Source organism: Enterobacter cloacae complex sp. P16RS2 (assembly GCF_014982155.1).
GTDB lineage: Bacteria > Pseudomonadota > Gammaproteobacteria > Enterobacterales > Enterobacteriaceae > Enterobacter > Enterobacter cloacae_M.
This window is the reverse complement of record NZ_JADCKW010000013.1, coordinates 55,945-113,615: the sequence shown is the minus strand read 5'-3', so window position 1 is coordinate 113,615 and position 57,671 is coordinate 55,945. Positions and strand designations below refer to the sequence as shown.

The 57,671-nt window shown below is 58.6% G+C and carries 45 protein-coding genes (2 of these 45 only partly in view); 31 read left to right on the top strand and 14 right to left on the bottom strand.

What is annotated here, in order from left to right; translation table 11 throughout:
• The 12 genes from INF68_RS09500 to INF68_RS09445 form a co-directional block, all read left to right on the top strand.
• Positions 1 to 4,595: the 3' portion of an alpha-2-macroglobulin gene (locus tag INF68_RS09500; RefSeq protein WP_126787281.1), read on the top strand. 358 nt of this gene lie to the left of the window's left edge; the window shows 4,595 of its 4,953 coding nt (coding positions 359-4,953); its start codon lies beyond the left edge, outside the window; the stop codon is at positions 4,593 to 4,595.
• 1 nt (position 4,596) lies between these two features.
• Positions 4,597 to 6,921: a peptidoglycan glycosyltransferase PbpC gene (gene pbpC, locus INF68_RS09495; RefSeq protein ID WP_109845496.1), complete on the top strand. Its 2,325-nt coding sequence runs from the start codon at positions 4,597 to 4,599 to the stop codon at positions 6,919 to 6,921.
• A gap of 156 nt (positions 6,922 to 7,077) precedes the next feature.
• On the top strand, positions 7,078 to 7,509 hold the full coding sequence (gene ndk / locus INF68_RS09490; protein WP_003860625.1) for a nucleoside-diphosphate kinase: 432 nt from the start codon (positions 7,078 to 7,080) through the stop codon (positions 7,507 to 7,509).
• Positions 7,510 to 7,678: 169 nt separating this feature from the next.
• Positions 7,679 to 8,845 (top strand): bifunctional tRNA (adenosine(37)-C2)-methyltransferase TrmG/ribosomal RNA large subunit methyltransferase RlmN, encoded by a 1,167-nt coding sequence (locus tag INF68_RS09485; RefSeq protein WP_014171168.1) that lies wholly within the window; start codon positions 7,679 to 7,681, stop codon positions 8,843 to 8,845.
• 293 nt (positions 8,846 to 9,138) lie between these two features.
• Complete coding sequence (gene rodZ, locus INF68_RS09480; RefSeq protein ID WP_193525312.1) at positions 9,139 to 10,152, top strand: cytoskeleton protein RodZ; 1,014 nt, start codon at positions 9,139 to 9,141, stop codon at positions 10,150 to 10,152.
• 26 nt (positions 10,153 to 10,178) lie between these two features.
• Positions 10,179 to 11,297, top strand: a complete 1,119-nt coding sequence (gene ispG, locus INF68_RS09475; RefSeq protein WP_023308814.1) for a flavodoxin-dependent (E)-4-hydroxy-3-methylbut-2-enyl-diphosphate synthase — start codon at positions 10,179 to 10,181, stop codon at positions 11,295 to 11,297.
• Positions 11,298 to 11,377: 80 nt separating this feature from the next.
• Positions 11,378 to 12,652 (top strand): histidine--tRNA ligase, encoded by a 1,275-nt coding sequence (gene hisS / locus INF68_RS09470; protein ID WP_109845494.1) that lies wholly within the window; start codon positions 11,378 to 11,380, stop codon positions 12,650 to 12,652.
• A gap of 13 nt (positions 12,653 to 12,665) precedes the next feature.
• Positions 12,666 to 13,286 carry a YfgM family protein gene (locus tag INF68_RS09465; protein ID WP_023308812.1) on the top strand — a complete coding sequence of 207 codons (621 nt, stop codon included), beginning with the start codon at positions 12,666 to 12,668 and terminating at the stop codon, positions 13,284 to 13,286.
• 10 nt (positions 13,287 to 13,296) lie between these two features.
• Entirely contained in the window at positions 13,297 to 14,475 is a 1,179-nt protein-coding gene (gene bamB, locus INF68_RS09460; protein WP_008502135.1) for an outer membrane protein assembly factor BamB, read from the top strand.
• Positions 14,476 to 14,587: 112 nt separating this feature from the next.
• Positions 14,588 to 16,060 (top strand): ribosome biogenesis GTPase Der, encoded by a 1,473-nt coding sequence (gene der / locus INF68_RS09455; RefSeq protein ID WP_023308811.1) that lies wholly within the window; start codon positions 14,588 to 14,590, stop codon positions 16,058 to 16,060.
• Between the two features lie 300 nt (positions 16,061 to 16,360).
• Positions 16,361 to 17,905, top strand: a complete 1,545-nt coding sequence (locus INF68_RS09450) for a peptide MFS transporter (RefSeq protein WP_126787279.1) — start codon at positions 16,361 to 16,363, stop codon at positions 17,903 to 17,905.
• Between the two features lie 55 nt (positions 17,906 to 17,960).
• Complete coding sequence (locus INF68_RS09445; RefSeq protein WP_023308796.1) at positions 17,961 to 18,182, top strand: zinc ribbon domain-containing protein; 222 nt, start codon at positions 17,961 to 17,963, stop codon at positions 18,180 to 18,182.
• Here the strand turns inward: INF68_RS09445 and INF68_RS09440 are convergent.
• Genes INF68_RS09440 through xseA form a run of 3 tightly spaced genes read right to left on the bottom strand, consistent with a single transcriptional unit; the run spans position 18,179 to position 20,981 of the window.
• Entirely contained in the window at positions 18,179 to 18,529 is a 351-nt protein-coding gene (locus INF68_RS09440) for a protealysin inhibitor emfourin (protein WP_126787278.1), read from the bottom strand. The genes INF68_RS09445 and INF68_RS09440 overlap by 4 nt on opposite strands.
• Positions 18,530 to 19,549: a M4 family metallopeptidase gene (locus tag INF68_RS09435; RefSeq protein WP_063408285.1), complete on the bottom strand. Its 1,020-nt coding sequence runs from the start codon at positions 19,547 to 19,549 to the stop codon at positions 18,530 to 18,532.
• 58 nt (positions 19,550 to 19,607) lie between these two features.
• A complete protein-coding gene (gene xseA / locus INF68_RS09430; protein WP_126787277.1) occupies positions 19,608 to 20,981 on the bottom strand; it encodes an exodeoxyribonuclease VII large subunit in 1,374 nt (457 codons plus the stop codon).
• 158 nt (positions 20,982 to 21,139) lie between these two features.
• On the opposite strand from xseA, the gene guaB reads away from it, so the two are divergent.
• On the top strand, positions 21,140 to 22,606 hold the full coding sequence (guaB, locus tag INF68_RS09425) for an IMP dehydrogenase (RefSeq protein WP_023333022.1): 1,467 nt from the start codon (positions 21,140 to 21,142) through the stop codon (positions 22,604 to 22,606).
• A gap of 193 nt (positions 22,607 to 22,799) precedes the next feature.
• Positions 22,800 to 24,377, top strand: a complete 1,578-nt coding sequence (guaA, locus tag INF68_RS09420; protein ID WP_006811514.1) for a glutamine-hydrolyzing GMP synthase — start codon at positions 22,800 to 22,802, stop codon at positions 24,375 to 24,377.
• 56 nt (positions 24,378 to 24,433) lie between these two features.
• Here the strand turns inward: guaA and INF68_RS09415 are convergent, their stop codons facing one another.
• On the bottom strand, positions 24,434 to 25,264 hold the full coding sequence (locus INF68_RS09415) for a MurR/RpiR family transcriptional regulator (protein WP_008502123.1): 831 nt from the start codon (positions 25,262 to 25,264) through the stop codon (positions 24,434 to 24,436).
• 292 nt (positions 25,265 to 25,556) lie between these two features.
• Here INF68_RS09415 and INF68_RS09410 point away from each other — a divergent pair, with 292 nt between their 5' ends.
• From INF68_RS09410 to iolB, 10 genes are all read left to right on the top strand, one after another.
• A complete protein-coding gene (locus tag INF68_RS09410; RefSeq protein ID WP_126787058.1) occupies positions 25,557 to 27,062 on the top strand; it encodes a CoA-acylating methylmalonate-semialdehyde dehydrogenase in 1,506 nt (501 codons plus the stop codon).
• An 11-nt stretch (positions 27,063 to 27,073) separates the two neighbouring features.
• The gene (gene iolD / locus INF68_RS09405) at positions 27,074 to 28,999 is read left to right on the top strand and encodes a 3D-(3,5/4)-trihydroxycyclohexane-1,2-dione acylhydrolase (decyclizing) (protein ID WP_126787059.1); all 1,926 of its coding nucleotides are present in this window, start codon (positions 27,074 to 27,076) and stop codon (positions 28,997 to 28,999) included.
• Positions 29,000 to 29,302: 303 nt separating this feature from the next.
• Positions 29,303 to 30,289, top strand: a complete 987-nt coding sequence (iolG, locus tag INF68_RS09400) for an inositol 2-dehydrogenase (protein ID WP_109845445.1) — start codon at positions 29,303 to 29,305, stop codon at positions 30,287 to 30,289.
• Positions 30,290 to 30,320: 31 nt separating this feature from the next.
• Positions 30,321 to 31,250 (top strand): sugar ABC transporter substrate-binding protein, encoded by a 930-nt coding sequence (locus INF68_RS09395; protein WP_023308788.1) that lies wholly within the window; start codon positions 30,321 to 30,323, stop codon positions 31,248 to 31,250.
• A gap of 48 nt (positions 31,251 to 31,298) precedes the next feature.
• Positions 31,299 to 32,846 (top strand): sugar ABC transporter ATP-binding protein, encoded by a 1,548-nt coding sequence (locus tag INF68_RS09390; protein ID WP_047060733.1) that lies wholly within the window; start codon positions 31,299 to 31,301, stop codon positions 32,844 to 32,846.
• 11 nt (positions 32,847 to 32,857) lie between these two features.
• Entirely contained in the window at positions 32,858 to 33,886 is a 1,029-nt protein-coding gene (locus INF68_RS09385; protein WP_008502116.1) for an ABC transporter permease, read from the top strand.
• 8 nt (positions 33,887 to 33,894) lie between these two features.
• Entirely contained in the window at positions 33,895 to 35,028 is a 1,134-nt protein-coding gene (locus INF68_RS09380) for a Gfo/Idh/MocA family protein (protein WP_126787060.1), read from the top strand.
• Between the two features lie 12 nt (positions 35,029 to 35,040).
• Entirely contained in the window at positions 35,041 to 36,945 is a 1,905-nt protein-coding gene (gene iolC, locus INF68_RS09375) for a 5-dehydro-2-deoxygluconokinase (RefSeq protein WP_109845442.1), read from the top strand.
• 11 nt (positions 36,946 to 36,956) lie between these two features.
• Complete coding sequence (gene iolE / locus INF68_RS09370; RefSeq protein WP_126787061.1) at positions 36,957 to 37,847, top strand: myo-inosose-2 dehydratase; 891 nt, start codon at positions 36,957 to 36,959, stop codon at positions 37,845 to 37,847.
• A 9-nt stretch (positions 37,848 to 37,856) separates the two neighbouring features.
• Positions 37,857 to 38,681, top strand: a complete 825-nt coding sequence (gene iolB / locus INF68_RS09365) for a 5-deoxy-glucuronate isomerase (protein ID WP_126787062.1) — start codon at positions 37,857 to 37,859, stop codon at positions 38,679 to 38,681.
• Here iolB and INF68_RS09360 read toward each other — a convergent pair.
• A complete protein-coding gene (locus INF68_RS09360; protein ID WP_126787063.1) occupies positions 38,647 to 39,861 on the bottom strand; it encodes an MFS transporter in 1,215 nt (404 codons plus the stop codon). The two genes, iolB and INF68_RS09360, sit on opposite strands and share 35 nt — an antisense overlap.
• Before the next feature lie 115 nt (positions 39,862 to 39,976).
• Here INF68_RS09360 and INF68_RS09355 point away from each other — a divergent pair, with 115 nt between their 5' ends.
• Positions 39,977 to 40,420 carry a helix-turn-helix domain-containing protein gene (locus INF68_RS09355; protein ID WP_126787064.1) on the top strand — a complete coding sequence of 148 codons (444 nt, stop codon included), beginning with the start codon at positions 39,977 to 39,979 and terminating at the stop codon, positions 40,418 to 40,420.
• 10 nt (positions 40,421 to 40,430) lie between these two features.
• Here INF68_RS09355 and INF68_RS09350 read toward each other — a convergent pair whose 3' ends face one another.
• Genes INF68_RS09350 through INF68_RS09340 form a run of 3 tightly spaced genes read right to left on the bottom strand, consistent with a single transcriptional unit; the run spans position 40,431 to position 42,933 of the window.
• The gene (locus tag INF68_RS09350; protein WP_126787065.1) at positions 40,431 to 41,174 is read right to left on the bottom strand and encodes an alpha/beta fold hydrolase; all 744 of its coding nucleotides are present in this window, start codon (positions 41,172 to 41,174) and stop codon (positions 40,431 to 40,433) included.
• 11 nt (positions 41,175 to 41,185) lie between these two features.
• Positions 41,186 to 41,653, bottom strand: coding sequence for a DUF6130 family protein (locus tag INF68_RS09345; RefSeq protein ID WP_023308778.1), 468 nt, complete (start codon positions 41,651 to 41,653; stop codon positions 41,186 to 41,188).
• 50 nt (positions 41,654 to 41,703) lie between these two features.
• Entirely contained in the window at positions 41,704 to 42,933 is a 1,230-nt protein-coding gene (locus INF68_RS09340) for an MFS transporter (protein ID WP_126787066.1), read from the bottom strand.
• 97 nt (positions 42,934 to 43,030) lie between these two features.
• Here INF68_RS09340 and INF68_RS09335 point away from each other — a divergent pair, with 97 nt between their 5' ends.
• Positions 43,031 to 43,921 carry a LysR family transcriptional regulator gene (locus INF68_RS09335; RefSeq protein ID WP_126787067.1) on the top strand — a complete coding sequence of 297 codons (891 nt, stop codon included), beginning with the start codon at positions 43,031 to 43,033 and terminating at the stop codon, positions 43,919 to 43,921.
• Here the strand turns inward: INF68_RS09335 and INF68_RS09330 are convergent.
• Positions 43,918 to 44,088 carry a YfgG family protein gene (locus INF68_RS09330; protein WP_023333002.1) on the bottom strand — a complete coding sequence of 57 codons (171 nt, stop codon included), beginning with the start codon at positions 44,086 to 44,088 and terminating at the stop codon, positions 43,918 to 43,920. The two genes, INF68_RS09335 and INF68_RS09330, sit on opposite strands and share 4 nt — an antisense overlap.
• Before the next feature lie 370 nt (positions 44,089 to 44,458).
• On the opposite strand from INF68_RS09330, the gene INF68_RS09325 reads away from it, so the two are divergent.
• Positions 44,459 to 46,699: an EAL domain-containing protein gene (locus tag INF68_RS09325; protein WP_126787068.1), complete on the top strand. Its 2,241-nt coding sequence runs from the start codon at positions 44,459 to 44,461 to the stop codon at positions 46,697 to 46,699.
• A gap of 4 nt (positions 46,700 to 46,703) precedes the next feature.
• On the opposite strand, the gene ppx is transcribed toward INF68_RS09325, so the two are convergent.
• From ppx to purM, 4 genes are all read right to left on the bottom strand, one after another.
• Positions 46,704 to 48,242 carry an exopolyphosphatase gene (ppx, locus tag INF68_RS09320; protein ID WP_023308773.1) on the bottom strand — a complete coding sequence of 513 codons (1,539 nt, stop codon included), beginning with the start codon at positions 48,240 to 48,242 and terminating at the stop codon, positions 46,704 to 46,706.
• A gap of 3 nt (positions 48,243 to 48,245) precedes the next feature.
• A complete protein-coding gene (gene ppk1, locus INF68_RS09315; protein ID WP_109845431.1) occupies positions 48,246 to 50,306 on the bottom strand; it encodes a polyphosphate kinase 1 in 2,061 nt (686 codons plus the stop codon).
• 207 nt (positions 50,307 to 50,513) lie between these two features.
• Entirely contained in the window at positions 50,514 to 51,155 is a 642-nt protein-coding gene (gene purN / locus INF68_RS09310) for a phosphoribosylglycinamide formyltransferase (protein ID WP_023308771.1), read from the bottom strand.
• The gene (gene purM / locus INF68_RS09305) at positions 51,152 to 52,189 is read right to left on the bottom strand and encodes a phosphoribosylformylglycinamidine cyclo-ligase (protein ID WP_008501643.1); all 1,038 of its coding nucleotides are present in this window, start codon (positions 52,187 to 52,189) and stop codon (positions 51,152 to 51,154) included. The genes purN and purM overlap by 4 nt, the downstream gene beginning before the upstream one ends.
• Before the next feature lie 266 nt (positions 52,190 to 52,455).
• On the opposite strand from purM, the gene INF68_RS09300 reads away from it, so the two are divergent.
• The 4 genes from INF68_RS09300 (at position 52,456) to INF68_RS09285 (ending at position 56,911) form a co-directional block, all read left to right on the top strand.
• A complete protein-coding gene (locus INF68_RS09300; protein WP_126787069.1) occupies positions 52,456 to 53,886 on the top strand; it encodes a 6-phospho-beta-glucosidase in 1,431 nt (476 codons plus the stop codon).
• 227 nt (positions 53,887 to 54,113) lie between these two features.
• Entirely contained in the window at positions 54,114 to 54,740 is a 627-nt protein-coding gene (upp, locus tag INF68_RS09295) for a uracil phosphoribosyltransferase (protein ID WP_023308769.1), read from the top strand.
• Between the two features lie 83 nt (positions 54,741 to 54,823).
• Complete coding sequence (uraA, locus tag INF68_RS09290; RefSeq protein WP_023308768.1) at positions 54,824 to 56,113, top strand: uracil permease; 1,290 nt, start codon at positions 54,824 to 54,826, stop codon at positions 56,111 to 56,113.
• A 96-nt stretch (positions 56,114 to 56,209) separates the two neighbouring features.
• Positions 56,210 to 56,911, top strand: coding sequence for a DnaA inactivator Hda (locus tag INF68_RS09285; protein ID WP_211438414.1), 702 nt, complete (start codon positions 56,210 to 56,212; stop codon positions 56,909 to 56,911).
• 45 nt (positions 56,912 to 56,956) lie between these two features.
• Here the strand turns inward: INF68_RS09285 and INF68_RS09280 are convergent, their stop codons facing one another.
• A protein-coding gene (locus INF68_RS09280; RefSeq protein ID WP_126787099.1) for a M17 family metallopeptidase crosses the window boundary here: on the bottom strand, positions 56,957 to 57,671 show its 3' portion. The gene runs 707 nt beyond the window's last position; 715 of the gene's 1,422 nt are visible here — the last part of the coding sequence; its start codon lies beyond the right edge, outside the window; it ends in the stop codon at positions 56,957 to 56,959.

Genomic DNA, 57,671 nt, shown 5'->3' with positions numbered 1-57,671 from the left:
AAGAGCTTCGACTGCGCCATCTGGAACCTAACCGTAACCTGGTCGTCACCGTTGAACGTGACCTGCAGGCGCTGAACAAGGCGACGTTTGGCATTGATTATGAAAAAGCCCTGACCACCCGGGACATTGAACCGACCGTTGGTTTTGCCAGCCGCGGCTCGCTGCTGCCGGGTAAGGTGGTGGAAGGTCTGCCGGTGATGGCGCTCAACGTCAACAATGTCGATGTCAACTTTTACCGCGTGAAGCCGGAATCGCTGGCCTCCCTTGTCAGCCAGTGGGAGTACCGTAACTCGCTGACCAGCTGGGAATCCGATAACCTGCTGAAGATGGCGGAGCTGGTTTACACCGGTCGATTCGATCTTAATCCGGCGCGCAATACGCGCGAAAAATTGCTGTTGCCCCTGAAGGATATTAAACCGCTCCAGCAGTCTGGCGTTTACATCGCGGTCATGAACCAGGCGGGGCACTACAACTACAGCAACGCCGCAACGCTCTTTACCTTAAGCGATATTGGTCTGTCCGCTCACCGTTACCATAACCGCCTGGATATTTTCACTCAGAGTCTGGAAAACGGTGCGGCGCAGTCCGGCGTGACCGTCACGCTGCTGAACGACAAAGGCCAGACTCTCGCTGAGGCGAAGAGCGACGCTGACGGTCATGCGAAGCTTGAAACGGACAAAGAAGCCGCGCTAATTCTGGCGAGCAAAGACGGCCAGACCACGCTGCTTGACCTCAAGCTTCCGGCGCTGGATCTGGCGGAGTTCGATATTGCCGGTAGCCCCGGCTACAGCAAGCAATTCTTCATGTTTGGCCCGCGCGATCTCTATCGTCCGGGTGAAACGGTGATCCTCAACGGCTTACTGCGCGACAGTGACGGTAAGCCGCTTCCCGATCAGCCCGTGAAGCTTGACGTGCTGCGCCCGGATGGACAGGTCGCGCGTACGATTGTCGTCAAGCCAGAGAATGGGCTCTATCGCTTTAACTATCCGCTGGACAGCGGAGCGCAGACCGGTATGTGGCATATCCGTGCCAACACGGGCGATAACCTGCAGCGCCTGTGGGACTTCCACGTCGAAGACTTCATGCCCGAGCGTATGGCATTGAACCTGAGCGGACAAAAATCGCCGCTATCACCGCAGGATAACGTCGACTTTAACGTGGTGGGCTATTACCTGTATGGCGCACCGGCCAACGGTAATTCTCTGCAGGGCCAGCTTTTCCTGCGTCCGCTGCGTGACGCGGTGGCTGCGCTGCCGGGCTTCCAGTTTGGCGATATCGCTGAGGAGAACCTGAGCCGCAGTCTGGATGAAGTGCAGCTTACGCTTGATGAGCAGGGGCGTGGGCAGGTTTCTACCGAAAGCCAGTGGAAAGAAGTGCACTCTCCGCTGCAGCTGATCCTGCAGGCCAGCCTGCTGGAGTCGGGCGGTCGTCCGGTGACGCGTCGCGCTGAGCAGGCAATCTGGCCTGCGGCTGAGCTGCCGGGTATCCGCCCTCAGTTCGCCAGTAAAGCCGTTTACGACTACCGAACCGATACCACCGTCAACCAGCCGATTGTCGACGAGAACGGCAATGCCAGCTTCGACATCGTTTACGCCGATGCCAGCGGCGCGAAAAAAGCGGTGTCCGGTTTGCAGGTTCGTCTCATTCGCGAGCGCCGTGACTACTTCTGGAACTGGTCTGAGAGCGAAGGCTGGCAGTCGCAGTTCGATCAGAAAGACCTGGTCGAAGGCGAGCAGGAGCTGACTCTCAAGGCTGACGAGACGGGTAAAGTCACCTTCCCGGTGGAGTGGGGCTCATACCGTCTGGAAGTTAAAGCGCCTGATGAGATGGTCAGCAGCGTGCGCTTCTGGGCAGGCTACAGCTGGCAGGATAACAGCGACGGCACCGGGGCCGCTCGGCCTGACCGTGTGACGCTTAAAATGGATAAGCCAGCCTATCAGCCAGGCGATACCATTAACCTGCACATTGCAGCGCCGGCAGCAGGTAAGGGCTATGCGATGATCGAGTCCAGCGAAGGGCCGCTGTGGTGGAAAGAGATCGACGTACCGGCAAACGGGCTTGATCTCGCTATCCCGGTCGACAAAGCCTGGAAGCGTCACGATCTCTATCTGAGCACGCTGGTGGTGCGTCCTGGTGATAAATCCAAATCCGCCACGCCGAAACGCGCGGTCGGCCTGCTGCATCTGCCGATGGGCGATGAAAATCGCCGTCTGAACATTGCGATCGATAACCCGCAGAAAATGCGTCCAAACCAGACGCTCTCAGTGAAGGTGAAAGCCAGCGTGAAAGAGGGTGCGGTGCCGCAGAAAGTGAACGTGCTTGTCTCTGCGGTGGACAGCGGCGTGCTGAATATTACCGATTACGTTACGCCCGATCCGTGGCAGGCTTTCTTCGGCCAGAAGCGCTATGGCGCGGACATTTACGATATCTACGGCCAGGTCATCGAAGGGCAGGGCCGCCTGGCCGCGCTGCGCTTTGGTGGTGACGGTGATGAGCTTAAGCGCGGCGGTAAGCCGCCGGTGAACCACGTCACCATTATTGCCCAGCAGGCACAGCCGGTTACGCTGGATGCCAACGGAGAAGGCACGATTACGCTGCCGATTGGTGATTTCAACGGTGAGCTGCGTCTGATGGCGCAGGCCTGGACGGAGGACGATTTCGGCAGCAGTGAAAGCAAGGTTGTGGTGGCCGCGCCGGTCATTGCCGAGCTTAATACGCCGCGCTTCCTGGCAAGCGGGGATACCTCGCGGCTGACGCTGGATATCACTAACCTCACCGACCAGCCGCAAACGCTGAACGTCGCCCTGACCGCGACAGGAAAACTGTCGCTGGAAGGCGGGCAGCCGCAGCCGATTCAGCTGTCTCCTGGCGCACGCAACACCCTGTTTATTCCGGTGCGTGCGCTGGACGGTTATGGTGACGGTGAAGTGATCGCTCAGGTGACCGGCCTGCAGCTCCCGGGTGAGACCTTCGCCCCGCAGCAGAAGAGCTGGAAAATCGGCGTGCGTCCGGCATTCCCGGCGCAGACGGTGAATACCGGTGCCATGCTGAATCCCGGCGAGTCCTGGACCGCACCGGCGCAGCATAGTAACGGTTTCTCTCCTGCTACCCTGCAGGGACAGCTGCTGCTGAGCGGCAAACCACCGCTTAACCTGGCGCGCTATATTCGCGAACTGCAGGCGTATCCGTATGGCTGCCTGGAACAGACCACCAGCGGTCTGTTCCCGTCGCTCTACACCAACGCGGCGCAGCTGACTGCACTTGGCATCAAAGGCGACACCGATGATAAGCGCCGTGCGGCGATTGATATTGGCATCTCCCGTCTGCTGCAGATGCAGCGTGAAGACGGAGGTTTTGCGCTGTGGGATAAAAACGGCCCGGAAGAGTACTGGCTGACCGCCTACGTGACCGACTTCCTGGTGCGCGCGGGCGAGCAGGGTTACAGCGTACCTGCCGATGCGGTGAATAACGCCAATAACCGCCTGCTGCGCTACCTCCAGGATCCGGGAATGATGTCCATTCGCTACAGCGATGATACTCAGGCCAGCAAGTTCGCCGTGCAGGCCTATGCCGCGCTGGTGCTGGCACGTCAGCAAAAAGCGCCGCTGGGCGCGCTGCGTGAAATCTGGGATCGCCACAAGCAGGCGGCTTCCGGGTTGCCGCTGATGCAGCTGGGCATGGCGCTCAAACTGATGGGCGATGCACCGCGCAGCCAGCAGGCGCTGGACCTGGCACTCAAAACGCCGCGTAACGACAGCAAAACCTGGATGGCCGATTACGGCAGCCAGCTTCGCGATAACGCTCTGATGCTCTCCCTGCTGGAGGAGTACAAGCTGCTGCCGGATGCGCAGAATACGCTGCTGAATGCTCTGTCTGAACAGGCCTTCAGCCAGCGCTGGCTGTCAACGCAGGAGAGCAATGCGCTGTTCCTGGCCGGACGTTCGCTGCAAACCTTGTCCGGTACATGGCAGGCGAAAACCTCTCTGTCTGAGACCGCATCTGGCGGCGATAAGTCACTGGTACAAAACGTGAGCGGCGACCAGCTTGGTGCGCTGCAGGTGACCAATACAGGGACAACACCGCTGTGGGTGCGTCTGGACAGCACCGGCTATCCGGAATACGCGCCTCAGCCGAGCGCGAACGTGCTGCAGGTTGAACGTCATATACTGGCAACCGACGGCAGCACTAAATCACTCTCTACCCTGAAGAGCGGTGAGCTGGTGCTGGTGTGGCTGGACGTTAAAGCCAGCCAGAACGTGCCGGATGCGCTGGTGGTGGATCTCCTCCCTGCGGGTCTGGAGCTGGAAAACCAGAACCTGGCAAGCAGCAGCGCCAGCCTGCAGGACAGCGGTAGCGAAGTACAGAACCTGCTCAGCCAGATGCAGCAGGCGGACATTCAGCATATGGAATTCCGCGACGACCGCTTTGTGGCTGCCGTACCGGTAAACGAAGGTCAGCCGGTCACGCTGGTCTATCTGGCCCGTGCCGTGACGCCGGGAACCTATCAGGTGCCGGTCCCGATGGTGGAGTCTATGTACGTTCCGCAGTGGCGGGCAACGGGGGCGGCCAGCGGCCCGCTGATTGTTGTTCCGTAATATGCGAATGGCACGTCTGACACGCTCCCGCTGGCTATGGCTGGCGGGAGCGCTTCTCGTTTTATGGGGGCTGATCGTCGCCGCCGACCGCCTGTGGCCGTTGCCTCTGAAAGAGGTTAACCCCGCCCGGGTGGTGGTGGATGAGAAGGGCACGCCGCTCTGGCGTTTTGCCGATAGCGACGGTATCTGGCGCTACCCGGTTACCATTGAAGAGGTTTCTCCCCGCTACCTTGAGGCGCTGATCCAGTATGAAGATCGCTGGTTCTGGGATCACCCTGGCGTAAACCCGCTTTCTGTCCTGCGCGCTGCCTGGCAGGATCTCAGTTCTGGCAAAGTCGTCTCTGGCGGAAGCACGCTCACAATGCAGGTGGCACGCCTGCTGGACCCACATCCGCGCACCTTTGGCGGCAAAGTTCGTCAGCTCTGGCGGGCGATGCAGCTGGAGTGGCATCTTTCCAAGCGAGACATTCTCACCCTCTATCTCAACCGCGCTCCGTTTGGCGGCACGCTGCAGGGCGTCGGAGCGGCAAGCTGGACCTATCTCGGCAAACCGCCGTCGCAGCTCAGCTATTCCGAAGCGGCGCTGCTGGCGGTACTGCCGCAGGCACCCAGCCGCTTGCGTCCGGACCGATGGCCTGAACGGGCAGAAGCGGCGCGCAACAAAGTGCTCGACCGCATGGTCACGCAGGGCGTCTGGTCTGCGAAGCAGGTCAAAGAATCACGGGAGGAATCGGTATGGCTGGCGCCCCGGCAGATGCCGCAGCTGGCACCGCTCTTTGCGCGCATGATGCTAGGCAAAAGCCGCGACACTAAAATTGTCACCACGCTGGATGCCGGGCTACAGCGGCAGCTGGAAGAGCTGGCGATGAACTGGAAATCTCGCCTGCCGGCACGTAGCTCGCTGGCGATGATCGTCGTGGATCATACGGATATGAAAGTGCGCGGCTGGGTCGGCTCGGTGGATATTAACGATGACACGCGTTTCAGCCACGTGGATATGGTCAATGCGATCCGATCCCCGGGATCGGTGTTAAAGCCCTTTATTTACGGTATGGCGCTGGACGATGGCCTGATCCATCCCGCCTCGCTGCTCCAGGACGTTCCCAGAAAAACCGGTGATTATCGCCCCGGGAATTTTGACAGTGGGTTCCACGGACCGGTCAGCATGAGTGAAGCGCTGGTGCGCTCCCTCAACCTGCCCGCGGTACAGGTACTGGAAGCCTACGGGCCAAAACGTTTTGCCGGGATGCTGAGCAACGCGGGATTGCCGCTGATCCTGCCCGCGGGTGCGCAGCCGAATCTGTCCCTGATCCTCGGCGGGGCAGGCGCCCGGCTGGCGGATATCACAGCGGCCTACAGCGCCTTTGCCCGACACGGTAAGGCGGGAAGGCTGCGTTTACGGCCGGGCGATCCGCTCATTGAACGTCCGCTGCTGTCGCAAGGCTCGGCGTGGATTATTCGCCGTATTCTGGCGAACGAGGCGCAGCCGCTCCCGGATAATGCGCTACCGCAAATCGCGCCGCTGGCGTGGAAAACCGGCACCAGCTACGGCTACCGTGATGCCTGGGCGATTGGTCTGAATGCCCGTTACGTAATAGGCATCTGGACAGGACGACCGGACGGCACGCCCGTAGCGGGGCAGTTTGGTTTCGCCAGCGCGGTTCCACTCTTAAATCAGGTAAACAACCTGCTTCAGTCACGCTCAACGGTAGACGAAGCCCGCCTGCCGCGCGACCCGCGTCCGGAGAGCGTAGGGCGGGGCGTGATCTGCTGGCCGGGCGGCCAGTCGCTGCCGGAAGGAAGCGAAAACTGTCGGCGTCGCCTGTCGACCTGGCTGCTGGAAGGGAGTGAACCGCCCACGCTGCTATTGCCCGAACAGGAAGGGATACGCGGCATTCGATTTCCGGTCTGGCTGGATAAAACGGGTAAACGCGTGGCGGCAGATTGCCCTGATGCAACTGAAAAAGTCCTGGATGTCTGGCCGCTGCCGCTGGAGCCGTGGCTGCCGGCGACCGAGCGTCGCGCGGTACGGGTTCCTTCTTCATCAACCACCTGTCCTCCGCTGTCGCAGGACGCACCTGCGCCACTCATCCTGACAGGCGTGCGTGAAGGGGCCGTCATCAAACGTCTGCCGGGGGAATCCCGCGTTTCGCTGCCGCTTCAGGCGACCGGCAATAGCGGTGAGCGCTGGTGGTTTTTGAACGGTGAACCGCTGAATGTGAAGGGAAGAGTTTACACATTACAGCTTGATAAATCTGGCGATTATCAGTTACTCGTTATGGATGAGACCGGGCAGGTCGCGACGGTGAATTTTACTTTGCAGTGATCTGAAAACAGCTTTCTGATGTGAGCTGTTGCTAAAACTCGTCTTATTTTAAAAAAATGTTACCTGAATCCATAGGCAATGGCGCTATTGCTCATTATAATCCGCGCCACACCATACTCAGGTATGCAAAACAACAGAACATTGACAGAGGTTATCATGGCTATTGAACGTACTTTTTCCATCATCAAACCAAACGCGGTGGCAAAAAACGTTATTGGCAGCATCTTCGCTCGCTTTGAATCTGCAGGGTTCAAAATTGTTGGCACCAAAATGCTGCACCTGACCGTTGAGCAGGCGCGCGGCTTCTACGCTGAGCACGAAGGTCGCCCATTCTTTGACGGCCTGGTGGAGTTCATGACTTCCGGTCCAATCGTGGTATCCGTGCTGGAAGGCGAAAACGCAGTACAGCGTCACCGCGACCTGCTGGGCGCAACCAACCCGGACAACGCGCTGGCAGGCACTCTGCGCGCTGACTATGCGGACAGCTTCACCGAGAACGGTACCCACGGTTCTGACTCTGTTGAATCTGCTGCACGCGAAATCGCTTTCTTCTTCGCAGAAGGCGAAGTGTGTCCACGCACCCGTTAATTTAACGGTTTCGTTTACACATTATTTTCGTAAATGCCGCGTCCAGACGTGGCATCCCTGCGCCAGACTTTGTACAATGCAACGCCCCGGACGAGCAGACCGCTTTCCGGGGCGTTTCTATTCAACCCTCCATGGGCCATAACGTGTAACAACGAGGCCGGAAAATATTATGTCTGAATTAGTGAATACCTCCGAAGTCGCCATTCCTGCGGTTCCCAATAAAAATGGAAAAATCAACCTGCTGGATCTGAACCGTCAGCAGATGCGCGAGTTCTTTAAAGAGATGGGTGAAAAGCCGTTTCGTGCCGATCAGGTCATGAAGTGGATGTACCATTACTGCAGCGACAATTTCGATGACATGACTGACATCAACAAGGTCCTGCGCAACAAGCTCAAAGAAGTGGCTGAAATCCGCGCACCGGAAGTGGTGGAAGAGCAGCGATCCGCAGATGGCACCATCAAATGGGCGATTGCGGTCGGCGATCAGCGCGTTGAGACCGTCTACATCCCGGAAGAAGACCGCGCCACGCTGTGTGTCTCCTCTCAGGTAGGCTGTGCGCTGGAGTGCAAATTCTGCTCTACCGCGCAGCAAGGCTTTAACCGTAACCTGCGGGTGTCAGAAATTATCGGCCAGGTCTGGCGTGCCGCGAAAATCGTGGGTGCGGCAAAAGTAACCGGTACGCGTCCTATCACCAACGTGGTGATGATGGGTATGGGTGAGCCGCTGCTGAACCTGACCAACGTCGTTCCGGCGATGGAAATCATGCTGGATGACTTCGGTTTTGGTCTGTCCAAGCGTCGCGTCACGTTGTCTACCTCTGGCGTTGTGCCTGCGCTGGACAAGCTGGGCGATATGATTGACGTAGCGCTGGCGATCTCTCTGCATGCACCAAACGACGAAATTCGTGACGAAATTGTGCCGATCAACAAAAAGTACAATATCGAAACCTTCCTCGCTGCGGTGCGTCGCTATCTGGAGAAATCCAACGCCAACCAGGGCCGCGTCACCATCGAGTACGTGATGCTTGACCACGTCAACGACGGTACCGAACATGCGCATCAGCTGGCTGAACTGCTGAAAGATACACCATGCAAAATCAACCTGATCCCGTGGAACCCGTTCCCGGGCGCGCCGTATGGCCGTAGCTCGAACAGCCGTATCGACCGTTTCTCCAAGGTGCTGATGGAGTATGGTTTCACCACCATCGTGCGTAAAACCCGTGGTGATGACATTGATGCAGCATGCGGACAGCTGGCAGGTGATGTTATTGACCGCACCAAGCGTACCCTGCGTAAACGCATGCAGGGCGAGACGATCGCGGTTAAAGCTGTTTGATTATTATGCACTCACGGCGCATTATCTGCGCCGTGAAGCATACTCTTACTGAATAATCAGTCAGATTCGTGATGACTGAACAATAATTACGGTGCGTTTCATCCGACTTTCGGGCAGTATGTAACGACGTAACAACAGTTTAGCCGTACGGGCAGGGCTGTACTGTCATCTCCGGGCTGACAGTCTTATACTCTCTGTTCAAGGTTAACTGACCAGAAGTTTCGCGGTGCGGGTGGCATTGTGACTCACCGGCACCTGAACCCTTATTTTTCACGTACCAGTAGTTGTAGCGAATGAATACTGAAGCCACTCACGACCAACATGAAGCACTCTCCACTGGCGTTCGTCTTCGCAACGCCCGTGAACAACTCGGACTCAGCCAGCAAGCCGTTGCGGAACGCTTGTGCCTGAAGGTTTCCACGGTTCGCGATATTGAAGAAGATAAGGCACCTGCCGATCTGGCTTCAACGTTCTTGCGCGGTTATATCCGCTCTTACGCAAAACTGGTGCATATCCCCGAAAACGAATTACTGCCAATGATGGAGAAGCAGGCACCGGTCCGTGCAGCAAAAGTTGCGCCGATGCAGACCTTCTCCCTGGGGAAACGTCGTAAAAAACGCGATGGCTGGCTGATGAGCTTTACCTGGCTGGTGCTGTTTGTGGTGATCGGTCTGACCGGCGCATGGTGGTGGCAAAACCACAAGGCCCAGCAGGAAGAGATTACCACTATGGCCGATCAATCCTCCGCCGAACTCAACCAGGCCGGAAGTGAGAATGCCCAGAACGTGCCGCTAAATACCGACGGTTCAGCGTCCTCAAGCGAGCCACAGACCGCAGCGCCAGACGCGTCGGCGACCGATGCAGCACAGGCTCCGGCAGCAACGGCTAACACCGCTGCGCCGCAGGCTCAGGATCAAAACGCGGTTGTTGCCCCTTCTCAGGCTAATGTTGATACAGCGGCGAACGCGCCTGCGGCTACTCAGCCTGCGGACAATAGCGCAGCGACTCTGCCAACCAGCCCGGCGGGTACGGCGACAGCAGCCGATCCCAACGCGCTGGTGATGAACTTCAGCGCCGACTGCTGGCTGGAAGTGACTGACGCGACAGGTAAAAAACTGTTCAGCGGCCTGCAGCGTAAAGATGGCACGTTAAACCTAACCGGCCAGGCTCCCTATAAACTTAAAATCGGCGCTCCGGCAGCGGTACAGATCCAGTATCAAGGAAAACCTATCGACCTGAGCCGCTTTATCAGAACTAACCAGGTTGCACGTCTTACCGTTAATGCCGAACAATCAGCAGCACAGTAACAGACGGGCAACGCGGGAGATTTTTCATGCATAACCAGGCTCCGATTCAACGTAGAAAATCGAAACGGATTTACGTTGGGAATGTGCCAATCGGCGATGGGGCACCTATCGCCGTTCAGTCGATGACCAACACGCGCACTACCGATGTAGAAGCGACGGTCAATCAAATCAAAGCATTAGAACGTGTAGGCGCGGACATTGTTCGCGTCTCCGTCCCGACCATGGATGCCGCTGAGGCGTTCAAACTGATCAAACAGCAGGTCAGCGTTCCGCTGGTGGCTGATATTCACTTCGACTACCGCATCGCGCTGAAAGTGGCCGAATACGGCGTCGATTGCCTGCGCATTAACCCGGGCAACATCGGTAACGAAGAGCGTATCCGCATGGTCGTGGACTGCGCCCGCGATAAAAATATTCCTATCCGTATCGGCGTTAACGCCGGTTCCCTGGAAAAAGACCTGCAGGAAAAATACGGCGAGCCTACGCCACAGGCGCTGCTCGAATCCGCGATGCGTCATGTCGATCATCTCGATCGCCTTAACTTCGATCAGTTCAAAGTCAGCGTAAAAGCGTCCGACGTGTTCCTGGCGGTAGAGTCTTATCGTCTGCTGGCAAAGCAGATCGACCAGCCTCTTCACCTCGGGATCACCGAAGCGGGCGGCCTGCGCAGTGGCTCTGTAAAATCTGCGATCGGTCTGGGGCTGCTGCTCTCTGAAGGCATCGGTGACACCCTGCGCGTCTCGCTGGCGGCCGATCCGGTCGAAGAGATCAAAGTCGGTTTCGATATCCTGAAGTCGCTGCGCATTCGCGCGCGTGGGATCAACTTCATTGCCTGCCCAACCTGCTCGCGTCAGGAGTTTGATGTGATCGGCACGGTGAATGCCCTGGAGCAGCGTCTGGAAGATATTATCACCCCGATGGACGTCTCCATCATCGGCTGCGTGGTAAACGGTCCGGGTGAAGCACTGGTGTCAACTCTTGGCGTGACCGGCGGTAACAAGAAAAGTGGTCTCTATGAAGATGGCGTTCGTAAAGATCGTCTGGATAATAGCGACATGATCGACCAGCTTGAGGCCCGTATCCGCGCCAAAGCCGCCATGATGGACGAAACACAGCGTATAAGCGTTCAGCAGGTTGAAAAATAACGTGATGGGAAGCGTGCCGCTTCCCATGTATGATTGAACCCATTCTTTGGGTTTTTTTTGTATATAGAAAGAGAATAAACGTGGCAAAAAACATTCAAGCCATCCGCGGCATGAACGATTATCTGCCTGGCGAAACCGCCATCTGGCAGCGCATTGAAGGCACACTGAAGCAGGTGCTCGGCAGCTACGGTTACAGCGAAATCCGTTTGCCGATTGTAGAGCAGACCCCGTTATTCAAACGCGCGATCGGTGAAGTCACCGACGTGGTTGAAAAAGAGATGTACACCTTTGAGGACCGCAACGGCGACAGCCTGACCCTGCGTCCGGAAGGTACGGCGGGATGCGTACGCGCCGGCATCGAACATGGTCTTCTGTACAATCAGGAGCAGCGCCTGTGGTATATCGGCCCGATGTTCCGCCACGAACGTCCTCAGAAAGGTCGTTATCGCCAGTTCAATCAGCTGGGTGTGGAAGTCTTTGGCCTGCAGGGCCCGGACATTGACGCCGAACTGATTATGCTGACCGCCCGCTGGTGGCGCGCCCTCGGTATCGCCGATCACGTTTCCCTTGAGCTGAACTCTATCGGTTCTCTGGAAGCACGCGCTAGCTACCGCGATGCGCTGGTGGCGTTCCTGGAACAGCATAAAGAGAAGCTGGACGAAGACTGCAAACGTCGCATGTACAGTAACCCGCTGCGCGTTCTGGATTCCAAAAACGCGGATGTTCAGGCACTGCTGAACGATGCGCCTGCGCTGGGTGACTACCTGGATGAAGAATCTCGCGAACACTTCGCGGGCCTGTGCAAGCTGCTTGAGGCGGCAGGAATCGCCTATACCGTGAACCAGCGCCTTGTGCGCGGTCTGGACTATTACAACCGTACCGTGTTTGAGTGGGTGACCACCAGCCTCGGTTCTCAGGGTACCGTATGTGCGGGCGGCCGTTATGACGGTCTGGTTGAGCAACTTGGCGGTCGCGCAGCCCCTGCTGTTGGCTTCGCGATGGGCCTTGAGCGACTTGTTTTGCTGGTTCAGGCAGTTAATCCGGAATTTAAAGCAGATTCCGTTGTCGATATATACCTGGTGGCTTCAGGCGCGGAAACGCAGTCTGCGGCGATGCAGCTTGCCGAACGCGTGCGCGATGCGCTGCCGGGCGTTAAGCTGATGACCAACCATGGCGGCGGCAACTTCAAAAAACAGTTTGCTCGTGCCGATAAGTGGGGCGCAAGTATTGCACTGGTGCTGGGCGAGTCCGAAGTGGCTAACGGCGAAGTGGTGGTGAAGGACCTGCGCTCTGGTGAGCAGACAACGGTAACGCAGGACAGCGTTGCGGCGCACTTGCGCACTCTATTGGGCTAAGGAGAAGGACTGCGTGGAAATTTACGAGAACGAACACGATCAGGTCGACGCGATTAAGCGCTTCTTTGTTGAAAACGGCAAAGCGCTGGTTGTTGGGGTTATTTTAGGTATCGGTGCGCTGGTGGGCTGGCGTTACTGGAACAATCATCAGGCAGATTCCGCGCGTGGCGCGTCGCTGTCCTATGAAAATACCGTGAGCGCAATTCGTGCCGATCAGCCGCAAACGCTGGCTGCGGCAGAAAAATTTGCGGCTGACAACAAAAACACCTACGGTGCACTGGCTGCGCTGGAAGTGGCTCAGCAGTACGTTGATAAGAACGAACTGGATAAAGCCGCTGCACAGCTCTCGCAGAGCCTTGCTGCGGCCAGCGATGAGAACCTGAAAGCGGTGATCAATCTGCGCCTGGCACGTATTCAGGTTCAGCAGAAAAAAGCTGACGATGCGCTGAAAACGCTCGATACCATCAAAGGCGAAGGTTTTGCTGCCATCGTTGCCGATCTGCGCGGTGAAGCACTGCTGAGCAAAGGTGACAAAGCGGGCGCGCGTAAAGCGTGGCAAGCTGGCGTAGAGAGCAATGCTTCACCTGCGCTGAGCGAAATGATGCAGATGAAAATAAATAATTTGTCCGTCTGAGAGGGACCCGATGCAATTGCGTAAATTACTTCTGCCAGGACTGCTTTCTGTTACGTTATTGAGTGGTTGTTCACTGTTCAGTGGCGAAGAAGACGTTGTGAAAATGTCCCCACTGCCGACGGTTGAAAACCAGTTTACCCCATCCACCGCGTGGGATGTCTCCGTGGGCAATGGGATTGGTGATTTCTATTCCAACCTTCATCCTGCGTATGCAGACAGCGTTGTCTATGCCGCTGACCGCAAAGGTACCGTGAAAGCGGTGAACGCCGATGACGGGAAAGAAGTATGGTCCGTTAACCTGGCGGAAAAAGACGGCTGGTTCTCCCGTAAACCTGCACTGCTGTCTGGCGGTCTGACCGTTGCCGGTGGTCATGTCTACGTGGGCAGCGAAAAAGCGCAGGTTTATGCGCTGAACAGCAGCGACGGCTCCATTGCCTGGCAAACAACCGTAGCGGGTGAATCCCTGTCTCGTCCGGTAGTAAGCGACGGTCTGGTGCTGATTCATACCAGCAACGGCCAGCTGCAGGCGCTGAACGAAGCGGACGGTCTGGTGAAATGGACCGTTAATCTGGATATGCCTGCGCTCTCTCTGCGCGGCGAATCCGCACCGGCTACCGCATTTGGTGCTGCCATTGTGGGCGGTGACAACGGTCGCGTGAGCGCAGTGCTGATGCAGCAGGGCCAGATGATCTGGCAGCAGCGCATCTCTCAGGCTACTGGCTCAACGGAAATTGACCGTCTGAGCGACGTAGACACAACGCCAGTCATCGTTAACGGTGTGGTTTACGCGCTGGCCTATAACGGCAACCTGACCGCGCTGGATCTGCGCAGCGGCCAGATCATGTGGAAACGTGAGCTGGGCTCTGTGAACGATTTCATCGTTGAGGGCAACCGCATCTATATGGTCGATCAGAACGATCGTCTGCTGGCTCTGAGCACCGAAGGCGGCGTGACGCTGTGGACGCAAAGCGATCTGCTGCACCGTCTGCTGACTGCTCCGGCACTGTACAACGGTAGCCTGGTGGTTGGCGACAGCGAAGGGTATATGCACTGGATCGATCCGGATAACGGCCGCTTTGTTGCACAGCAAAAAGTCGACAGCTCTGGTTTCCTGACCGATCCGGTTGTGGCCGACGGCAAACTGCTGATTCAGGCAAAAGACGGCACGCTGTACGCGATCACGCGTTAATTACCCGGCGGTTGTAGTATACTAAACGGCTCCTGTTCACTCAGGAGCCGTTTTGACATTTTTAAAAACGCCGCAAAAGCGACGTTATTTTGAATTTTATGAGGCTTCAAACATGGTACCTGTGGTCGCGCTTGTCGGGCGCCCTAACGTTGGAAAATCCACTCTTTTTAACCGTTTAACACGCACCCGTGATGCGCTGGTTGCGGATTTCCCGGGGCTGACGCGTGACCGTAAGTACGGTCGTGCAGAGGTGGAAGGACGTGAGTTCATCTGTATTGATACCGGTGGTATTGACGGCACAGAAGACGGCGTTGAAACCCGCATGGCGGAACAGTCGCTGCTGGCGATTGAAGAAGCGGATGTGGTGCTGTTTATGGTGGATGCGCGCGCTGGCCTGATGCCGGCGGACTCCGCTATTGCCAAACACCTGCGTTCACGCGAAAAGCCGACCTTCCTGGTGGCGAACAAAACTGACGGCATCGATGCCGATCAGGCCGTCGCGGATTTCTGGTCTCTGGGCCTGGGTGAGATCTACCCGATTGCGGCATCGCATGGCCGTGGCGTCACCAGCCTGCTGGAAACCGTTCTGCTACCGTGGGTTGATGAAGTGAACCCGCCGGAAGAAGTAGACGAAGACGCTGAATACTGGGCGCAGTTCGAAGACGGAGAAGAGGGCGAAGAAGAGCCTGAAGACGACTTCAACCCGCAGGACCTGCCGATCAAGCTGGCCATCGTGGGTCGTCCAAACGTAGGTAAGTCTACGCTTACTAACCGTATTCTGGGTGAAGAGCGCGTGGTCGTTTACGACATGCCGGGCACCACCCGTGACAGTATCTACATTCCTATGCAGCGCGATGAGCGTGAGTATGTCCTCATCGACACCGCCGGGGTGCGTAAGCGCGGGAAAATCACCGATGTGGTGGAAAAATTCTCCGTTATCAAAACCCTGCAGGCGATCGAAGATGCCAACGTGGTGCTGCTGGTCATCGACGCACGCGAAGGTATCTCCGATCAGGACCTCTCTCTGCTCGGCTTTATCCTCAATAGTGGGCGCTCACTGGTTATCGTGGTCAACAAGTGGGATGGCCTGAGCAATGAAGTGCGCGAGCAGGTGAAAGAGACCCTCGACTTCCGTCTGGGCTTTATCGACTTCGCCCGCGTGCACTTTATCTCTGCGCTGCACGGCAGCGGTGTGGGTAACCTGTTCGAATCCGTGCGTGAAGCGTACGACAGCTCCACCCGTCGTCAGAGCACCGCGATGCTGACCCGCATCATGAACATGGCTGCAGAAGACCATCAGCCGCCGCTGGTGCGTGGCCGTCGCGTGAAGCTGAAATATGCCCACGCAGGTGGTTACAACCCGCCAATCGTAGTAATTCATGGCAACCAGGTGAAAGACCTGCCGGATTCCTACAAGCGCTATCTGATGAACTACTTCCGTAAATCGCTGGACGTAATGGGCACGCCTATCCGTATCCAGTTCAAGGAAGGGGAAAACCCGTTTGCCAACAAGCGCAACACCCTGACGCCAAATCAGATGCGTAAGCGTAAGCGCTTGATTAAGCACATTAAGAAAAGCAAATAAGCTTTACCTGCTTCACGAAAGCCCGCGTTTATCGCGGGCTTTTTTTTGCCCAATCATACCGCCAGTTTTCTCTGTGTGAAGTCAATCACTATTCACTTTTAACCAATTTTAAATCTAAGAAAGTAGACAATCGTCGAATTTTCATCTTAAAGTCCAGGGGCCGGTACTAGACAAAACTAGCGCCTGGTTATCAAATGGTTAACTAACTTTTCGCCGCATGTAAAAAATCGGCCAGATACGTAACTGGCCGGCGTACCTGCTGGTGTTTACAAGCACGACGACATACCTTTCGGGAGAATTATGCAATCCACTGTTAATCAAAAAGAGAGCCGAACGTTCTTCGGCCATCCGTATCCGCTCGGTTCCCTGTTCTTCACCGAAATGTGGGAGCGTTTCTCATTTTACGGCATTCGTCCGTTACTGATCCTGTTTATGGCCGCCACCGTTTATGACGGCGGGATGGGCCTGGCGCGTGAAAACGCCTCGGCGATTGTCGGTATCTTTGCCGGTACCATGTACCTGGCCGCGCTGCCGGGCGGCTGGCTGGCGGATAACTGGCTCGGTCAGCAGAGAGCCGTCTGGTACGGTTCAATTCTGATTGCGCTCGGTCACCTGTCGATTGCGCTTTCGGCGGTGATGGGGAACAACCTGTTCTTTATCGGCCTGATGTTCATCGTGCTTGGCTCCGGGCTGTTCAAAACCTGTATCTCGGTGATGGTCGGCACCCTGTATAAAAAAGGCGACGCGCGTCGTGACGGCGGTTTCTCGCTGTTCTATATGGGCATCAACATGGGCTCGTTCATCGCGCCGCTGATTTCCGGCTGGCTGATTAAAACCCACGGCTGGCACTGGGGCTTTGGTATTGGCGGCATCGGGATGCTGGTGGCGCTGATTATCTTCCGCGTGTTTGCCGTTCCGGCGATGAAACGCTATGACGGCGAAGTCGGCCTCGACTCCACATGGAACAGCCCGGTGGTGAAGCGTAACGGCGTAGGCGTATGGCTGCTGGCGCTGGCGGCAGGCGTGGCAACGATCGTGACGCTGATTGCGCAGGGCGTGATTGTGATTAACCCGGTCGCGGTAGCCAGCGTGCTGGTCTACGTGATTGCGGCGTCCGTTGCCCTCTACTTTATTTATCTGTTTGTCTTTGCGGGGCTGAACCGTAAAGAGCGCGTCAGGCTGTTGGTCTGCTTTATTCTGCTGATCTCCGCGGCGTTCTTCTGGTCCGCGTTTGAGCAGAAGCCAACCTCATTCAACCTGTTTGCCAACGACTACACTAACCGCATGATTGGTGATTTTGAAATCCCGGCGGTGTGGTTCCAGTCAATCAACGCCCTGTTCATCATCCTGCTGGCACCGGTGTTTAGCTGGGCATGGCCGAAGCTCGCGAGCAAAAACATTCGTCCGAGCAGCATCACCAAGTTTGTTATTGGTATTTTGTGCGCGGCGGCAGGCTTTGGCCTGATGATGCTGGCGGCACAGAACGTGCTGAGCAGCGGTGGAGAGGGCGTATCGCCGTTCTGGCTGGTGGGCAGCATCCTGATGCTGACGCTTGGTGAACTGTGCCTGAGTCCGATTGGCCTGGCGACCATGACGCTGCTTGCGCCGGAAAGAATGCGCGGCCAGATGATGGGGCTGTGGTTCTGCGCCAGCGCGCTGGGTAACCTGGCGGCGGGCCTGATCGGCGGCCACGTGAAGGCCGATCAGCTGGATATGCTGCCGGATCTCTTTGCTCGCTGCTCCATCGCGCTGCTGATCTGTGCCGCGGTACTGATCGTCCTTATTGTTCCGGTGCGCCGCATGCTGGAAAATGCGCAAACTAAACCGGCTGCTAACGCCTCATAAACCTCGGTCTTGCCGGGGCGGCGTTATGCCCCGGTAAAACCCAACAGGAGATAATATGTCGATTACCTGCCCGGAATGCCAGGCACCGCTGGAGCCCCAGAACGGGGTAGCGCACTGCGACAGCTGCAATAAAGATATTGCGCTTGAAGCCCGCTGCCCGGAGTGCCATCAGCCACTCCAGGTATTAAAAGCCTGCGGCGCGGTGGACTATTTCTGCCAGAACGGCCACGGCCTTATCTCTAAAAAACGCGTGGAGTTTGTTCGGGCCGAAGGTTAATCGCAGACGCAGCCTTCGCCTTTCTTCCACAACTCAACCAGCGACTCTGGCGCTTCCTGCTCCGGCACCAGCACGACGATATCGGCGTAGTGCGCCTGATTTTGCCCGGTCCAGATAATCTGGATGCGGAAATAGCGCTGGTCGCCGCTGCCGGGTGAAGAGGCTTGCCCCGGCGGCTGACCGCGCGGAAAAGCCTGCTCCAGGATGCTCACCAGGCGCTGGCGCTGGGCTTCATTGAGCGAGGAGAGTGCGATGGTGCGCTGCCCGCTCAGCCTGGGGATAAAAGCGACGCCGCCTTCCCGGGCCAGCTCAACCACGGCGTCATTCGTCAGTTCCGGAACCTGCATTTACAACACTCCCACCTGTTCCCAGGCTTGTTTAATGGCCGCTCCAACGTCGCCGCCGGAGCGTTTCTCTCCGTGCGCGATCGTCAGTTTTGCGAAGGCCTCAAAATCCGCATCCTGCGCCAGATTGCGATCGCAAACCGTGTCGTACCAGGCATAACCCGCTTTTTCCCAGGCGTAGCCGCCGATCGCCGTCGCGGCCAGATAAAATGCCCGGTTGGGGATGCCGGAGTTCAGATGCACGCCGCCGTTATCCTCGCGCGTTTTAATGAAATCTTTCATGTGCGCAGGCTGCGGGTCTTTGCCGAGCAGGGGATCGTCATAGGCTGTGCCGGGTTCAGACATTGAGCGCAGCCCTTTGCCGTTAATCCCTTTCGCCAGTAGCCCTTCGCCAATGAGCCAGTCAGCTTTATCGGCGGTTTGCTTCAGATGGTACTGTTTGACCAGCGAGCCAAACACGTCCGACAGAGACTCGTTCAGCGCGCCCGACTGCTCAAAATAGATAAGCCCGGCTTCGGTCTCGGTCACACCGTGGCTCAGCTCGTGCGCCACCACGTCGATGGCGATGGTAAAGCGGTTAAATATTTCCCCGTCGCCGTCGCCAAATACCATCTGCTGACCGTTCCAGAAGGCGTTCTGATATTCCCGGCCGTAATGCACGGTGCCGGTCAAAATAAGCCCTTTATTATCGAGCGAATCGCGCTGATATTCTTTCCAGAAGAAGTCATGGGTAATACCTAAATAATTATAGGCTTCATCCACCGCCACATCGCCGTTCGACGGCTGGCCTTCGTAACGCACCTGCGTACCCGGCAGCTCCTGGGTTTGCTTCGCGTCGTAAATATCGCGCTCCAGCTGCCCAGCTTTATTCACGTGCGGCGCGGCGGGTTTGCCCGGCATGTGGGCCATCAGCGTCTGGACATGGGTTAAGGTCTGACGGGCGCAGCGCTGCTGCGGCTCGGAACCGCTTTCGATAATACGACGAAGAATATAAGGGGGAATAACGCTATGAAGATGGGGCATGCTGCTCTCCTTATTAAAAAAGGGAATAGCAGCAGTATAGTAAGTAACCGGCGAAGAATTATCCGGTTTTACGCTGACGCGTTTTTTTCACCGGTTTAATTGATTTCACTTCGCTTTCTACCCAGCCGTCGGAAAGACGCGTCGTCAGCACATCGCCGGTATTTACCTGTTTAGTTTGCTTCAGCACTTTGCCGTCCGTCGCCGTCGTCACGCTATAGCCGCGCGCCAGCGTGGAGAGGGGGCTGACGGCTTCAAGGTGGGTCACCGCATTGCCAAAACGCTCGCGGGTGGTGCTCAGCCGCGCCCGGATTGTCTCCGCCAGACGATACTCCAGCTGCTGGATCCGCGTTTGCGCGCGATAGATTTTCGGCTGCGGGTTCTGCTGGTTCAGGCGCTGCGTCACGCGCTGCTGGCGCGATACCGCGCGCTTAAGCTGCGCGTCCACCGCAACGTTCATGCGCTGACGCAGACGATCCAGCACGGTCTGCTGGCGCGCCAGACGCAGCTGCGGATGCTGCTGCTGAAGTCGATGATGAAGCTGGGTAAAGCGGCGGGTACGGTTGGCAAGGAAGTAGTCCATCGCCATCTCAAGACGCTGTTGGCCGTTCTGAATCTGACGCAGCAGCTCCAGCTGGTTGCGGCTGACCACTTCCGCCGCCGCGGACGGGGTAGGCGCACGCAGATCCGCGACGAAATCCGCAATCGTCACGTCCGTTTCGTGGCCGACGGCGCTCACCACGGGGATAATACTTGCAAAGATTGCCCGCGCCACGCGCTCGTCGTTAAAGCTCCACAGGTCTTCCAGCGAGCCGCCGCCGCGCCCAACGATTAATACGTCGCACTCCTGACGGGCGTTCGCCAGCTCAATGGCGCGAACTATCTGTCCCGGCGCATCGTCACCCTGAACGGCGGTCGGATAGATGATGACGGGCAGGGAAGGGTCGCGACGCTTCAGCACGTGCAAAATATCGTGCAGTGCCGCACCGGTTTTCGAGGTGATGACCCCAACGCAGTGGGCGGGGGAGGGCAGCGTCTTTTTGTACTGCTGGTCGAAAAGCCCCTCGGCAGAGAGCCGGGCTTTTAGCTGTTCATACTTCTGCTGCAGCAGGCCTTCGCCCGCGGGCTGCATGCTCTCGACGATAATCTGATAATCGCCGCGCGGCTCATACAGGGTGATATTGGCGCGAACCAGAACCTGCTGGCCGTGCTGAGGGCGGAACGTCACGCGACGGTTGCTGTTGCGGAACATCGCGCAGCGCACCTGGGCGGTGTCGTCTTTTAGGGTAAAGTACCAGTGACCGGAGGACGGCTGCGTGAAGTTAGAGATCTCACCGCTGATCCAGACCTGCCCCATTTCCTGCTCAAGCAGCAAACGCACCGTCTGATTCAGGCGGCTGACGGAATAAATTGAGGGGGATTGAGAGGATAACATGTGAGCGGGATCAAATTCTAAATCAGCAAGTTATTCAGTCGATAGTAACCTGCTGAGAGGCAATCGCAAGCTTTTTTATAAAAAAGTGTAGATGCAATCGGTTACGCTCTGTATAATGCCACGGCAATATTTAACCACCCAGGTCAGAGATATTGCCCATGCTACGTATCGCTAAAGAAGCACTGACGTTTGACGACGTCCTCCTCGTTCCCGCTCACTCCACTGTTCTGCCGAATACTGCCGATCTCAGCACGCAGTTGACGAAAACCATTCGCCTGAACATTCCTATGCTCTCTGCGGCAATGGACACCGTGACTGAAGCGCGCCTGGCTATCGCCCTGGCACAGGAAGGTGGCATTGGCTTTATTCACAAAAACATGTCTATCGAACGTCAGGCGGAAGAAGTTCGCCGCGTGAAGAAACATGAATCCGGCATCGTGTCTGATCCACAGACCGTTCTGCCAACCACCACGCTGCACGAAGTGAAAGCCCTGACCGAACGTAACGGCTTTGCCGGTTACCCGGTGGTGACCGAAGAGAACGAACTGGTGGGCATCATCACCGGTCGTGACGTGCGTTTCGTGACTGACCTGAACCAGCCTGTTAGCGTGTATATGACGCCAAAAGAGCGTCTGGTTACCGTTCGCGAAGGTGAAACCCGCGACGTGGTGCTGGCAAAAATGCACGAAAAACGCGTTGAAAAAGCGCTGGTTGTTGACAGCAGCTTCCACCTGCGCGGCATGATCACCGTTAAAGATTTCCAGAAAGCAGAACGTAAACCTAACGCCTGTAAAGACGAGCATGGACGTCTGCGCGTCGGCGCTGCGGTTGGCGCAGGTGCCGGTAACGAAGAGCGCGTTGACGCGCTGGTCGCTGCGGGCGTTGACGTCCTGCTGATTGACTCCTCTCACGGCCACTCCGAAGGCGTTCTGCAGCGTATTCGCGATACCCGTGCCAAATACCCAGATCTGCAGATCATCGGCGGTAACGTGGCCACCGGCGCAGGCGCTCGCGCGCTGGCTGACGCTGGCTGCAGCGCGGTGAAAGTGGGTATCGGCCCTGGCTCTATCTGTACTACCCGTATCGTCACCGGCGTGGGCGTTCCGCAGATCACTGCGGTGTCTGACGCGGTTGAAGCGCTGGAGGGCACCGGAATTCCGGTTATCGCTGACGGCGGTATCCGCTTCTCTGGCGACATCGCCAAAGCGATCGCCGCGGGCGCGGCTGCCGTAATGGTAGGCTCCATGCTGGCCGGTACCGAAGAATCCCCGGGTGAAATCGAACTCTACCAGGGCCGTTCTTACAAATCTTACCGCGGCATGGGCTCCCTGGGCGCGATGTCCAAAGGCTCCTCTGACCGTTACTTCCAGACCGATAACGCCGCAGACAAACTGGTGCCGGAAGGTATCGAAGGTCGCGTTGCCTATAAAGGCCGTCTGAAAGAGATCATTCATCAGCAGATGGGCGGCCTGCGCTCCTGTATGGGTCTGACCGGCTGTGGTACCATTGACCTGCTGCGTACTAAAGCGGAATTCGTACGCATCAGCGGTGCGGGTATTCAGGAGAGCCACGTTCACGACGTGACGATCACCAAAGAGTCCCCGAACTACCGTCTGGGCTCCTGATAAGTTTCCGCGCCCGATCCAGTTACTCTATGGATTTCGGGTTGCAGGAAGGCGGCAAGTCCATGAGACCCCGGGAGCATAGTTAACTATGTGACCGGGGCGAATGGACGCAGCCAACGCACCTGCAGCCTGAAAGACGACGAGTAAATCGGGCGCTCTGTTTTTTGTTTCTCTTGCCTCGGAATTAGCGTCAATGACGGAAAACATTCATAAACATCGCATTCTCATCCTGGACTTCGGTTCTCAGTACACTCAGCTGGTGGCGCGTCGCGTACGTGAACTGGGCGTTTACTGTGAGCTGTGGGCGTGGGATGTCACGGAAGCACAGATTCGCGAATTCAATCCAAGCGGCATCATCCTGTCCGGCGGCCCGGAAAGCACCACCGAAGAGAACAGCCCGCGCGCGCCGCAGTACGTGTTCGAAGCTGGCGTGCCGGTATTCGGCGTTTGCTACGGTATGCAGACCATGGCAATGCAGCTGGGCGGCCACGTAGAAGGCTCTAACGAGCGCGAGTTTGGCTACGCACAGGTAGAAGTCGTCACCGACAGCGCGCTGGTGCGCGGTATCGAAGACTCCCTGACCGCAGACGGCAAACCGCTGCTGGACGTGTGGATGAGCCACGGCGACAAAGTGACCGCCATCCCGTCTGACTTCGTGACCGTTGCCAGCACCGAAAGCTGTCCGTTCGCCATCATGGCGAACGAAGAAAAACGCTTCTACGGCGTGCAGTTCCACCCGGAAGTGACCCACACCCGTCAGGGTATGCGCATGCTGGAGCGCTTCGTGCGTGACATCTGCCAGTGTGAAGCCCTGTGGACCCCGGCAAAAATCATCGACGACGCCGTTGAGCGTATCCGCCAGCAGGTTGGCGATGACAAGGTAATTCTCGGCCTCTCAGGCGGCGTGGACTCCTCCGTGACCGCGATGCTGCTGCACCGCGCCATCGGCAAAAACCTGACCTGCGTATTCGTGGACAACGGTCTGCTGCGTCTGAACGAAGCCCAGCAGGTCATGGACATGTTCGGCGACCACTTCGGTCTGAACATCGTTCACGTGGAAGGCGAGCAGCGCTTCCTGGACGCGCTGAAAGGCGAGAACGATCCGGAAGCGAAACGTAAGATCATCGGCCGCGTGTTCGTTGAAGTGTTCGACGAAGAAGCGCTGAAGCTGGAAGACGTGAAGTGGCTGGCGCAGGGCACCATCTACCCTGACGTGATCGAATCTGCGGCCTCTGCAACCGGTAAAGCACACGTCATCAAATCTCACCACAACGTGGGCGGCCTGCCGAAAGAGATGAAGATGGGCCTGGTTGAACCGCTGCGCGAGCTGTTCAAAGACGAAGTACGTAAGATCGGTCTGGAACTGGGTCTGCCGTACGACATGCTCTACCGTCACCCGTTCCCGGGTCCGGGTCTGGGCGTGCGCGTGCTGGGCGAAGTGAAGAAAGAGTACTGCGACCTGCTGCGTCGCGCGGACGCGATCTTCATCGAAGAGCTGCACAAAGCTGACCTGTACAACAAGGTAAGCCAGGCGTTCACCGTGTTCCTGCCGGTTCGCTCCGTTGGCGTAATGGGCGATGGCCGCAAGTACGACTGGGTTGTTTCCCTGCGTGCGGTGGAAACCATCGACTTCATGACCGCGCACTGGGCGCACTTGCCGTATGACTTCTTAGGCCGCGTGTCTAACCGCATCATCAACGAAGTTAACGGTATTTCCCGCGTGGTGTATGACATCAGCGGTAAGCCACCGGCTACGATTGAGTGGGAATGATTTCCCGCTGAATTAACAACCAAACCCTCTGCCTGTGCAGGGGGTTTTTTATTGCCTTACTTCCCCTCTCCCAGCCGATACGCCAGAGCCACCACCAGCGACTGCACCAGGCACAGCGTCGCCGACTGGGAGCGAAACGCATCAACCTGCGCCTCTTTCACCACAAAGCAGAGATCGCTGAACGTCGCCAGCGGGCTAATCTGGCTGTCCGTAATCACTATCTGCCGCGCGCCGACGCTGGCGGCGGTTTCGCTGACCATCACCGTCTCTTCCGCGTACGGCGAGAAGCTGATCGAGACCACAATGTCGCGCGCCTTAATGCGGCTGATCTGCTCGCGCAGCATCCCGCCCATGCCGTCGAGCAGGATAGGGCGGCACTCCAGATGGCTCAGGGCGTAGGTGAGGTAGGCCGCGACGCTAAAGGAGCGGCGCAGTCCGGCGATGTAGATGGTGTCGGCGTCGGCCAGCAGCTGTACCGCGCGCTCCAGCATTTCCGGCTCGGCGCGGGCGGCCAGCTGCTGCAGCGCCTGCGCGTTCGAGCGGGCGAACTCCTGCAGAATATCGAGAGGCGTTTCCGGCACGGCCTCGCTCTCCATCTCGCGGAACAGCCGGGCGCGGTCGCTGTAGCTGGCGGTCTCCTCCACCAGGTTCATGCGAAACAGCTGTTTCATTTCGTTGAAGCCGGTGAAGTCAAAGGCGTTAGCAAAGCGGATCAGCGTCGAGGGCGGCACGTCGGCGCGCTCGGCAATGACGGCAACCGTATCAAAGGCCACGCTGTTGGTGTTATCCAGCACGTAGCGGGAGACCTGCTGCAGCCTCTTGCTCAGGCTATCGTAGCGATCGCGGATTTGCTGCTGCAGTTCGTTCAGGCTGGTTGCTGTCGTCATCTTATCCCCCAAATACAGTCATATGATTCTAAACGCAAAACCGCGTCTTTTAAATGTCGGCCATCCATCTGGCAGCAAAAATGAAACAGAAGCTTCAGTCATTTCCTCGCCCGAAATCCCTTAATAGCGCACGCAGCGTCAGTGGTGCTGGCTGTTAACATAAAAATCCATCCTTGATCACAATAATCATCATTTATTTTATTTCAACTTAAAATGGAATATTTGTTTCATATATAGTGTTCAGTACACAGTGTTCAGGTAACAGTCACGTATCAACAGCGAGAGGTTAAGGATGGAGACGGTAGCGAATTTTATTCACGGCGAATGTGTCACCGGTTCAGGCCAGCGCGTTCAGGCGATCTTCAACCCGGCCACCGGCGAGCAGATCCGCCAGGTGGTGATGAGTACGGCGCAGGAAACGGAGCAGGCGATCGCCGCCGCGCAGCAGGCGTTTCCGGCGTGGGCGCGCCATGCTCCGCTTAAGCGCGCGCGCGTGATGTTCCGCTTCAAGGCGCTGCTGGAAGAGAACATGGAGCGCCTGGCCCGCCTCATCAGCGAAGAGCACGGCAAGGTCTTCTCCGACGCGGTGGGCGAACTGACGCGCGGCCTGGAGGTGGTGGAATTTGCCTGCGGCATCCCGCATCTGCAAAAGGGCGAACACTCGGCGAACGTCGGCACGGGCGTCGACAGCCACTCGCTGATGCAGCCGCTCGGGGTCTGCGCCGGGATCACGCCGTTTAACTTCCCGGCGATGGTGCCGATGTGGATGTTCCCGATTGCGCTGGCGACCGGCAACACCTTCGTGCTGAAGCCGTCGGAAAAAGATCCTTCTCTGGCGCTCGCGCTGGCGCAGCTGCTGAAAGAGGCCGGCCTGCCGGACGGCGTCTTCAACGTGGTGCAGGGCGATAAAGAGTCCGTTGACGTGCTCCTGACCGACCCGCGCGTGCAGGCGGTGAGCTTTGTCGGCTCCACGCCGATTGCGGAATACATTTACCAGACCGCGTCCGCCCACGGCAAGCGCTGCCAGGCGCTGGGCGGTGCGAAAAACCACTGCATTTTAATGCCGGATGCCGACATGGAGATGGCGACCAACGCCATCATGGGCGCGGCCTACGGCGCGGCGGGCGAGCGCTGCATGGCGCTCTCGGTGGTGCTGGCAGTGGGGGATAAAACTGCCGATGACCTCTGCGCCCGGCTGGAAAAACAGATTGCCGCGCTGCGCGTCGGGCCGGGCCTGGACCAGTCGCCGGAAAACGAAATGGGGCCGCTCATCTCCTCCGCGCACCGCAGCAAGGTGCTGGGCTACATCGACAGCGGGGAAGCGCAGGGGGCGAAGCTTCGCGTGGACGGTCGCGGCTTCAGCGTGAAGGGCCACGAGCTGGGCTACTTCGTCGGGCCGACGCTGTTCGATAACGTCACCCCGGAGATGACCATCTATAAAGAAGAGATTTTTGGCCCGGTGCTTTCTGTGGTGCGCGTAGCAGATTACGCCAGCGCGGTGGATCTGATTAACCGCCATGAATATGGTAATGGTTCGGCGATCTTCACCCGCGACGGCGGCTGCGCGCGCCGCTTCTGCGAAGAGGTGCAGGCGGGCATGGTGGGGGTCAACGTGCCGATCCCGGTGCCGATGGCATTCCACAGCTTCGGCGGCTGGAAGCGTTCCATCTTTGGCGCGCTCAACGTTCACGGCAGCGACGGCGTGCGCTTCTACACCCGAATGAAAACCATCACCGCGCGCTGGCCGGAAATGCAGCAGGAGACAGGCGCTGCGTTCTCTATGCCCACGCTGGGCTGACAGGAGGTTTTATGCAAACCGAACGTATGACCATGGCCCAGGCGCTGGTCCGGTTCCTTAATCAACAGTACGTCAGCGTGGACGGTGACGAAACGCCCTTCGTGGAGGGCGTCGCCACCATATTTGGTCACGGCAACGTGCTCGGTATCGGTCAGGCGCTGGAGCAGAACCCCGGTCATTTACACATTATGCAGGGGTGCAACGAGCAGGGTATCGCCCACATGGCGACGGGATTCGCCAAACAGCACCGCCGTCAGCGTATTTTTGCCGTCACCTCCTCCGTCGGGCCGGGCGCCGCCAATATGGTGACCGCGGCGGCCACCGCCACGGCGAACCGCATCCCGCTGCTGCTGCTGCCGGGCGATATCTACGCCAGCCGCCAGCCGGACCCGGTGCTGCAGCAGATCGAGCAGTATCACGACCTCAGCATCAGCACCAACGACTGCTTCCGTCCGGTCTCCCGCTACTGGGACCGCATTAACCGGCCGGAGCAACTGATGAGCGCCATGCTAAGCGCGATGCGAACGCTCACTGACCCCGCCAATACCGGGGCGGTGACCATTTGCCTGCCGCAGGACGTGCAGGGGGAAGCCTGGGACTACCCGCTGAGCTTCTTCGCGCGTCGCGTGCACCATATTGAGCGCCGTCCGCCCGATCCGCAGCGTCTGGCGCAGGCGCGGGCGCTGATCGCCCGCAAGCGTCGTCCGCTGGTGGTGTGCGGCGGCGGCGTGCGCTATTCCGGCGCGCATGAGGCGTTTCGCGAATTTGTCGAGACGCTTCGGCTGCCGTTTGCTGAAACCCAGGCCGGAAAAGGGGCGCTGGTAAGTGACCACCCACTTAACCTGGGCGGCGTAGGAGTGACGGGGGGAATGGCCGCCAACCAGCTCGCGCCGCAGGCGGATTTAGTGATTGGCGTCGGCACGCGCCTGACCGATTTTACCACCGGCTCCAAGGCGCTCTTTTCCCACCCGGACGTTGAGTTTCTGCTGCTGAACGTGGCCGAGTTTGACGCCCTGAAGCTGGACGCGACCGCGCTGATTGCCGATGCCCAAACCGGACTGCAGGCCTTGACCCACGCGCTCGGGGATTACCGCAGCGGCTGGGGAGAGGCGATCGCTCAGGCGAAGTCCATCTGGCGCGAAGAGTGCCGTCGCCTGTGGGATCGCCAGTGGCGCCCTGACGACGCGCCCGAAGTGGCGGGGCACATGGACGCGCAGCTGGCGGAATACGGCGAGACGCTCAACACCCGCCTGACCCAGACGCGGGTGCTGGGGCTGATCAACCAGCATATTGAAGATAGCGCCGTTGTGGTGGGCGCGGCCGGTTCGCTGCCGGGGGATTTACAGCGCCTCTGGCAGGTCAAAACGCCGGACAGCTATCACCTGGAGTACGGCTACTCCTGCATGGGCTACGAGATTGCGGCGGCCATCGGCGCGAAGCTCGCCAGACCCGAACTGCCGGTGTACGCCATGGTGGGGGATGGCTCCTACATGATGCTGCACTCCGAGCTGCAAACCGCCGTTCAGGAGGGCATTAAGATCACCGTTCTGCTGTTTGATAACGCCAGCTTCGGCTGCATTAACAACCTGCAGATGGGGCACGGCATGGGCAGCTTTGGCACGGAAAACCGCCGGCGCAACCCGGAAACCGGGCGGCTTGACGGGCCGCTGGTGAAGGTCGATTTTGCGCAAAACGCGGAAAGCTACGGCTGCCGCGCGTGGCGGGTGAACGATGAGCAAAGCCTGCTGGCGGCGCTTGAGGCGTCGCGGGCGCATCCGGGCCCGACGCTGCTGGACATCAAGGTATTGCCGAAGACCATGACCCACGATTACGCCTCCTGGTGGCGAACCGGTGATGCGCAGGTGGCGGCGTCGTCTGCCGTGCGTGAAGCCGCCGAGCAAACGCAGGCCCAGGTGAAAAAAGCCCGTCAGTATTAAGTTTTCCTGCCGTAACGAAATTTTCATTTCATTTTTGTTTTCCCCTCACCCTAACCCTCTCCCATAGGGAGAGGGGACGGGTCGGTGCGGTTTTTTACTCCCTCTCCCTGAGGGAGAGAGCCGGGGGAGGGGAGTTGCCGCACGTTCACCTATGTTGTGAGATTGATAACAAAATTTATCTCATTCATCTCAAAAGTGTTAACCCGTACTCAAAAACATAATTTTCACTATTTATAAAAATGAAATAAATGTTTTATTTATAGAGTCGTTAGTTCACAGCATTCACCAACACCGGGAGCCGTTATGTTTAACATTGCTTTACTGGGCGCTGGCCGAATTGGCCAGGTACATGCAGCTAACATCGCCAGCCACGGCGCGACCACGCTCTGGTCCGTGGTTGACCCGAATCAGGAATTTGCCACCCGTCTCGCCGCGCAGTATCAGGCCCGTCAGCAGAGCCTGAACGAGGCGATGACCGACCCTAACGTTCACGCCGTGCTGATCGCCTCCGCCACCGACACCCACGCGGATCTGATTGAAATGGCCGCCCGCCACGGCAAGGCCATCTTCTGCGAAAAGCCGGTACACCTTGACCTCGCCCGCGTGCGCGACTGCCTGAAGGTGGTCAAAGAGTACGACGTGCCGCTGTTCATTGGCTTTAACCGCCGCTTTGACCCACAGTTTCGCCGAGTGAAAACCGACGCGCAGGCCGGGCGCATCGGCAAACCGGAATCGCTGCTCATCATCTCCCGCGATCCGTCTCCGCCGCCTGTGGAGTACGTGCGCGTCTCTGGCGGCATGTTCCGCGATATGACCATTCACGACTTTGACATGGCCCGCTTCATCATGGGCGAAGAGCCGGTGTCGGTGTATGCCCAGGGCAGCAACCTGGTGGATCCGGCGATTGGCGAGGCGGGGGATATCGACACCGCGTTTATCGTTCTGAAATATGCCTCCGGCGCGATGGCGACCATCGTCAACAGCCGCCGTTCATCTTACGGCTACGACCAGCGCCTGGAGCTGCACGGCTCCGAAGGGCTGCTGTGCGCGGGCAATATTCTTGAAAACCAGGTGCAGCATTACGGCAAACAGGGCTGCACCAGCGCGCTGCCGGAACACTTCTTCCTGCAGCGCTACAAATCCGCTTACGCCGCGGAATGGGAACACTTTGTTGCGGTCCTGCGCGGCGAAGCGGTGCCTGACTGCAGCGGCGATGATGGTGAACGTGCGCTGTACCTTGCGGATAAAGCGCTGGAATCACTGCGTAGCCAGCGCGAGATCGTCCTCTAAACACAACAACCCTACACAGAGAGACATAATAATGAAAAAACTGATCGTAGCCGCCCTCATCGCCATGACATCCGGGGCCGCCCTAGCCGAAAACGAGCAAATCGTTTTCAGTACGCCAAACCTGGCCATGCCGTTTGAAGTTCACATGCAGCGCACGGCGGTGAAAGCCGCAAAAGAGATGGGCGTGAAGCTTCAGGTGCTGGACGGACAGGGCAGCTCGCCGAAGCAGGTAGCTGACCTGGAAAACGCCATCACCCGCGGGGCGCAGGGCTTTATCGTCTCCCCGAACGACGTCAACGCGGTCTCCAGCGCGGTGGATGAAATTCAGGATGCGAAGCTGCCGGTGGTTACCCTTGACCGATCCGTCGACAGCCAGAAAAAAGTGCCGCACTTCGGCGCAAACAACTACAAGGGCGGCCAGGCGATTGGCGACTTCGTCAAAACCAAATTCCCTAACGGCGCGGACATCATTCTCCTCACCGGCCAGCCGGGCTCCTCTTCCAATATTGAACGCACCAAAGGGATCCGCGACAGCCTGAAGGCGGGCGGGGATAAATACAAGATCGTCGCCGATCAGACCGGCAACTGGATGCGTTCTGAAGGGATGCGCATTGTTGAAAGCGTTCTGCCTTCGCTGCCGAAACGTCCGCAGGTGATCCTCTCCGCCAACGACGATATGGCGCTGGGCGCGATTGAAGCGCTGCAGAGCCAGGGCGTGAAGCCGGGCGAAATTCTGGTCACCGGCTTTGATGCCGTACCGGAAGCGCTGGCCCGCGTGCGCGACGGCTGGCTGGCGGTGACGGCGGATCAGCGTCCGGGCTTTGCGGTGCAGACGGCGATGAGCCAGCTGGTGGCCAACGTGCGCGAGAAGAAGGCCATCACCGGGGCCGACTACCCGCCGACGCTGATCACCAAAGAGAACCTGCAGCAGGCTGAGCGTATCGGTGAGGCCGGTAACTAATATGTCCCGAGCCGCCTCTGGCGGCTCATCATGAGGAGGAGCAGACTGATGTCGCAACCCTTACTGAAAGTGACCGACCTGGCAAAAAGCTTTTCCGGCGTCTGGGCGCTGAGCAGCGCTCAGCTGACCGTCGGCAGCGGCGAAATTCACGCCCTGCTGGGTGAAAACGGGGCGGGAAAATCCACGCTGCTGAAGGCGCTCGCGGGCGCGCAGCCGCAAACGCGCGGGGATATCTGGTTCAACGGCGAAACGCTGCCGGTGGACGACTCTCCGGTGGCGCGCCAGAACAAGGGCATTATCACCATCTATCAGGAATTCAACCTGCTGCCCAACATGACCGTCGCGGAAAACATGTTTCTCGGACGCGAGCCCCGCAGGCGTAACCTGATCGTCGACGAAAGGGCGGTCAACCAGGAGGCGCAGGTCATTCTCGATTACCTCCAGCTGAACGTTGCGCCGACCACACCGGTTGCCCGTCTGAGCGTCGCCCAGCAGCAGATGGTGGAGATCGCCCGGGCGCTGACCCTCAACGCCCGGTTAATTATTATGGACGAACCTTCCGCCGCGCTGAGCGACAGCGAGGTGGAAAGCCTGCACCGCGTGGTGCGGGAGCTTAAAAACCGCGGCGTGAGCATTATTTACGTTACCCACCGCCTGCACGAAGTTTTCCAGCTCTGCGATCGCTTCACCGTTTTCCAGGACGGCCGTTTCACCGGCACCGGCGCGGTGGCGGAGACCAACGTTGAACAGCTGATCCGCCTGATGGTCGGACGCGACGTGGCCTTTAACCGACGCCCCGCCAGCGAAACCCATCATGAGGACAAACCCGTCCGCCTGGCGGTGAAGGGGCTGAGCCGCGAAAAACCGCCGCTGGATCCGCACGGTATCGCCCTGCACGACATCAGCTTCCACGTTCACGCCGGGGAAGTTCTGGGCATTGCCGGGCTGGTGGGCGCGGGACGTACCGAAGTGGCCCGCTGCCTGTTTGGCGCTGATGCGTTTACCTCGGGCAGCTTTGAGCTGGACGGCGTGCCGTATCAGCCGCGCGACCCGCTGTATGCTCTCGATCAGGGCGTGGCGCTGGTGCCGGAAGACCGCAAAAAAGAGGGGGCGGTGCTGGGGCTGTCGATCCGCGACAACCTGTCGCTCTCCTGCCTCTCCTCGCTGCTGCAGTGGCGCTGGTTCGTAAACACCCGCAAGGAGGACGATCTGATTGAGTCCTACCGCAAGGCGCTGCAGATCAAAATGGTCAACAGCGCGCAGGAGGTGCGCAAGCTCTCCGGCGGCAACCAGCAAAAGGTGATCCTCGCGCGCTGCATGGCGCTCAACCCGCGGGTGCTGATCGTTGATGAGCCGACGCGCGGCATCGACGTGGGGACCAAATCGGAAGTGCACCAGGTGCTGTTTGACATGGCGAAAAAGGGCGTGGCGGTGATCGTGATCTCCTCCGATCTGCCTGAGGTGATGGCGGTGTCCGATCGGATCATCACCCTCAGCGAAGGCCGGGTGACCGGCGAGATCCACGGTGACGACGCTAACGAAGAACGGCTGATGACGATGATGGCCATCAACCACAACGCCCTGAACGCGGCATAACGGAGTTTCTCATGACGCAGATGATTTCTAAAACGCAGGCCCCGGTCAAACGCGCCGGACGCATCGATCCCATCGCCTTCTTCGAGCGCTTCGGGGTGCTGATTTTCATGATCCTGCTGCTGATCTTCTTCCAGTCGCAGAACAGCAACTTTTTCTCTGAACGCAATATTTTCAACATCCTGACCGAAGTCTCCATCTACGGGATCATGGCCGTGGGGATGACCTTCGTCATCCTGACTGCCGGGATTGACCTCTCCGTGGGCTCCATTCTGGCGGTCTGCGCCATGACCGCGGCGTACGTGATTAAGGGCGACAACTTCACCACCGTCGATCCGAACGCCTGGGGCGGCATGAGCTGGCTGATTGGTCTGGGGATTTGTCTGGCCATGGGCACGGCGATCGGCTTCCTGCACGGCCTGGGCGTGACCCGTCTGCGCCTGCCTCCGTTCATCGTCACCCTCGGTGGGATGACCATCTGGCGCGGCCTGACGCTGGTGATTAACGACGGCGCGCCGATCGCCGGGTTCGATCAGGGCTACCGCTGGTGGGGTCGCGGCGAGCTGCTCGGCATCTCCATTCCGATCTGGATCTTCGCCATCGTCGCCCTCGGCGGCTATCTGGCGCTGCATAAAACCCGCTGGGGCCGCTTCGTCTACGCCATCGGCGGTAACCCGGAGGCGGCGCGCCTGGCGGGGGTGAACGTCAAGCGCGTTCTGGTCAGCGTCTACGTGCTGATCGGCTGTCTGGCCGGGCTGGCGGGCTTCATTCTGAGCGCGCGTCTGGGGAGCGCCGAGGCGGTGGCCGGGATCTCCTTTGAGCTGCGCGTCATCGCCTCGGTGGTGATCGGCGGCACCTCGCTGATGGGCGGCTACGGGCGCATCGGCGGCACCATTATCGGCTCCATCATCATGGGCATTCTGATTAACGGCCTGGTGCTGATGAACGTCTCGGCCTACTACCAGCAGATTATCACCGGATTAATTATCGTTCTGGCGGTGGCATTCGATACCTATGCCAAGAGCCGTCGCGGCGCACTGTGAGGATCACGATGAAAGAGGTTCGTATTGGATTAATTGGCACCGGGTATATCGGCAAGGCGCACGCTATCGCCTATGCCCAGGCCCCGACGGTCTTCAACCTGCGCGGCAGGCTGGTGCGCGAGATGGTGGCGGAAGTCTCGCCGGAGCTGGCGGCAGCGCGCGCGCAGGCGTTTGGCTTCAACCGCTCCACCGGGGACTGGCGGGCGCTGGTGGCCGACCCGGCTATTGACGTGGTGGATATTTGTTCACCCAACCACCTGCATAAGGAGATGGCGCTGGAGGCAATCCGCCACGGCAAGCACGTCTACTCGGAGAAGCCGCTGGCGCTTAACGCCCACGACGCGCGCGAGATGGTCGACGCCGCGAAGCGGGCCGGGGTGAAAACGCTGGTGGGGTTCAACTACATGAAGAACCCGACCGCGCAGCTGGCGAAGGAGATTATCGCCCGCGGCGAGATTGGCGAGGTGATCCACTTCTACGGCACCCACAACGAAGACTATATGGCCGACCCGCTCTCGCCCATTCACTGGCACTGCTTTAAAGAGACCGCCGGGCTGGGGGCGCTGGGCGACCTCGCGGCGCATATCGTCAATATGGCCCAGTACCTGGTCGGGGAGATCGAGCAGGTCTGCGGCGACCTGAAGATTGTGGTCCCGGCGCGCCCGGCGAAGGCCGGATCGTCAGAGATGCTTGCCGTCGAAAACGAGGATCAGGCCCACGCGATGGTGCGCTTTGCGGGCGGCGCGCAAGGGGTTATTGAAACCTCCCGCGTTGCCTGCGGCCGTAAGATGGGGCTGTCGTACGTCATCACCGGGACGAAAGGCGCCATCAGCTTCACCCAGGAGCGCATGGCGGAGCTGAAGCTCTATCTGCATGACGATCCGGTGAACCGTCAGGGGTTCCGCACGCTGCTCGTCGGCCCGGCGCACCCGGACTACGCCGCGTTCTGCATGGGCGCGGGACACGGGATTGGCTTTAACGATCAAAAAACGGTGGAGGTGCGCGACCTGGTGGACGGGATTGCCGCCGACGCGCCGATGTGGCCGGACTTCGAAGAGGGCTGGAAGGTGTCGCGCGTGCTGGACGCGATCGCACTCTCGCACCGGGAAGGCCGCTGGCTGAACGTGAACGACATTGTCTGATGAGGTATCAACGTGGAAAAGCAGTTTGATGTGATATGCATGGGCCGCGTGGCGGTAGACCTCTACAGTCAGCAGATTGGTGCCCGTCTGGAGGACGCGTCGAGCTTCGCCAAATATCTCGGCGGGTCGTCGGGTAACGTGGCGTACGGCACCGCGCGCCAGGGTTTACGTTCGTCGATGCTGGCGCGCGTCGGCGATGAACATATGGGCCGCTTCCTGCGGGAAGAGCTCAACCAGGTGGGCTGCGATACCAGCCATCTGATTACCGATAAACAACGCCTCACGGCGCTGGTGCTGCTCGGCATTAAAGACCGGGACACCTTTCCACTGATTTTTTATCGCGATAACTGCGCGGACATGGCGATTACCGCCAGCGATGTGGATGAAAGCTACATTGCCTCCGCACGTTGTCTTGCCATCACCGGGACTCACCTTTCTCATCCGCAGACCCGCGAGGCGGTGCTGACGGCGCTGGGCTATGCCCGCCGTCACGGCGTGCGCACGGTGCTGGACATCGACTACCGTCCGGTGCTGTGGGGGCTCACCGCCTTAGGCGACGGGGAAACGCGCTTTATCGCCGCCGATAAGGTCACCCGCAAGCTGCAGGAGGTGCTGCACCTCTTCGACGTCATTGTCGGCACCGAAGAGGAGTTTCACATTGCGGGCGGCAGCACGGATACCCTCCAGGCGCTGGAGCTGGTGCGCGCCGTCAGTGACGCTACGCTGGTCTGCAAACGCGGCGCGCTCGGCTGCTCGGTCTATACCGACGCCATTCCGTCCCGGCTGGACGACGGCCTGACGGTGACCGGCGTGCGCGTGGAGGTGCTGAACGTCCTCGGGGCGGGGGACGCGTTTATGTCCGGCCTGCTGCGCGGCTACCTGAACGACGAGAGCTGGGAGCAGGCGTGCCGCTACGCCAACGCCTGCGGCGCGCTGGTGGTCTCGCGCCACGGCTGCGCCCCGGCGATGCCGAGCAAAATCGAGCTGGATGACTATCTTTCCCGCGCTGTGGATGTGCCGCGCCCGGATCTCGACCCACGTCTTAACCATCTCCACCGGGTGACCACCCGACGCCGCGAGTGGCCGGAGCTGTGCGTGATGGCCTTCGATCACCGCAGCCAGCTTGAGGATATGGCGATGCAGTGCGGCGCGTCGCTTAAGCGCATTCCCGCGCTGAAGCAGCTGATCCTGCAGGCCAGCCGCGAGGCGGCGAGCCGCGCCGGGCTGGAGGGCAAAGCCGGCCTGCTGTGCGACGGCACCTTTGGTCAGGACGCGCTGAACGCTATCACCGGAGAAGGGTGGTGGATTGGCCGCCCCATCGAGCTGCCGGGCTCCAGGCCGCTGGAGATGGAGCACGGCAACATCGGCACCCAGCTTATCAGCTGGCCGCAGGAGCACGTGGTGAAGTGCCTGGTCTTCTTCCACCCGGAAGATGCCCACGGCCTGCGCCTGGAGCAGGAGCAGAAAATCGCCGAGGTGTACCACGCCTGCTGCCGGTCCGGGCACGAGCTGCTGCTGGAGGTGATCCTGCCCGCCAGCATGCCGCGCAGCGACGAGCTCTACCTGCGCGCCATCTCCCGCTTCTACAACCTGGGCATTTACCCGGACTGGTGGAAGCTGCCGCCGCTCTCGGCCGACGGCTGGACGGCGCTGAGCGAGATTATCGAACGCCGCGATCCGCACTGCCGCGGGGTGGTGATCCTCGGCCTGGACGCTCCGGCGGAACAGCTGCGCGCCGACTTCAAAGCCGCAGCGGGGCAGACGGTAGTGAAAGGCTTCGCCGTGGGGCGCACGCTGTTTGGCGATGCCTCCCGCGCGTGGCTGAAGCACGATATTGACGATGCGCAGCTGGTGGCGCGCATCCGGGACAACTACCTGCAGCTTATCGCCTGGTGGCGCGAGCGCGGACACGCATAATGGAGACGAAAATGAGTGTGCAATTAGGCATTAACCCGCTGACGTGGACGAACGACGATCTGCCTTCTCTCGGCGCGGAGACGTCGCTGGAGACCTGTCTGAGCGAAGGTAAAGAGGCCGGTTTTGCCGGCTTCGAGCTGGGCAATAAATTCCCGCGCGAAGCGCGCCTGCTTGGCCCCATCCTGCAGCGTCACGAGCTGCAGCTGGTCTCCGGCTGGTACTCCGGCCGCCTGCTGGAGCGCAGCGTGGAGGAGGAGATCGCCGCCGTGCAGTCACACCTGACGCTGCTGCGCGAGCTGGGGGCGAAGGTGCTGGTCTTTGCGGAAGTGAGCGGCTGCATTCACGGCGAGCAGCAGACCCCGGTTCACCTGCGCCCGCGCTTCCCGCAGGCGCGCTGGAAGGAGTATGGCGAGAAGCTCACCGAATTTGCCCGCTACACCCAGCAGCAGGGCGTGCAGATTGCCTACCATCACCATATGGGCACGGTGATTGAGTCCGCCGAGGACGTGGACAACCTGATGATCCACACCGGGGAGGCGGTCGGACTGCTGCTCGATACCGGCCATCTGACCTTTGCCGGGGCCGATCCGCTGGCGGTGGCGCAGCGCTGGGCGTCGCGCATCAACCACGTTCACTGCAAAGACGTGCGCGCCGATGTGCTGGCGGACGTCAAAAACCGCAAAACCAGCTTCCTCGATGCGGTGCTGAGCGGCGTGTTTACCGTGCCGGGCGACGGCTGCGTCGATTACCCGCCGATTATGCGGCTGTTGAAGGCGCAGAATTATCACGGCTGGCTGGTGGTCGAGGCCGAGCAGGATCCGGCGATTGCCCATCCGCTGACCTACGCCCGTCTGGGGTATAACAACCTGAGCCGCCTGGCTCGCGACGCCGGACTGATTTGAGGAGGGAACATGTCACGTCTGTTATCACGCTGGCAACAGCCGAACGCGGAGGGGCGCACCCATTCCGTTACGCCGGAAAGCGCGGGGTGGGGGTACGTCGGCTTTGAGGCGTATGAGCTGCAGGAGGGGCAAACGCTGACGCTGCCCGCCGTCAGCGAAGAGCGCTGCCTGGTGCTGGTCGCCGGGCGCGCCTCCATCCGCACGCCTTCCGCGCAGTTTAACGACATCGGCGAACGGATGAGCCCCTTCGAGCGCATCAAGCCCTGGGCGGTGTACGTCACCTCTCAGGAGTCGGTGCAGGTGAAGGCTCTGACGAAGCTGGAGCTCGCGGTCTGCGCCGCGCCGGGCAAAGGCACGTATCCGACGCGGCTGATTGCGCCGCAGGATATCGACGGCGAAGCGCGCGGCAAAGGTCACAACCAGCGCTATGTGCATAATATTTTGCCGGAAGACAGGCCCGCCGATAGCCTGCTGGTGGTGGAGGTGTGGACCAGTGAGGGCTGCACCAGCTCGTACCCGAGCCACAAGCACGACACGGATAACCCGCCTCAGGAGACCTACCTGGAGGAGACCTACTATCATCGCCTTAACCCCGAGCAGGGGTTCTGCATGCAGCGCGTCTACACCGACGACAGAACGCTGGATGAGTGTATGGCGGTCTATAACCGTGACGTGGTGATGGTGCCGAAGGGCTACCACCCGGTCGCGACGATGGCCGGGTATGACAGCTACTATCTCAACGTGATGGCCGGTCCGGTGCGCAAATGGATGTTCACCTGGGAAGAGGACCACGCGTGGATTAATCGGGATTATCCCGCGGACAGCGGTGGCTAGCGCGGGTTAGCCACCAGAACACCAGCGCCAGCAGGCTGACCGAGGCGCCAAGCAGGCAGACGCCCGGCCAGCCGGCACAGGCATACGCCATCGTTGTGCCGAGCGCGCCGAGCCCGCTGCCGACGGCATAAAACAGCATGTAAAGCCCGACCAGCCGGCTGTGCGCCTCGGGACGGGTGCGGAAAATCATGCTCTGATTAGTGACGTGCAGCGCCTGACCGCCCAAATCGAGCAGTATGATGCCGATAAGCAAGATCCCGAGTGAACGGTCCATCAGCGACAAGGGCCACCAGGCTAACAGCAAGATACTCAGCGCCGCCGCGCTGGTGCGTTGGGCATATCCCCGATCGGCCCAGCGTCCTGCCCGGCCAGCCGCCAGCGCGCCCGCCGCGCCAGCCAGCCCAAACGCGCCAATCGCTGTATGCGAAAAGTTAAACGGCGGTGCGCTCAGCGGCAGCACCAGCGCGCTCCAGAAAATGTTGAATGATGCAAACATCAGCAGCGCCAGCACGCCGCGTATCTGCAGCACTTTTTCCTGCCGCAGCAGCGTGAGCATTGAGCCAATCAGGCGCGGATAGCTCATCGTGGCAGTGACGGCTGGCAGGGCGGGGAGTCGCCACCACAGAGGTAACGCAATCATAAGCATCAGCGCGGCAGCACAAAGATAAACCCCGCGCCAGCCCGCGATATCGCTGATGCCACCGGCAAAGACGCGAGCGAGCAGCAAACCTGTGAACACGCCGCCCTGTGCCGCGCCGACAACGCGTCCCTGTTCATGGGGCGACGCGGCGCTGGCGGCGTAGGCGATCAGCCCCTGCGTCATGGCCGTGCCCAACATACCGGTCGCAAGCATGCCGATCAGCAGCGCTGAAGAGGACTGTGCCATGCTGACGGAAACCAACGCCACCACCAGAGCAATCAGCTGTACTGCCATGAGTCGTCGACGATCCACTTTGTCACCCAGAGGAACGACAAGCAAAAGAGCCAGCGCGCAGCCAATTTGTGTCGCGGTCACCACGCCCCCCACGGCCGCATGGCTGATGCCGAAATCGTTCGCCAGCGCGTCAAGCAAAGGCTGGGCGTAATAGACGTTTGCCACGCTTAGGCCGCTGGCGGTGGCGAACAGCCAGACCATGCTGCGCGGCATGTCGGCTGAAGGAAGGGCTGACGTCAGTGACATGTTCAAAATCCTCGCCTGTGATAACCTGGTTTTAAAATGAAACTGGTTGAATGCTAGGCTAAGCAGTTTTAAAATGCAACTAGTTATGGGGTGGCCTTTGCGAGGAAAACAGGTGATGTCCCGAAATACGGTAAAAGAGGAATATTGTCCCGTTGCCCGCAGCGTTGACCTGCTCGGGGATCGCTGGTCGCTTCTTATTGTGCGTAATGCGTTTGACGGCATGACGCGCTTCGGGAATTTTCAGCGCAGCCTTGGGGTGGCGCGCAACATCCTTTCTGACCGGCTTCGCAAGCTGGTTGAGGCGGAAATCCTGACGTTACGGGGAGCATCGGACGGCACGGCTTATCAGGAATATGTTCTGACCGACAAAGGCGAACGTCTTTTCCCCGTGATCGTGGCGCTGCGTCAGTGGGGCGAGCAAAATCTGTTTGCGCAGGGCGAGCGTCACTCGCTGCTGATTGACAGGCGGACGGGCAGGCCGGTTCCCTTTATGGCGCCAGCAGCGCATGACGGCACTGCGCTGCTGCCGGTGGATACGGAAGTGCAGAAGATCGAATGAGTCACTCCGGTTAATTACTGCTTATCGCCTGCTCAATCGTCCGGGCAGCGATCTGCGGCTGGCTGACCATCGACACGTGGCTTGCCGCCACCTCGGCTGTTTTCGCATGGATCGTCTTCGCCATCGCCCGTTCCAGATCGGGGTTGATCATACGGTCATTCTTGCTGACCACATACCAGCTCGGTTTGTCATGCCACGCCGCGTGGGAGACCTTTTCACCAAACGCCTCGGCCTTAATCGGCCCCTGCGTGGCCGCAATCTTATATTGAATGGCTGGCTTCACGTCAGGCGCGAAGTCCTTTCTGACGGCTCCTGTCGGCAGGTATAAATAGCCGTCCGCCGATTTAGCAATGCCCGCGCTGCCCGGCGGTGCAGGGTAGCTTCCTGCCAGATCCGCCGTCGACTGGCCGGAGTCCGGCGCGAACGCCGCCACGTACACCAGCGATTTTACCCGCGCATCGTTGCCCGCCTCGCTAATCACGGTACCTCCCCAGGAGTGGCCCACCAGCACCACGTCACCCTCGGCGCGGGCGATGGCCCGCCGCGTGGCCGCAACGTCATCCTTAAGCGACGTGAGCGGGAGCTGGACGGCAATGACCTCGGCGTGCTGTTTCTGCAGCAGGGTAATCACCTTATTCCAGCTACTGCCGTCGGCAAACGCGCCGTGGACCAGCACCACGCTGGTTTTACTCTGTGCAAAGGCGCTGGCGGAAAGCGCCAGCAGGCCTGCCGTCACTACAGACAGTGCTTTCATCTTCAGACTCCTTAAAAATGGTGGACCGCCGCGTGGGGCGGGACGGTGAATTCAACGGTTTTGTGGTCGAGCGGCTTGTGCGTCGGGTCGGCCAGAATAATTGTCACCTTGTGTTTACCGGCGGGCAGCCCCACCAGGATCACCGGCTCTCCGCTGGCGTCAGCCCAGTGCCACGGCGCGTCATCCACCACCACGTGAATGTGCCCGATGCGTGGCGTGACCTTGAGCGCTTCGGGGCCGAATACCGGCTCGATGCGCAGGTTTTCGGCACGGTACTGAATAAACACCGCGCCTTTGCTCAGCGGCCCGGCAAGCGGGGGATCGACTATCAGCTTTGCGGGCGGCTGCGGCTGCGCCAGCGGCGCAACGGCGGCGGGGCCGTTCACGTCCGCGGCGCTCAGGCTGTCCAGCGGTGTGGCCCGGGCATGGGCTACAGATGCCAGGACAAGCAGGGGGATAAGTGCGTAACGACGAATCATGGGTTCTCTCCTCATCGGTTCTGAATGGCGACAGGGAAAGAAAACCATTTTTATGTATCGGAGATATTTGCCGGAGGCGGCGTTTTGTACCCGTTTGTCAGCGTGGCGCTCTGGATACAGTGCGATACAGTTTGCGTGCGTGGACGGCGCACAATCGCTATCGCCAGCCCGGCAATCACTAGCGTCAGGCCCGTTGATACCCACATTGCACCTGCGATCCCCAGCGTTTTATTCAGCCACGCATAGGCAAACGGCGAGGCTGCCGCCATCAGCTGGCCGGGGATCAGCAGCATGCCGGTGCGGCGGGCATAGCTTTCGGTACTAAACAGCTCCAGCGGCAGGGTGGCTTTTACGATGGTGACCAGCCCGTTGATGGCGCCATAGCCCAGCACAAACCCGGCCGCACACCACGCAAACAGGGCGCTGCTTATCCCCAGAAGAAAGCAGAGCGGCATGGCCAGGGCGGTGAAAAGGGTCAGCCTGAACGGCGTTAAGCGGGCACCCGCCAGCACCTCCAGCGAGCGGGCGCCCGTCTGGCCGAGCCCCCACAGCATGCCGATGGCGACCGGCAGGCCGAAGTGGGCAATAAACTCCGGCAGATGGGTGGAGGTGCCGTTAGAGACAAAGGTGATGAGGGCAATGAAGGCAGCATAAAGCCAGCCGTTACGCCGCTCGTTGTTAAGAGGCGGCGCGGTGCCCTTTGTCGTCACCGTCAGCCGCTGCCGGGGAAGCGTTCGAATCAGCATCGCGCTCAGCAGGCCGAAGAGAGCATAGACGCGCAGCGCCTCCTGCCAGCTCATGACCTGCAGCAGAGCATCGCCCAGCGGCCAGAAAACGGCGGAGGCCAGCCCGCCGGCCAGCGTGACGCGTGAGATTGTTCTTCGCGCCTGTTGCCCGTAGAGGTTTACCAGCGCGGCGAACAGCGCGTCGTACAGCGACAGGCGCATCCCTACGCCGCCGATCAGCCAGGCGCAGTACCAGCTAAAAAGCGTCTGGGTAAACGCCATCACTGCGCAGCTTGCGGCGATCAGCAACGTGCCGCTCATCACCACTTTCTGACCGCCAAAGCGTGCCAGCAGGCGGGCGACAAACGGAGAAACCGCCGCCATCACCAGCATCGCCAGCGTCAGGCCGAGGTAAATCTGCGGTGATGACCATCCCCGGTCGGCTGAAATCGCCATTGCAAAGGTGCCGGGCATATAAAACGAGATCCCCCAGTTGATAAGCTGATTACATCCCGCCGTGAGGGTGAGGCGGCGTGGCAGGGCGGGTGTTTCCATTGTTTTTCATTCCGTTATGCAGTTGTCCTGAGCATAACTCGCGCGCTATTGTGCTGGCAGGGCAGCAACCTTATGCGCGGTATAAGAGAAACTTTGAATGACAACGCTTAATCTGGGCTATCTCGCCACGTTCCGTCTGGTGATCCAGCGCGGCAGCTTTTCAGCGGCAGCGGATGTGCTGGGTATTTCCCAGCCCGCCGTCAGCCTGCAAATACGCCAGCTGGAGCAATTTCTGCAAACGCGGCTGGTGGAGCGTACCGGGCGAGGGATTAAGGCTACGGCTGCCGGGGAAGCGTTGCTGGCGCATGGGGAGCGTATTCAGCAGGCGGTGGATGACGCCATTCGGTCCGTGAGCGCATTCAGCCACGATGTGAGCGGCACCATTACGCTTGGCACGGGGGCAACGGCCTGCATCCATCTTCTGCCACCGCTGCTGGAGAAGCTGCGCCAGGACTATCCGCTCCTGAGGGTGGGGGTGACGACGGGCAACACCCTCGACATCGTCAGGGCCATCGAAGAGAACCGGCTCGATATGGGGCTGGTGACGTTGCCGGTGAGTGGCAGAGCGCTGGACGTCATGCCGGTAATGGACGAAGAGTTTGTTTTTATCGCGTCGCGGGAGCAGCAGGATGCTTTCAGGGACTTTACCCCGGAGGCGCTGCACGCTCAGCCGCAGATTGCCTTTGAATCAGGCAGCGGTACCCGGGCGCTGATCGATGGCTGGTTTGCGGCGAATGGATTAGCGATAGCGCCGGTGATGCAGCTTGGCAGCATCGAGGCGATCAAACGTATGGTTCGCGCGGGGCTGGGCTACAGTATTGTGCCGCGAATGGCGGTCGAACAGGATGCCGATCGCGAAGGGCTATGCGTGATGTCGCTTACGCCCATGCTGCAGCGGCAACTGGCGGTGGTCATGCGGCAGGATAAAATCCTCAGCAAAGGGATCGCGGCCATTATTCGGCTCGTGCAACATCCTTCGGCTGTTTAGCGATCGGCGGTGTCGACGGTCAGGCTGGATTGCTGCGACTGGGTTTTGTCCTGATGGTGGTACCAGGCGCCAATTGAAGAGTAAACGAAGCGGCCAAAGAAAAACAGGAAGCTGATGAGCAGTATGATGCGGGTCATTCGGGTATTAAATTGATGTCGTTTTCGCATACGCGTGACCTGACTCACTCTGTTTTTCCTGGATAAGCCCTTTTGGGCGACAAGGATATTAAGGCACAGCGGGAAGGCGGGGTCAATTCTGCTGTGTGTAAATAACCGTCAATGTTTACATTGATTAATGTTATTGAATTTAATTAATGCATTTACCACATTGATAATATGAAGAAAATGATTTCAAAAAAACGCCGCAAACAGATATTTGCGTAAAATAGTTTGATTTAAGTCAACGGCTTCCCGGCCCTTATATTTAAAATTCTTCCTCCACACAGTTCGCCCCGCACGCCGCCGGGCGGCGCGTACGTCAGGTTGGATGCCTGTCTTTATTTTCCCTCTGGAGCGAAAGGGGTTTAACCGGGCATCTATGAACATTCTCGCTTTCCTGAAAAAAAATAAAAACCGCTGGTGGGCATTACCGCTTATTTTGCCTGTGGTTTTACTTCCCGTGCTGAGCATTGCGAATACATTCACGCAGCTGGGCGACGGCATTGCGGCACTCTATTATTTACCCCTGTCATTTTTGCTTTCGCTGATGATGTTTTTTGGCCTGGAAGCGCTGCCCGGGATCGTATTGTCGCTGTTTATCCGCTATTACCCGTCGGTCGGGGTGTTTGAAACCGTCGCGGGGATCCTCCATTTTGTCGTCCCTTTAGTGCTCAGCTGGGGTGGCTACCGGGTGTTTGCGCCCAGACGGAATATGACCGCGTACGGCGACGTGCGGCTGATGGCGCAGCGCATCTTCTGGCAAGTCTTCTGCCCCGCGACGCTATTTCTGGTGCTGTTTCAGTTTGCGGTGTATTTAGGCGTGTATGAGAGCCGTCAGAGCCTTGCGGGATTAAATCCCCTCAATATTCGCACGCTCATCAACTATCAGACGCTGCTGGTCAGCGGGCTAACGGGCGTGCCGCTGAGCTATCTGCTGATCCGCCTGCTTCGACATCCGCGCTATATCAAAAGCCTTCTCTCACAGATCCGTTCCGAGATAGACAAAAAGGTGACGGTCGTTGAGTTGCTGGTGTGGGCTATCGCGCTTGGCGGACTGCTTTCGCTGCTGCTGCTTCCGATGAATGAGAACAGCTCCATTTTCACCACCAACTACACTCTTTCCCTGCTGATGCCGGTGATGCTCTGGGGCGCGATGCGTTTTGGCTATAAGCTGATTTCGCTTATCTGGACGCCGATACTACTGGTGTCTATTCACTATTTTTACCGCTATATCCCGGTAAATCCGGGGTATGACATTCAGCTGGCGATCACCTCTTCCAGTTACCTGGTCTTCTCGTTCGTGGTGATTTATATGTCGATGCTGGCGACCCGGCAGCGCGCGGCGAACAAACGCTCCCGCAGGCTGGCGCTGCTCGATCCGGTCGTCCATATGCCTAACCTGCGGGCGCTGTCGCGCGATCTGGCGAAAAACCCGTGGTCGGCGCTCTGTCTGCTGCGCATTCCGGAGCTGGAAATTCTGGGCCGAAATTACGGCGTGTTGCTGCGGATTCAGTACAAGCAGCAGCTGGCGCAGTGGGTGAATGGCATTCTCCAGCCCAATGAGCTGGTGTATCACCTGACCGGGTATGACCTGGCGGTACGGCTCAACGCGGAATCGCACCAGCAGCGGATTGAAGCCCTGGACGAGCATATCAAGCAGTTCCGCTTTGTCTGGGACGGCATGCCGCTGCAGCCGCAGGTGGGCGTGAGCTATTGCTATGTCCGGTCCCCGGTTAACCATCTTTACCTGGTGCTGGGCGAGCTGGGCGTGGTTGCCGACCTTTCGCTCTCCTCCAACCATCCGGAAAATCTTCAGCAGCGGGGTGCCGTCCATTTGCAGCGCAACCTGAAGGATAAGGTCGCGATGATGAGCCGCCTGCAAAAGGCGCTTGATAACGACGAATTCACCCTGCTGGTTCAACCCGTTCGCGGCATGCGTGGCGATTGCTATCACGAAGTCCTGCTCCGGATGTCGGATATAAACGGGCTATTGATCTCCCCCGACCAGTTCCTGCCCGTCGCGCAGGAGTTTGGTCTCTCTTCCCGGGTAGATTTGTGGGTGCTGGAGCACACCCTGCGCTTTCTCGCCGCGCATCGCGAAAGACTGCCCGGCCAGCGCTTTGCCATTAATCTGGCCCCGTCGACCGTGTGTCGGGTGCAGTTTCCGCTTGAGGTGAGCCGCCTGCTGGCGAAATACGCCATTGAGCCGTGGCAGCTAATCTTTGAAGTGACGGAGTGCAGCACCTTTTGCAATGCGGAGCAGGCGCAACACATCCTCCGGCAGCTGCAGAAAATGGGGGTACGTATTGCGATTGATGATTTTGGCACCGGCTATGCGAGCTATGCGCGGCTGAAAAGCGTGGACGCGGATATTCTCAAGATTGACGGCAGCTTTATTCGTAATATCGTCAACAACAGCCTGGATTATCAGATTGTAGCGTCTATCTGCCATCTGGCGCGCATGAAGAAAATGCTGGTGGTGGCGGAGTATGTTGAAAGCGAAGAGATACGTAGCGCGGTTCACGCGCTAGGCATCGATTATGTGCAGGGTTATCTGATTGGCAGACCGGCACCGCTTGAGTCACTGCTGGAAGCAGAGGCGTCCACCGCGGACGCCTGAGCCGTTACGCGGCGACGTCGGCGCTCTCTTCTTCGATTTTGAGCAGCCAGCCGGTGACCGCTTCCCAGTACTGCTGCTCTTTTTCCAGGTCCAGCAGGACCAGCGCGTTCTGGCTAAACCAGTCGTGCGGGAAGCTCAGCGTCCAGTGATGGTCGTCGGTTTTCAGCTTCAGCGTAGGCGGCGTGGTGGTGGCCTGACGCTGGTTATTGAGCAGCACGCCCAGACGCAGCAGCTGAATAAGCGGCAGGAACTGTTTTTTCTTGAACAGCGTAAAGCGCGGCAGGTCGTCGAGCTTGATGGCCTTGCGGTGATAACGTACCAGGGTCGCCATCATGGTTTGCTGCTCCTGGTTGAAGCCAGGAAGATCGCTGTTTTGCAGAATATAGGCCGAATGGCGGTGCATCCCGCTGTGGTTGATGTTCAGCCCCACCTCGTGCAGCATCGCGGCCCATTTCAACAGCGCGGCAAGCTGCGGGTGCGCCAGCTTAGGATTTTGCTCCTGCCACTGTTCATACATCTGTACCGTGGTGTCCAGCACGCGCTTCGCCTGTTCACGGTCGATGTTGTACTGGTTGGCCAGGCTTTGCGCGGTGCGGCTGCGAATATCCTGATGGCGGAAGCGGCCTTCCATCTCATACAGCACGCCTTCACGCAGCGCGCCGTCTGAAAGTCGTAGCTCTTTAATGGCGAGGGCATCAAACACGCCGCAGAGAATAGCCAGCCCCGGCACGAAGACCGCCTTGCGCTCGTCGGAAAGACCCGGCAGGCTTAAGGCGTCAAAACTTTTATGCTTCAGCACTTCTTCGGTCAGCAACGTCAGGCGTTCGGGCGTGATAAACCCGTCTTTTTCACCCATCGCCAGCAGCACTTCATGCGCCGCCTTGATGGTGCCCGACGCGCCCAGCGCCACGTTCCAGCCCTGAATACGGTACTGCCAGGCCAGGTTTTCCAGCTTCTGGACAGCCGCCATACGCGCGCGCTGGAAGTTCTCGCGGGTGATGGTGCCGCCCGGGAAATACATCTGCGCGAAGCTGACGCAGCCCATACGGCGGCTTTCCACCAGGCGCGGCTCAAAGTCTTCGCCGATCACCAGCTCCGTTGAGCCACCGCCGATATCGATAACCAGCTTGCGGCCTTTTTCCGGCTGGGTGTGCTCAACGCCCATGAAAATCAGACGCGCTTCCTCGTTGCCGGAGATGATCTCAATCGGGTAGGGGATCACTTTTTCTGCCCGCTTAAGGAACTCCGGGGCGTTCAGGGCCTGGCGCAGGGTATGAGTGCCCACGATGCACACGCTGGAGGGCGAGAAGCCCTGCAGGCGTTCAGCAAACAGCGACAGGCAGTTTAACCCGCGCTCCATCGCCTCTTCGCTGAGCATGCTGCGTTCATCAAGACCATCCGCCAGGTGTACGCGCTGCTTCAGACGACCGATGATCTGCAGCGCGCCATCCACCTCACGGGCGATGACCATGTGGAAACTGTTAGAGCCAAGGTCGACCGCGGCGAATTCCTGCGGGCGTGGGGTCTTATCATTTATCGGCATAGGTTAATCGGGTTGCTCGAGTGATTTGATATAGTCGTAAATCGCCAGTTGCGACCGCACTTTGCGGCGGTTGCCGCGCGGCACATAGCGGTTACTGAGTTCTTTGTCGATATAGCGTGCTTTCACGGTATCGCTGAACAGAATCTCGATGATGTCGAGGATCTGCTGCTTCAGACGCGGATCCAGCAGCGGTGCCGCGACTTCAATACGGTAGTCAATATTGCGCGTCATCCAGTCTGCCGAAGAGAGATAGACCTGTTTATCACCCGCATTATCAAAAATATAGACCCGGTCATGTTCCAGATAGCGGTCAACAATGCTGATCACACGAATATTGTCGCTGATGCCTTCCAGTTCCGGGATCAGCGAGCACATGCCGCGGATCAGCAGGTTAACCGGCACGCCTGAGCTTGACGCCGCGTACAGCCTGTCCACCAGCCCTTTGTCGACCAGGTTGTTAAGCTTCAGCGTGATGCCGGACGACAGCCCTTTTTGGGCATTGGCGATCTCTTTATCGATCATATCGTACAGCAGGCGGCGCGAGTTCTGCGGCGAGACCAGCAAATAGTCAAAGCTCACCGGACGGTACGGGTTTTCGATAAAGTTAAAGACCCGGCGCACTTCGTTAGTAATGCGGGCGTCGGCGGTTAAGAGCGAGTAGTCGGTATAAATTCGCGCCGTTTTCTCGTTAAAGTTGCCGGTACCGATGTGGGCATAACGCACCACGTCGTCACCCTCTTTACGGGAAATCAGGAACAGCTTGGCGTGAATTTTCAGCCCCGGCGCGGAGAAGATGACGTGCACACCGGCTTCCGTCAGACGGCGCGCCCAGTGAATGTTGGCCTCTTCGTCGAAGCGCGCCTGCAGCTCAACCACCACGGTGACTTTTTTGGCGTTGTGCGCCGCGTGGATCATCGCGTCGATGATGCGGGAATCTTTTGCCACGCGGTAGATGTTGATTTTGATCGCCAGCACGCTTGGATCGAACGAGGCCTGACGCAGCAGTTCGAGCACGTGCTCAAACGTGTGATACGGATAGTAAAGCAGCACGTCGCGTTCGCGAATGGCGTCGAATCCGTTGCGGAATTTATCGAACCACAGATGGCGCAGGCGCGGCAGCGGCTTGTTCACCAGATTGGCTTTGCCGACGTTCGGGAAGCCAATAAAGTCTTTAAAGTTGTGGTAACGACCGCCCGGCACGATGGAGTCATAGCGCGAAATGGTCAGTTTGTCGCGCAGCATCTCCACCATGGCGTCCGGCATATCGCGCTGATAGACAAAGCGCACCGGCTCGGCCGTCAGGCGCTGTTTCAGGCTGGAGGACATCAGCTCCATCAGGCTGGCTTCCATCTCGTGCACCAGGTCATATTCGGCGTCACGGGTCATCTTCATCGAATAGGCGTTTAACGCATCGTAATCGAAGAAGCCTTTGAAGATGTCGTCCAGGCAGTAGCGCAGGATGTTATCCAGCAGGATCATCGGCTTGCGTCTGCGCGGGGTTTCCGGCGGCAGGTTCACAAAGCGCGGCACCTTGTCGGACGGGATCTCCAGCAGCGCGTAACGGATAGACTCACCGCGAATAATTTCCACCGCCAGGTAGGTGTAATCATCTTTCAGGAACTGAACCAGATCGGTTTCGCGGTTGATCAGAATCGGGGTAATGTGCTGGCGCAGGTAGTGTTTGAAGTAGTGGCGCAGCCAGTTTTGTTGGTTAACGGAAAGCTGGCGTTCGTTAATCAGGAAGATTTGATTGCGCGCCATCTCCAGCAGCAGTTCGTTATACAGGCCGTCAAATTCCTGATCGGCTTTCAGCACGCGGGACTGGATTTTGCCCAGCAGATGCCGCGAGTGCGAGTTTAAGCCCTGTTCTTCGCTGATGATGATGCGTCTTTTCAGCTCGGCAAAGCGAACCTTGTAGAACTCATCCAGGTTGTTGGAATAAATGCCCAAAAAACGCATGCGCTCGATAAGCGGGTTACTTTTGTCTGCCGCTTCCTGGAGTACACGTTCGTTGAATGCTAACCAGCTTAGCTCTTTCTCGATATATAACTTTTCCTGACCCATTACAGCTCACACTCCAGTTCAATCACAGGACGTGGTAAATCCGTCTCGTCCTTATTATGGCGAGCATTTCCACGATATGTCCAACAGTGCCAGAAAAGTATGACAGTTATTTTTTTTGTTGGGGATTTTAGAAGGTTGGAGAAGGGAATATCGGGTAATGCAACGAACATGTCGGGTAAGCGCAGCAGCGCCACCCGACATAGAAAATTACTCTTCAGCCGCATAACCCTGCGGGGGTAACTTCACGCCGTCCAGCCAGGCTGCGCCGTCGCGCATCTCGAGACGCCCGTCGACAAACCAGCTGACCACCAGCGGGTAAATGGCGTGTTCCTGGGTCTGCACGCGTTCGGTCACGTCTTCTTCGCTGTCGCCGTCAAAGACCGGAACTTTCGCCTGCAGGATCACCGGACCGCCGTCCAGCTCGTCGGTAACGAAATGCACGGAGGTACCGTGCTCCTCATCGCCGTTTTCCAGAACCTGACGATGGGTATGCAGGCCGGGATATTTTGGCAGCAGGGAAGGGTGGATATTCAGCAGACGACCGGCGAAGTGTTCGACGAAGGCCGGGCTCAGAATACGCATATAGCCCGCCAGCACGACCACGTCCGGCGCGTAGGCATCAATCTCATGCACCAGCTCGCGGTCAAAGGCTTCACGCCCGGCGAACTGGCTTGCTTCCAGCGCGTGCGCGGGAATGTTCGCTTCCCGCGCGCGCTCAAGGCCGAACGCGTCGGCCTTGTTGCTGAAAACTGCCCGAATGGTGCCATTGATTTTCTTCTGCTTGCAGGCGTCTATGATGGCCTGCAAATTGCTTCCGTTGCCGGAAATGAGCACCACGATGTTTTTCATTCAATGACCACACGCTGTTCGGAATCGGAGGCTTTAATCGTACCGATTTTCCACGCGTTTTCACCTTTTTCAGTCAGCAGCTTAACCGCTTTATCCGCTTCGCTTGCCGGCAGGGCGATAACCATGCCCACGCCGCAGTTAAAGGTGCGGTACATTTCGTGAGAGCTCACGTTGCCCGCGGTCTGCAGCCAGTTAAACACGGCTGGCCACTGCCATGACGATTCGTCGATCACCGCCTGGGTGTTATCCGGCAGGACGCGCGGGATGTTTTCCCAGAAGCCGCCGCCGGTCAGGTGAGCGATAGCGTGAACGTCGACGTTCTCGATAAGCTCAAGCACGTTTTTCACGTAGATGCGGGTCGGCGCCAGCAGATGGTCAGCCAGCGGTTTACCGTCCAGCTCGGTGGTCAGCGGGTCACAGCCGCTCACTTCGAGGATTTTACGCACCAGGGAGTAGCCGTTGGAGTGCGGGCCGCTGGAGGCCAGCGCGATCAGCACATCGCCATCGGCCACTTTGCTGCCGTCGATAATTTCTGATTTTTCTACTACGCCGACGCAGAAGCCCGCGACGTCATAATCTTCGCCGTGATACATGCCCGGCATTTCTGCGGTTTCACCACCAACCAGCGCACAGCCGGACTGCAGACAGCCTTCGGCGATACCGTTAATCACGCTGGCAGCGGTATCCACGTCCAGTTTGCCGGTTGCGTAGTAATCGAGGAAGAACAGCGGCTCTGCGCCCTGTACCACCAGGTCATTCACGCACATCGCGACCAGATCGATACCGATCGTGTCGTGACGTTTTAGATCCATCGCCAGGCGCAGTTTAGTGCCTACACCGTCAGTTCCCGAGACCAGAACAGGTTCACGATATTTTTGCGGCAGCGCGCACAGTGCGCCGAATCCACCCAGACCACCCATCACTTCCGGGCGGCGGGTTTTTTTCACCACACCTTTGATTCGGTCAACCAGCGCATTACCTGCGTCAATATCAACACCGGCATCTTTGTAGCTGAGAGAAGTTTTGTTGGTCACGGCTTAAATCCCCACGCGATTGCATAGCTAGTAAGAAAAATCGGCGCAATTCTAACAGTCCAGGCAAACGTTTGCGAGCCTATTCTGGACGTGGAGATCTTTTTTTCTGTGTGCCTCGTGAATGCAGCCAAACTTGACTCTGTTCACGAAAATGAAACCGGTTTCTGAGAACTGCTTGCAAGAGCTATGCCCTTTGCACATCATTGAACTGAAACCGGTTTCTGTAATTGTTTTTGCAGAAAATAACGCAGAATGAGGGAAAGCGAATGTCGGGATTTAAAGCAGATTTTCTGTGGGGCGGGGCCGTTGCGGCGCACCAGCTGGAAGGCGGCTGGAAAGAGGGCGGCAAGGGCGTGAGCGTTGCCGATGTCATGACCGCGGGGGCGCACGGCGTGCCGCGTGAAATCACCAACGGCGTGCTGGAGGGGAAAAATTATCCTAACCATGAAGCCATTGATTTCTACCACCGCTATAAAGAAGACATCAAACTCTTTGCCGAGATGGGGTTCAAATGCTTCCGCACCTCTATTGCCTGGACACGGATCTTCCCGAAAGGCGACGAGCTTGAGCCTAACGAGGCTGGCCTGAAATTCTATGACGATCTGTTCGACGAATGCCTGAAGTACGGCATCGAACCGGTTATCACCCTGTCTCACTTCGAGATGCCTTTCCATCTGGTCACCGAATACGGCGGCTGGCGCAACCGTAAGCTGATCGACTTCTTCGTTCGTTTTGCAAAAGTGGTGTTCCAGCGCTACCAGCATAAGGTGAAGTACTGGATGACCTTCAACGAGATCAACAACCAGGCTAACTTCCACGAAGACTTTGCGCCGTTCACGAACTCCGGGCTGAAGTACGCGCCGGGTGAAGACCGTGAGCCGGTGATGTTCCAGGCGGCGCACTATGAGCTGGTGGCCAGCGCCCTGGCGGTGAAGGCGGGGCGCGAGATTAACCCGTCGCTGCAGATTGGCTGCATGATTGCCATGTGTCCTATCTACCCGCTGACCTGTGCGCCGGACGATATGATGATGGCGATGAACGCCATGCATCGCCGCTACTGGTTCACCGACGTACACGTGCGCGGCAGGTACCCGCAGCACCTGCTCAACTACTTCGAACGTCGTGGCTTCGCGCTGGATATAACCGAAGAGGATAAAGCCGCGCTGAAGCAGGGCTGCGTCGATTACATCGGCTTCAGCTACTACATGTCCTTCGCCACCAAGGCGACGGCGGATAACCCGCAGCTGGATTACGACGAAAGCAAGAGCCTGGTCTCTAACCCGTACGTCCAGAAATCCGACTGGGGCTGGCAGATTGACCCGGTCGGACTGCGCTACTCCCTGAACTGGTTCTGGGATCACTACCAGCTGCCGCTGTTTATCGTTGAGAACGGCTTTGGCGCGATCGACGTGCAGGAGAGCGACGGCACGGTGAACGACCAGTACCGTATTGATTATCTGGCCGCCCACATCCGCGAGATGAAAAAAGCGGTGGTGGAAGATGGCGTGGATCTGATGGGCTACACCCCTTGGGGCTGTATCGACCTGGTGTCTGCCGGCACGGGCGAAATGAAAAAGCGCTACGGCTTTATCTTTGTGGATAAAGATAATGAAGGGAACGGCACGCTGAACCGCAGTAAGAAAAAATCGTTCGACTGGTATAAGCAGGTTATTGCGAGCAACGGCGAGAACCTGTAATTGTCGGGTGGCGCTAACGCTTACCCGACCTACACTACACGTAGGCCCGCGTAAGCGCAGCGCCACCGGGCAGAACCCCGCCCCCAGGCCGGAGTCTCGCCTCCGGTTTTTTTGTCTCTAAATCACTTTGCTTGATATACGTCAAGCAACATGGGTATGGCCTAATCCGAAAAAAGCGGTATAATCCCGCGATTTTTTTGCGGACGCCACCTCAGAGGAGAAAGAGAATGAAGATTGTGGAAGTGAAACACCCACTCGTTAAACACAAGTTGGGCCTGATGCGTGAGCATGACATCAGCACGAAGCGTTTTCGCGAACTGGCATCTGAAGTCGGCAGCCTGCTGACCTACGAAGCGACCTCTGATCTGGAAACAGAAAAAGTCACCATCGAAGGCTGGAACGGCCCGGTGCAGGTTGAGCAGATCAAAGGTAAGAAAATTACCGTGGTGCCAATCCTGCGTGCCGGTCTCGGCATGATGGAAGGCGTGCTGGAGCACGTGCCAAGCGCGCGTATCAGCGTGGTGGGTATCTACCGTAACGAAGAAACCCTTGAGCCTGTTCCTTACTTCCAGAAGCTGGTCTCTAACATCGACGAGCGTATGGCGCTGGTGGTTGACCCAATGCTCGCGACCGGTGGCTCTATGATCGCCACCATCGACCTGCTGAAAAACGCGGGCTGTAACAGCATTAAGGTGCTGGTATTGGTTGCTGCTCCGGAAGGGATCGCGGCGCTGGAAAAAGCGCACCCGGACGTTGAGCTGTATACCGCCTCTATCGACCAGGGGCTGAACGAGCACGGGTACATCATCCCGGGGCTCGGCGATGCCGGCGATAAGATCTTTGGTACGAAATAATCGAATAACGATAAATAAGCCGACTTTGATAGTCGGCTTTTTTTTGAATAAAACACTAACAATACTACACAGAGGAAAACACTATGACGCGCCGTGCTATCGGGGTGAGTGAAAGACCGCCGCTTTTACAGACTATCCCGCTTAGTTTGCAGCACCTGTTCGCCATGTTTGGCGCAACCGTGCTGGTGCCAATCCTGTTCCACATTAACCCGGCCACCGTGCTGCTGTTCAACGGCATTGGTACGCTGCTGTACCTCTTTATCTGTAAAGGCAAAATCCCGGCGTATCTCGGGTCGAGCTTCGCCTTTATCTCGCCGGTGTTGCTGCTGCTGCCGCTGGGTTATGAAGTCGCGCTGGGCGGCTTTATCATGTGTGGCGTCCTGTTCTGCGTGGTGTCCTTCATTGTGAAGAAAGCCGGTACCGGCTGGCTGGACGTGATGTTCCCCCCTGCGGCGATGGGCGCAATCGTTGCCGTCATCGGTCTTGAGCTGGCGGGCGTCGCGGCGAATATGGCCGGTCTGCTGCCTGCTGACGGTCAGTCACCGGATTCCAAAACCATTATCATCTCGCTGGTAACGCTGGGCGTAACGGTGTTTGGCTCCGTGCTGTTCCGCGGCTTCATGGCGATTATCCCGATCCTGATCGGCGTGCTGGCGGGCTATGCGCTCTCCTTCGCGATGGGCGTGGTGGACACCACCCCGATCGCTCAGGCCCACTGGTTCGCGCTGCCAACCTTCTATACGCCACGCTTTGAATGGTTTGCTATTTTCACCATTCTGCCTGCGGCGCTGGTGGTGATTGCGGAGCACGTCGGCCACCTGGTGGTGACGGCGAACATAGTTAAGCGCGATTTAATCCGCGACCCGGGTCTGCACCGCTCCATGTTTGCTAACGGTTTCTCCACCATCATCTCCGGTTTCTTCGGCTCGACGCCAAACACTACCTACGGCGAGAACATCGGCGTGATGGCGATTACCCGCGTCTACAGTACCTGGGTTATCGGCGGCGCGGCGATCATCGCCATTCTGCTCTCCTGCGTCGGCAAGCTGGCGGCAGCGATTCAGATCATTCCGGTACCGGTAATGGGCGGCGTTTCTCTGCTGCTGTACGGCGTGATCGGCGCCTCCGGTATTCGCGTGCTGATTGAATCCAAAGTGGATTACAGCAAGGCGCAAAACCTGATCCTGACCTCCGTTATCCTGATCATCGGCGTGAGCGGTGCTAAGGTGCACATTGGTGCTGCCGAGCTGAAGGGCATGGCGCTGGCGACCATCGTCGGCGTGGGCCTGAGCCTGATCTTCAAGCTGATCTCGGTCATCCGCCCGGAAGAAGAAATTCTGGACGCGGACGACAGCGAAAAAGCGTCACATTGATCGTATTACCGGGCGAGGGATCGCCCGGTTCTCTCCTTGCAGGTTCCGTGTTAAACTCCATTCCGATTTTACGTAGGATCTCTGGTTGAGGTATTTCTGAACGGACCGGCACAGCTCTCTCTGCCACTCTATCTCCCTGACGACGAAACTTTCGCGAGTTTCTGGCCGGGTGATAACCCCTCTTTACTGGCTGCACTGCAAAACGTGCTGCGCCAGGATCACAGCGGATACATCTATATCTGGTCACGCGAAGGCGCGGGGCGCAGCCACCTGTTGCATGCCGCCTGCGCAGAGCTTTCGGCGCGCGGAGATGCGGTAGGCTACGTGCCGCTGGATAAACGCACCTGGTTCGTACCTGAGGTGCTGGAGGGAATGGAACATCTCTCGCTGGTCTGCATCGATAATATCGAATGCGTGGCGGGGGACGAGCCGTGGGAAATGGCGATCTTTAACCTCTACAACCGCATTCTGGAATCAGGCAAAACCCGGCTGCTGATCACCGGCGATCGTCCGCCGAGACAGCTCAATCTGGGGCTGCCGGACCTGGCGTCTCGTCTGGACTGGGGGCAAATCTACAAGCTTCAGCCGCTGTCGGATGAAGATAAGCTTCAGGCGTTACAGCTGCGCGCAAAGCAGCGCGGGTTTGAGCTGCCGGAGGACGTGGGGCGCTTCCTGCTCAAGCGGCTGGATCGCGAAATGCGCACGCTGTTTGACACGCTCGATCAGCTCGATCGCGCCTCCATTACCGCCCAGCGCAAGCTGACCATTCCGTTCGTGAAAGATATTCTTAAGCTTTGAGTTTGTTCGCCCGGTGGCGGCTACGCCTTACCGGGCCTACGAAAATTAGACATCCCCCAGCAAGTGCTCAACCAAAAGCGGAATTGGTCTTCCCGACGCCACGCTCCTGCCGCTCTCTCGCCACAGCGCCGTACCGCTAATGTCCAGATGCGCCCACGGGATCGTCGGCGGGCAAAAGTGGTGCAGCAGCCACGCTGCCGAGGCGCTGATCGCCGCATTGTTGGTCGGCGTGTTGCACAGATCGGCGATGGCGCTGTCGGTCTGTTTTTTCAGCCGCGCATCCAACGGCAGGGACCACACTTCATCGCCGCTCTGCTTACCCGCCAGCGTCAGCGTCGCGCGCAGCGGTTCATCCTGCGTCATTAATCCGCTCAATTCATACCCCAGCGCCTTCACGACCGCGCCGGTTAAGGTCGCCATATCAATAATATAGCGCGCCTGCGGATGGCGCTGGCTGGCCCAGGCGATGGCGTCCGCCAGCACCAGTCGGCCTTCGGCATCGGTGTTGTTGATTTCAACCGTGATGCCGTTGCAGGCCGTCGCCACCGTGCCGGGCTGCATGGCGTCGGGGCCGATGGCGTTTTCTGCCAGCGCCAGCACGCCCATGATGCGCACGGGTAACCCCAGCTCTGCCACGGTCAGCATCAGGCCCAGCACGTTAGCCGCACCGCACATGTCGTATTTCATGGTGTACATGCCCGCGCCTTCCTTCAGCCACAGGCCTCCGGTATCGAAGGTAATGCCTTTACCCACATAGCAG

Excerpts from the sequence above, each read along its gene's own strand:
- INF68_RS09350 (WP_126787065.1), bottom strand. The coding sequence starts at position 41,174 with ATGAAAGCACTGTCTGTAGTGACGGCAGGCCTGCTGGCGCTTTCCGCC.
- iolG (WP_109845445.1), top strand. The coding sequence starts at position 29,303 with ATGTTTAACATTGCTTTACTGGGCGCTGGCCGAATTGGCCAGGTACAT.
- INF68_RS09440 (WP_126787278.1), bottom strand. The coding sequence starts at position 18,529 with ATGCAGGTTCCGGAACTGACGAATGACGCCGTGGTTGAGCTGGCCCGG.
- pbpC (WP_109845496.1), top strand. The coding sequence starts at position 4,597 with ATGCGAATGGCACGTCTGACACGCTCCCGCTGGCTATGGCTGGCGGGA.
- upp (WP_023308769.1), top strand. The coding sequence starts at position 54,114 with ATGAAGATTGTGGAAGTGAAACACCCACTCGTTAAACACAAGTTGGGC.
- INF68_RS09330 (WP_023333002.1), bottom strand. The coding sequence starts at position 44,088 with ATGCGAAAACGACATCAATTTAATACCCGAATGACCCGCATCATACTG.
- rodZ (WP_193525312.1), top strand. The coding sequence starts at position 9,139 with ATGAATACTGAAGCCACTCACGACCAACATGAAGCACTCTCCACTGGC.
- INF68_RS09445 (WP_023308796.1), top strand. The coding sequence starts at position 17,961 with ATGTCGATTACCTGCCCGGAATGCCAGGCACCGCTGGAGCCCCAGAAC.
- purN (WP_023308771.1), bottom strand. The coding sequence starts at position 51,155 with ATGAAAAACATCGTGGTGCTCATTTCCGGCAACGGAAGCAATTTGCAG.
- INF68_RS09380 (WP_126787060.1), top strand. The coding sequence starts at position 33,895 with ATGAAAGAGGTTCGTATTGGATTAATTGGCACCGGGTATATCGGCAAG.
- iolE (WP_126787061.1), top strand. The coding sequence starts at position 36,957 with ATGAGTGTGCAATTAGGCATTAACCCGCTGACGTGGACGAACGACGAT.
- INF68_RS09355 (WP_126787064.1), top strand. The coding sequence starts at position 39,977 with ATGTCCCGAAATACGGTAAAAGAGGAATATTGTCCCGTTGCCCGCAGC.
- INF68_RS09325 (WP_126787068.1), top strand. The coding sequence starts at position 44,459 with ATGAACATTCTCGCTTTCCTGAAAAAAAATAAAAACCGCTGGTGGGCA.
- der (WP_023308811.1), top strand. The coding sequence starts at position 14,588 with ATGGTACCTGTGGTCGCGCTTGTCGGGCGCCCTAACGTTGGAAAATCC.
- INF68_RS09340 (WP_126787066.1), bottom strand. The coding sequence starts at position 42,933 with ATGGAAACACCCGCCCTGCCACGCCGCCTCACCCTCACGGCGGGATGT.
- INF68_RS09300 (WP_126787069.1), top strand. The coding sequence starts at position 52,456 with ATGTCGGGATTTAAAGCAGATTTTCTGTGGGGCGGGGCCGTTGCGGCG.
- INF68_RS09395 (WP_023308788.1), top strand. The coding sequence starts at position 30,321 with ATGAAAAAACTGATCGTAGCCGCCCTCATCGCCATGACATCCGGGGCC.
- INF68_RS09450 (WP_126787279.1), top strand. The coding sequence starts at position 16,361 with ATGCAATCCACTGTTAATCAAAAAGAGAGCCGAACGTTCTTCGGCCAT.
- ispG (WP_023308814.1), top strand. The coding sequence starts at position 10,179 with ATGCATAACCAGGCTCCGATTCAACGTAGAAAATCGAAACGGATTTAC.
- INF68_RS09435 (WP_063408285.1), bottom strand. The coding sequence starts at position 19,549 with ATGCCCCATCTTCATAGCGTTATTCCCCCTTATATTCTTCGTCGTATT.
- ppx (WP_023308773.1), bottom strand. The coding sequence starts at position 48,242 with ATGCCGATAAATGATAAGACCCCACGCCCGCAGGAATTCGCCGCGGTC.
- xseA (WP_126787277.1), bottom strand. The coding sequence starts at position 20,981 with ATGTTATCCTCTCAATCCCCCTCAATTTATTCCGTCAGCCGCCTGAAT.
- INF68_RS09385 (WP_008502116.1), top strand. The coding sequence starts at position 32,858 with ATGACGCAGATGATTTCTAAAACGCAGGCCCCGGTCAAACGCGCCGGA.
- ppk1 (WP_109845431.1), bottom strand. The coding sequence starts at position 50,306 with ATGGGTCAGGAAAAGTTATATATCGAGAAAGAGCTAAGCTGGTTAGCA.
- INF68_RS09485 (WP_014171168.1), top strand. The coding sequence starts at position 7,679 with ATGTCTGAATTAGTGAATACCTCCGAAGTCGCCATTCCTGCGGTTCCC.
- bamB (WP_008502135.1), top strand. The coding sequence starts at position 13,297 with ATGCAATTGCGTAAATTACTTCTGCCAGGACTGCTTTCTGTTACGTTA.
- INF68_RS09360 (WP_126787063.1), bottom strand. The coding sequence starts at position 39,861 with ATGTCACTGACGTCAGCCCTTCCTTCAGCCGACATGCCGCGCAGCATG.
- INF68_RS09345 (WP_023308778.1), bottom strand. The coding sequence starts at position 41,653 with ATGATTCGTCGTTACGCACTTATCCCCCTGCTTGTCCTGGCATCTGTA.
- iolD (WP_126787059.1), top strand. The coding sequence starts at position 27,074 with ATGCAAACCGAACGTATGACCATGGCCCAGGCGCTGGTCCGGTTCCTT.
- uraA (WP_023308768.1), top strand. The coding sequence starts at position 54,824 with ATGACGCGCCGTGCTATCGGGGTGAGTGAAAGACCGCCGCTTTTACAG.
- guaA (WP_006811514.1), top strand. The coding sequence starts at position 22,800 with ATGACGGAAAACATTCATAAACATCGCATTCTCATCCTGGACTTCGGT.
- INF68_RS09410 (WP_126787058.1), top strand. The coding sequence starts at position 25,557 with ATGGAGACGGTAGCGAATTTTATTCACGGCGAATGTGTCACCGGTTCA.
- INF68_RS09335 (WP_126787067.1), top strand. The coding sequence starts at position 43,031 with ATGACAACGCTTAATCTGGGCTATCTCGCCACGTTCCGTCTGGTGATC.
- guaB (WP_023333022.1), top strand. The coding sequence starts at position 21,140 with ATGCTACGTATCGCTAAAGAAGCACTGACGTTTGACGACGTCCTCCTC.
- INF68_RS09390 (WP_047060733.1), top strand. The coding sequence starts at position 31,299 with ATGTCGCAACCCTTACTGAAAGTGACCGACCTGGCAAAAAGCTTTTCC.
- INF68_RS09415 (WP_008502123.1), bottom strand. The coding sequence starts at position 25,264 with ATGACGACAGCAACCAGCCTGAACGAACTGCAGCAGCAAATCCGCGAT.
- ndk (WP_003860625.1), top strand. The coding sequence starts at position 7,078 with ATGGCTATTGAACGTACTTTTTCCATCATCAAACCAAACGCGGTGGCA.
- iolB (WP_126787062.1), top strand. The coding sequence starts at position 37,857 with ATGTCACGTCTGTTATCACGCTGGCAACAGCCGAACGCGGAGGGGCGC.